This window comes from Arthrobacter sp. SD76, assembly GCF_049726125.1.
In the GTDB taxonomy this organism is placed as follows: Bacteria; Actinomycetota; Actinomycetes; order Actinomycetales; family Micrococcaceae; genus Arthrobacter; species Arthrobacter nitrophenolicus.
The window spans coordinates 4,357,905-4,414,541 of the sequence record NZ_JBNBLR010000001.1 but is presented as its reverse complement, the minus strand read 5'-3'; the positions used below and the strand labels follow the sequence as shown (position 1 = coordinate 4,414,541).

Genomic DNA, 56,637 nt, shown 5'->3' with positions numbered 1-56,637 from the left:
GGTTTCACGGGCGGCACCCAGTGCGTCGTCAGCCAGCAGGCGTACGACGGCGGGAAGGTCACCACGGGTGGCGCGGCGCAGGCGGAAGGTGCCGCCGTCGACGGCGGCTGTCAGCAAAGGAGTCAGGGCATCAGGGGCGGAAGTCACCCGCCCAGCCTTGCACAGGAGTGAGCGCGCGTTCAGCGTTTACCCGCCAAAAGTGAGCGGGCGTTTGGGGACGGCCAACACGTACGACGCCGGCACTTGCGGAAGTGCCGGCGTCGTTGTTTATGCAATACGTCAGCTGCGGGAGCAGGAGGGGTCAGGCGGGCGCCTGGGCCACCTCCGCCTGCCGTTCCTCCACCAGGGTGGAGACGGCGCTGAACAGCGGATGCCCGGGCTCCAGCCCGGTAATTTTCGCTGTGGCGTCCGCCGGGCTGCTGGCTGCCAGTATGCCGGCCAGCTCCACCGCCTCGGTGTCTGCCGGATCGTTGAAGCGCAGCGCAGCGGCGATGGCACCCAGCAGGGCTTCCGGAACCACCCCGCGCTCTGCCAGTTCAGCGGCCGGGCCGATGAACCGCTCGTGCCGGCCGAGCTTTCGCAGCGGCGCACGCCCCACCCGGTTGACCGTGTCCGGCAGGTGCGGGTTGGAGAACCTGGCCAGGATCTTCTGGACGTAGGCCTCCTGCTCGTCGTTGTTGAAACCATGCTTGGCCACCAGCAGCTGTTTGGTCTCCTCCAGCACGGCACGCACATCCTCTGCCACGTCCTGGTCGGCCATCGCGTCGGAGATCTTTTCGATGCCTGCCTCGAACCCGAAATAGGCTGCGGAGGCGTGGCCCGTGTTCACCGTAAACAGCTTCCGCTCGATGTAGGGCGAGAGTTCGTCCACGAAGGTTGCTCCCGGGATGGACGGGGCGGCACCGCCGAAGGGCGTCCGGTCGATGACCCACTCATAGAAGGTCTCCACCGTGACATCGAGGCCCTGGCCCGCCTCCTGGTTGGGAACGATCCGGTCCACCGCCGTGTTGGCGAACACCGCACGCCCTTCCAAAGCCCCGTTGGCGGCCTCCGGACGGGAGGCCACCTCCCGGGCCAGGATGTCCGTGGCATTGATGGCGTTCTCGCAGGCCATGACCTGCAGCGGGGCCATCCCGTCCCCGCGCGCGGCGATGCCCCTGGCGATGACCGGCGCCACGAACTTCAGGATGTGCGGTCCCACGGCCGTGGTGACGATATCCGCCGTGGCGATCTCCGCGACGAGTTCCGCTTCCTGCGTGTTCGAGTTCAGGGCGCGGAAGTTGTCCACGGTCCGGACGGCGGGGTTCTCCCCCACTTCGTGGACCCGGTAGCTGTCCGCCTCCGCGAGCTGCGCGATGAGGGCATCAGCCACGTCCGCGAAGACAACCTCGTACCCTGCGTCATGCAGGAGCAGTCCAACAAAGCCGCGGCCGATGTTTCCGGCACCGAAATGTACAGCCTTCACTATGCGTTGACCTTTCCGAAGAGCTCCAGGACTTCATCCACGGATTGGGCGGCTTCCAGGCGGGCCACCTGCTCCTTGTTGGTGAAGACCTTCGCGATGGAGGACAGGATGTGCAGGTGCTCGTTGTTGACGCCTGCGACGCCCACCACGAACTTCACCTCCTTGCCGTTCCAGTCGATGCCCTGGGGGTAGCGGACCACGGACACCGCGGACTTGCGGATGTGGTCCTTCGCGGCGTTGGTGCCGTGCGGGATGGCCAGGAAGCTGCCCATGTAGGTGGACACCGATGCCTCGCGCTCATGCATGGCCGCGATGTAGCCCTCATCCACGGCGCCGCGGGCCAGCAGCAGCCGGCCGGCTTCGTCGATGGCGGCGTCCCGCGTGGTGGCCGAGCCGTCCAGCACCACGCTGTCCCGGGCCAGGATCTCCCCGCCGCCCGCCGCGGATCCGGTGGTTGCCCCGGCGGCGGTTCCGGCCGCACCCGCGCTGGCGGCAACACCGGCGGGAGCGCCGGCGGAGTGCGCGCCGCCGGGGGTTCCGGCGGCGGGCTCGGTGCCCGGGGCGGTACCTGCCGAGGTGTTGCTTTCGCGGACCAGTTCAACGATCTCGTCGTAGCGCGGACTGCTCATGAAGTTGTCCACGGAGTAGTGGACGGCGCTGGCCGTGGCGGGCTTGGCGCGTTCAGTCAGGTCCTGGTGCGTGATCACCACGTCGTAGGTGTCGCTGAGGTTGGCGATGGAGGCGTTGGTGACCTTGACGTCCGGGAAGCCGGCCGCCTTGATCTTGTTCCGGAGCACGGAGGCGCCCATGGCGCTCGAGCCCATGCCGGCGTCGCAGGCGAACACGATGTTCCGCACCGGCCCGGCCAGGACGCCCACGCCGCCGCCTGCGGCAGCGCCTGCGCCGGTCAGGGTGGAGGCAACGGAGCTCTTCTTGCCCTTCATCTGTTCCATCCGGGAGGTGGCGTCATTGAGGTCAACCTCGTCGCTGTGCTTGGTGGTCTTCATGATCACCGAGGCCACCAGGAAGGACACCGTTGCCGCCAGCAGGACCGCGAGGATCACGCCCAGGTAGCTGTCGCGGGAGGTCTGGGCGAGCACCGCGAAAATGGAACCCGGGGCGGCCGGGGCGACCAGGCCGGAGCCGGTGACGGCCAGGGTGGCGATGCCCGTCATGCCGCCGGCGATGGCAGCCAGGATGAGCAGCGGGCGCATCAGCACGTACGGGAAGTAGATCTCGTGGATGCCGCCGAGGAAGTGGATGATGGCAGCACCCGGAGCGGAGGCCTTGGCGGCGCCGCGGCCGAAGAACATGTAGGCCAGCAGGATGCCGAGGCCCGGACCGGGGTTTGCCTCCAGGAGGAACAGGATGGACTTGCCCTGCTCCAGGGACTGCTGGACGCCAAGGGGGGTCAGGACGCCGTGGTTGATGGCGTTGTTCAGGAAGAGGACCTTGGCCGGCTCGATGAAGATGCTGGTCAGCGGCAGCAGGCCGTTGTCCACCAGGAACTGCACCACATTGCCGGCGCCGGCGCTGAAGGCGGAGACCACCGGTGCAATCGCGTAGAAGCCCAGCATGGCCAGGAGGGCGCCCCAGATGCCGGCCGAGAAGTTATTCACCAGCATCTCGAAGCCGGGGCGGATCTTGCCGTCCCAGATCGAGTCGATCTTCTTCATGGTCCAGCCGCCCAGGGGGCCCATGATCATGGCGCCGATGAACATCGGGATGCCGGCGCCCACGATGACGCCCATGGTGCCGATGGCGCCCACCACGCCGCCGCGGACGTCATAGACCATCTTGCCGCCGGTGTAGCCGATCAGCAGGGGCAGCAGGTAGGTGATCATTGGTCCCACGAGGCCGGTGTTGGGTTCGCCTTCGGCGTTGGTGCCGAAGCCGCCCAGTTCGGGAACCGGCAGCCAGCCCTTCTCGATGAAGAGCGCCGTGATGAGGCCCCAGGCGATGAAGGCACCAATGTTGGGCATGATCATTCCGGACAGGAATGTTCCGAACTTCTGGACGCCAACCCGCATGCTGGTGCGGGGTTTCGCAACTGTTTCTGGTGCCATGTGATTTCCTAACCGTCTGTCCTGCTGCTCCGCAGGATGGTCCGATGGTGACGAGCGACGTACTGCTGTGTAACGGGCTGATGCGCAGGAGGCTGCTTCAGGCCGGGCTGGTGGAGATCCGGTGCAGCCATTCGAGGAAGAGTTTGAGTTCCGAGCTCGAGAGCTGGTCTGAATGCGAGGCCTGAAGTGCGGCGTTCAGGGCGATCGCAGCCACCACAACCGAGGACTTCCCGGTATCGCCCGGCACCGGACCCGTGGAGGGCTCGGCGGACACCGCAAAGATCATGGCGTCCCGGGTCATGGTGGACAGTTCGAGGTTCCGTTCGGAGGCGGGCTCCGCAATCAGCATCAGCGTCACGCCCACGTTGGCCGCCAGGATCGACCTGGCCGCTTCCCGGGGCTGGACGTTCAGCTGGCCCGCCGCCGCTGCCTTGTTCAGCATCTCCTCCATCAGGGCCTCGGCATCGGCAACGATGGCGGGGCGGCTTTCCGGGCGGATGTTGCCGAACATCACCAGGTACAGCTCCGGCTGGTTGAGGCCGAACTGCACGTGGTTGTCCCACATTCTCCGGATGTCCTCAAGCGGATGCCCGGAGGGGGCGAAATCCCTTTCGCCCGCGACATATTCCTCAAAACCCGCGGCGACGACGGCGTCGAACAAGCCCTCCTTGTCGCCGAAGTGGTGGTACAGGGTGGGAGCCGAAACCCCTGCCAGCTGGGTGATCTGGCGGGTGGAGACGGGAGCCCCCGCGGATTTTGCCAGCAATTCGGCCGCCGCACGCAGCAGTCGCATTTTGGGGGGAAGCTGGCCATCCAAACTCATAACCGCTACCCTAGCACCTATAGCATTGCTATATGAACTGAATCACATACAATTTTTTCAGGCACGTTTCCCGCCCTGGACGTAGCAGTCCTCTGGCGGTCCCGGCACGGCGCCGGAGATCCTGACGCGCCTGGCTACCGGAAGAGAATGAGGACCTTCAGTGCAGAACTTCCCAGGAGTAGGCGTCAGTCCAGGCCGCGTCATCGGAGTCATCCGGCAGATGCCGAAACCGATCAGCGAACCTCCCGCCGGTGAACAGCTGGCACCGGGCACGACGGCCGAGGAAGCAACTGCAGCCCTGAAGGCGGCGTCCCAGGCGGTACACGATGAACTGAAGGCACGCGCCGCGCACGCCACCGGCGACGGCAAGGCGGTCCTCGAAGCCACCGCACTGATGGCCAAGGACACCATGCTGATCAAGGGCGCCAGCAAGCTCATTGCCCGCGGCGTGTCCGGCGAGCGCGCCATCTGGGAATCAGGCTCCTCGGTCTCCGAAATGCTCCATAACCTGGGCGGTTACATGGCTGAACGGGCCACCGACGTCCTTGACGTTCGTGCCCGGATCGTCGCTGAGCTCCGCGGTGTTCCCGCGCCGGGCATCCCCAGCTCCAGCACCCCGTTCATCCTGGTGGCCGAGGACCTCGCCCCGGCCGACACCGCCACCCTGGACCCCAACAAGGTGCTGGCCCTGGTCACCTCCGGCGGCGGCCCGCAGTCCCATACCGCCATCATCGCCCGCTCCCTCGGCCTTCCCGCCGTGGTCGCCGCGGTGGGCGTGGACGAACTCCCGGACGGCACCGAGGTCTACGTGGACGGGGCTGCCGGCAGCATCACCGCCCAGCCCGACGGATCCCTCCGTGCCGCAGCGGAAGCGTGGGCCGCCACGGCTTCCCTGCTGGCCGAGTTCAGCGGAACGGGCGCGACGGCGGACGGCCACCTTGTGCCGTTGCTCGCCAACGTGGGCGGCGGCAAGGACGCCGAGGCGGCCGCCAAGCTGGGCGCCGAGGGCGTGGGCCTGTTCCGCACCGAATTCTGCTTCCTCGAGCGGGACACCGAGCCCAGCGTTGAAGAGCAGGCCGCAGCCTACAAGAGTGTTTTTGATGCCTTCCCGGGCAAGAAAGTGGTCCTGCGCACCCTGGATGCCGGCGCGGACAAGCCGCTTCCGTTCCTGACTGACTCCACTGAGCCCAACCCGGCCCTCGGCGTCCGCGGCTACCGCACCGATTTCACCACTCCGGGCGTCCTCGACCGCCAGCTGGAAGCAATCGCGCTGGCAGAGAAGCAGTCGGAGGCGGACGTGTGGGTGATGGCACCCATGATTTCGACGGCCGAGGAGGCAGCCCACTTCGCTTCCATGTGCGCAGGCGCCGGCATCAGGAACCCCGGCGTGATGGTGGAGGTCCCCTCCGCCGCCTTGACGGCCGAATCCATCCTGCGTGAGGTGAACTTCGCCAGCCTGGGCACCAACGACCTCACCCAGTACGCCATGGCGGCCGACCGCCAGCTCGGTCCGCTCGCCAACCTGAACACCCCATGGCAGCCGGCCGTCCTGCGCCTGGTGGGGCTCACCGTTGAAGGCTCCCGGGCAGAAGGCAGCGGCAAGCCCGTGGGCGTCTGCGGGGAGGCTGCCGCGGATCCCGCCCTCGCCGTCGTACTGACGGGCCTTGGCGTGAATACCCTGTCCATGACCGCGCGCTCCATTGCGGCCGTGGCCGCCGTGCTGAAGACCGTCACGCTGTCCGAGGCCCAGCAACTTGCCAAGCTGGCGCTGTCCGCACCGAGCGCCACCGAGGCACGGGCGTGGGTGCGGGAGAAGCTCCCTGTCCTGGAGGAGCTGGGGCTCTGATCAGGCGCTGACGCCGAACCCGTCCACCGCGCGGACCCATCCGCTGATGGTTTCCGCCGCGGTTCCGGGAGCCGTGTGCTGGAAGACGTGGCCCTGCCCGGGGATTTCGCCGGCGGTGCCCTGCGGGGCAACGCCGGCCAGGCGCGCGCACCACGGGCGCCGCGCGATCGGGTCCTTGGCGCCCCGGAGCACCAGCACGGGCTGGCTGACGCGGGCCAGCCGCCCGGTGATGGGGTATTCCATCATCACCGGCAGCTCGGTGAAATACCAGCGCAGGCCGGCCCGGAAATAGTCGCCGAACACAATGATGTTGGCGGACAGGGATTCACTGAACAGCGCGTCCCTGGCCAGTGCCAGGGACTGCCGCGCCACCGAATTCCGGCTGTCATCCACCACCGGCCCCATCAGGACGGCGCCGGACACCTGGCCGGGCTCCTGCAGCGCCAGCTCCACCGCAAGCTGGCTTCCCATGGAATGGCCCACCGCCAGGTAGTGCCGTACGCCGGCTTCCGCCAGCACCGCGGTCACGAAGGCGGCAAAGTCTTCCACTCGAAGCCGGCGGCGGGGGCGGTCAGCGTTGCCGAATCCCGGCAGGTCGAAGGTGTAGACGTCGGCTGCCTTGGCCAGCTCCTGGTGCAGCCGTGCCAGGTAGCGGTGGGAGACGCCGATCCCGTGCAGCAGCACGTAACTTGGCCTGGGCCCGGCGACGGCGGGCAGGACCGAGGCATAGAGCTTTCCCTGCAGGCCGCCGTGTTCCACGTCCTGTCCGCCACTCAATGCCATCAGCCGAGCATACCGCCAGCCGCGGCGGGGCACCGGTAGGCTGAAAATATGGCATTGATAGCTCCCCGGATGACCGGCGCCCTCCCCCGGGAAGACGCGGACAAGCTGCAGCGGGCACTTGCGGGCAGCGATGACATCACCGTCTTCGTGGACGGCACGGTCCACCGGCTGCCGCCCCTGGCCCGGGGCGCCGTCGTCGATCTCCTCCACCGGTTCAGCCGCGGCGAAGCGGTCACGGTCAGCAGCGTGGAGGAAATGCTGACCACCTCCAAGGCCGCGGAACTGGCCGGCATCTCGCACACCTACCTCCGCAACATGACGGACCGCGGCGAAATCCCGGTGGAGTACCGCGGTACGCACCGGCGCATCCCGCTGGCGGCCATCATGGCCTGGCTGGACAAGCAGAAGCTTGAACGGCAGAAACTGGAGCACCAGAAGAAGGAATCCAGGAAGAAGTCCGGCCCGCAGGAAGCGGTGGACGGGCAGGACGCCTAGATCCTTGGCCGGCCTGCCCAGCGCCGCATCTTAAGGGCTGCGTGGAGTTCCAGCCGGGGCAGCCCCTTGAGCGGGTCCACGCCCAGGAGCTGCCGGATCCGGCCCAGCCGGTTGTAGATGCTGCTGCGGTGCAGATGCAGCCGCGCGGCCACGTCCTGCACCGAGCCGTCGTTGTCATAGAGGAGCTCCAGGACGGGAATGAGCTCACCGTTGCGGTCGTGGTCCTCCAGCATCCGGAAGTAGACGGAGCCGGAGTCCGCCCAGGCGCCCACCCCTCCCCCGGCGGAGGCCAGCAGCTGGTACACGCCGGCCGCCCGGCAGTCCACGAGTTCGCCCAGCTGCGGGTCCACCGCGGCGGCCTGCGCGGCAACCCTGGACTGGCGGTACGCCTCGGACAGCTGCCGGGTCCTGCTGAAGCCTTCACTGATGCCCAGGATGATGCGGTGGACCGGGCGGCCCGAGCGTTTGGCCAGTTCCAGCTGGTAGTGCACCAGGACCTGGGCGTGGTTGGCCCGGCCGGTCGATTCGCGGAACAGCACCACGGAATGGGTCTCGGTGCCGGCGCTGAACAGGGCAGCATCAACACCCACGGTCGCCTGCAGCGCGGTGGAGCGGTGGGTCAGGGTGGCCGCGATGGGATCCGGTCCGCTGGCCCAGCCGTCGGCATCGAGGACCGTGACCATCTGCCACGGTCCCTTCCCCTGGACTTCCTTCCACCCGGCCACGGCGGCCACCGCGTTGGGTTCTCCGGCGCAGGCAGCCAGGAACTCCCGCTCCCGGCTCCGCCGGTACTCGGATTCGGCGGTGTTGGAATCCAGCAGCAGCCCGGACAGCAGTTCCAGCTCGTGGTTGACCGCCGGAAGCTGGGTGAGGATGGCCGCTGGATTCTCCTCGGCCGAGTCCTGCTGCACCCACAGGTATCCCACGCGGAACCCGCGGACCATCAGCGGGACGCAGACGCGGCCCAGCATTCCCAGGTCCGGGTTGGCCGGGACCACCACGGGGCGGACGGCGGTGGCGATGCCGTGCGAGAGTTGCCAGGCGGAGACGTCGGCGGGCACCTTCTTGCTGAGCAGGAAGTTCACCCGTACCCGGTCGGCGTGGGACTGGTTTGAGCTGTAGGCGAGGAGCACCCCGTCCAGGTCCTCGAGCGACAGCCCGCGGCCGAGCTTTTGCGCCACCTGCTCCACGAGCTGCTCCACACCCTGCTGCATGGGGCAACACTACTGCTTGTGGACGTGCGCGGACGAACGGACAGCAGGCGACACCTGACGCCCAGGACTCGACATCTGTCGATCCTAAACGGGAGAAATCCGCGGAATCATGCGGTTCTCCCTGCATGCCCGCCACTGGTCCATGTCAGCTGGCTCACAAGCGGATTTATCGTGGAAACACGAAATCCTTCCGCACTTTCCGGCCCACACGGCCGAGAACCTGGAGCCCACGATGATCATCGGTGTCCCCAAAGAAATCAAGAACAACGAATTCCGGGTGGCCATCACTGCCGCCGGTGTCCACGAGTTCCGCACGCATGGCCACACGGTCCTGGTGGAGCGCGGCGCGGGCCTCGGTTCAGGCATCACCGATGAGGAATACTCGATCGCCGGCGCGGAAATCGTCAACGAGGCGGACGATGTTTGGGCCCGCGCGGACATGGTCATGAAGGTGAAGGAGCCCATCAAGGCCGAGTACCACCGCTTCCGCAAGGGCCTGATCCTCTTCACCTACCTCCACCTCGCCGCCGAACCGGAACTGACCCGCGAGCTCATCAACTCCGGCGTCACGGCCATCGCCTACGAAACGGTGCAGGAGGGACGCACCCTGCCCCTGCTCGCGCCCATGTCCGAGGTTGCCGGCCGGCTGTCCGTCCAGGTGGGTGCGTCCTCGCTGATGGCGCCCGCCGGCGGCAAGGGCATCCTGCTGGGCGGCGTGCCCGGCGTCCGCCCCGCCAAGGTTGTTGTGCTCGGAGCCGGCGTTGCCGGAACCAACGCTGCGGCGATGGCGCTGGGCCTGGGCGCCGACGTCACCATCCTGGACATCAACATCAACCGGCTCCGCGAACTGGACGCCCAGTACCAGGGCCGACTCAAGACGGTGGCTTCAAACAAGTACGAGATCGAGAAGTCCGTGGTGGACGCCGACCTGGTGATCGGCTCGGTCCTGATTCCCGGCGCCAAGGCCCCCAAACTGGTGACCAACGACCTCGTGGCGCGGATGAAGCCCGGCTCGGTCCTGGTGGACATCGCCGTGGACCAGGGCGGCTGCTTCGAGGACACCCACCCCACCACGCACCAGGAACCCACGTACAAGGTGCACAACACCATCTTCTACTGCGTGGCGAACATGCCCGGCGCCGTCCCCAACACCTCCACGTACGCGCTGACCAACGTCACCCTGCGCTACGCGGTGGCCCTGGCCAACCTGGGCGTCAAGGCGGCGTTCGACCGTGACCCCGCCCTCGCAGCCGGGCTCAACATCGCCGCCGGCCACGTCGCGCACCACTCGGTTTCGGAGGCGCACAACCTGCCCCTCGTGGCGGACTGGCACGAGCTCGTTTCGGCCTAGCAGGAGGCGCTACCGGGCCAGCCCGCGTGCCGCCTCGATGATCTTCAGGGTCTCGACGGCGTCCGCCGGGTCCACGGGAAGGGGCGCGCCGGAGGCGGCACCGCCGTCGTGGATCTTCCCGGCGAGCAGCCGGTAGAACTCCGGATAGGCTCCACGCTCGGTGGGCAGGACATCCAGGTGGCCGTCACGGCCCAGGAGCCCTGCCCATTCCGGCGCCTCCACCCCGTATTCCGCGTCGAGGGGGCTGCCTCCGGCCACAATGTAGGGTTCCTGCGGGTCCACGCCGTGCTTGGTGTAGCCGCCCACCGAGCCCAGGACGCGGAAGCGCGGGGCCTGCTGCGCGCAGAGCATGTTCATGTGCAGGTGGCTGAGCACCCCCGTCTCGTGGCGCAGCACCACGAACACATCGTCATCCGCCCGCTCGTCGGAGCGCCGCGCCCGCAGCTCGGCATGGGTCACCGTGGCCGGGCCGAAGAGCTGGAGCGCCTGATCAATGAGGTGGCTGCCCAGGTCGAACAGCGCACCGCCTCCTTCGGCTGCCGTTGCGCGCGCCTTCCAGGCCTTGGCGATGATGGGGGACCAGCGCTCGAAGCGCGACTCGAACCTTGTCACGGTGCCGACGGCGTCCACCTCCAGCAGTTTCCGCAGGGTCAGGAAGTCGCCGTCCCACCGCCGGTTGTGGAAGACCGTCAGCACCCGGCCCAATTCCCCGGCCAGTTCGATCAGTTCCTGCCCCTGTGCACTGGTGACGGTGAAGGGCTTGTCCACCACCACATCCAGCCCCGCTTCCAGGGCAGCCCTGGCCAGGGGGTAGTGGGTGGCCGGCGGGGTTCCCAGCACCACCAGGTCCAGGTCGCCCGCAACGTCCAGGACGGCGTCACCATTGCGGACTGTCTTGACCCCCGGATACCGGGCGCTGGCAGCCGCTTGCCTGCCGGCGTCGGACGTTGCGACGACGTCCAGCGAGTAGCTGGGGTCAGCCGCGATCAGCGGGGCGTGGAAGACGCTTCCGGACAGTCCGTAGCCGACGACGGCAGTGCGGATGGGGCGGGCAGCAGCAGTACCGGTCATAGGGCTACCGTACTCCCGCACGCTCTCTCACTTAATGGCCCTTAACCGCTAACGCTCTCTCACTTCCGGAAAGGAAGCGAGAGAGCGTTGCGGAAAACCAACGTTAAGTGAGAGGGCGTCCCGGGGCAGGGTTACTTCTTTTCCCAGCCCAGGGTGGTCCAGTCCGGAACCTGGGACAGGCTCTGGAACAGGGACGGGCCGTAGTTGGCCAGGCCGGTGCGGACGAAGGAGATCTGCGGGCCGTTCATGACCACGCCCATGGAGAAGTACTTCGCCATGTGCTCCTTCTCAACCTCCATGGCTGCCTTGTTCCGCTCGGCGTTGTCCTCGATGGAGGCGAGCTCGGCGATCCTCTTGTCCAGTTCAGCGTCTCCCAGGCCGTTTTCGTTGGTCTTGGAGTCGTAGTACTGCTTGACGGCGGACGTCGCATCCGCCCCAACGGTGTAGCCGGAGACGCTCACGTCGAACTCGCGGCCGCCGATGACCTTTCCGAAGTCGGCAGAGGCCCGCTGATCGATGCCCACGTCCATGCCGCCGGCCTGGAGCTGCTTCTGCAGGGTCTGGGTGAAGGCCAGCGTGGTGGGATCGTCACCGAAGTTGCTGATCTTGAAGGAAACAGGCTTGCCGTCCTTCTCCATGACGCCGCTGGCGTTCTCCGTGTACCCGGCATCGGTCAGGACCTTCTTGGCGGCATCCGGGCCGGTCTCCTTCACGGGGTAGTTGTCCTGGTAGTAGTCCGAGAACGGCAGGAGCATCATGGAACCGGAGCTGGGCTCCTCCCAGTTCAGGCCGTTGAACCGGACCTTGCGCAGCGCCTCACGGTCCACAGCGGCGAACATGGCTTCCCGGACGGCGACGTCGGTGATCCGCTGGGCGTTGATGTTCAGGCCGCCGGCGAACAGCCGCTGGCCGCGGCGGACCTCGGCGTCTTTGGTGCCTTCCAGCTGCTTGTAGAGCGCGATGGTGTTGGCGGACATCGCATCGATCTCGCCGTTCTTGAAGGCTGCAATCTGGGCGCTGGTTTCCAGCTGACGGAAGACCACGCTCTCCAGGACCGGCTTCGTGCCCCACCACTTCTCATTGGGCACCAGGGAAAGGGTCTTGGCCGCGGGGTCGTACTGGTCCACCTTGAACGGGCCTGCCATCCACTCCGGGTGCATCTCGCCGACAAAGCCCTCGTTGAAGATCTCCGGCGTGTTGACAGCCGGGTGGATCAGCCCGAAGAACAGGTCTTCGAGCGGGTAGACCGGCTGCGTCATCTTGACGATGACTTCCTTGTCGCTGCTTCCGGCCTCGACAGACTCCACGAAGGCGTAGGAACCGGAGGACACGATGTCGTAGCCGGCATCCGGGCTCTTCAGGATGTTCCAGGTGTTCTGGAAGGCCTTGATGTCGATCGGCGTGCCGTCGTTGTACGTTGCTTTGTCGTTGACCTTGATGGTGACGGTCTGCTTGCCGTCAACCATCTCGCTTTCCACGGACTCGCAGAAGTCCTTGTTGGGGCTCGCCTTGCCCTCGAAGTCGACCTTCCAGCAGCCGCCGATGCCGCCACCCGTCACTGCAACGGGGTTGATCGGAGCCATCAGGGCGGAGTTGTCCGAGCTGTTGCCGTTATTGGAGAAACCGTTGAAGTCCGGACCGATGCTGCCCAGCGGAAGTGTCACCTTGCCGCCCTGTTCAAGATCGGCCGCAGGCTTCTCGTTGATGCTGATGAGCTTGGACAGGTCGCTGCCTGCCTCCTGCCCCTTGGCCGTTTCGGGGCCAGTGGCTCCGCCACCACCGCCGCAGGCCGTCAGCGCCAGGGCAGCAGCAATGGCAGCTGCCCCGCCGATCCTGTTCAGATTCCTCATGGTTTTCCCTTCGTTGAGTGCGGGTGGAGTGATGGGTCGACTAATCCTAGGGCGCATGGTGGTCCGCCGTGTCGTGGACTACCAGCATGTCTTCATCCAGCTGTCCGTCCGGGAAGAAACAGGCAAAGCGCTGGTCCGGCGACGGCCCGGGGGCAGCCTCCAGGGTCCGTGCCGCCTCTGATGGCGTCACGGGCTCCAGCGGCGGCTCCAGGCTGAGGCACTTTTCCTGTTTTGCGGGCGGCAGGGCGGCGAAGACAGGGCACCGGGTGGCGAAGTTGCAGCCCTTGGGCGCGTCCAGCGGGGAGGGCAGGTCGCCCTTGAGGATGATCCGTTCGCGGGTGCGTTCCACCTGGGGGTCAGGTACGGGAATGGCGGACAGGAGGGCCCGGGTGTACGGGTGGCGCGGGTTGCCGAAGACCCGGTCAACCTCCCCGATCTCCACAATCTTGCCCAGGTACATCACGGCGACCCGGTTGGAGATGTGCCGGACCACGGAAAGATCGTGCGCCACCAAAAGGTAGCTCAGCCCCAGCTCGGCGCGGAGCCTGTCCAGGAGGTTGATGACCCCCGCCTGCACCGAAACATCCAGGGCCGAGACGGGCTCGTCCAGGACCACCAGCTTGGGGTTCACGGCCAGCGCCCGTGCAATGCCAATCCGCTGGCGCTGGCCGCCGGAGAACTGGTTGGGGAAGCGGTTGACATGGTCCGGCTGCAGGCCCACCAGCCTCATCAGCTCCATGATCCGTTTCTTGATGGCCTGCCGGTCGATGCCTGCGTTCTGCAGCGGTTCGGCGAGGACTTCGTAAACGGTGAACCGCGGGTCCAGGGCGCCGGTGGGGTCCTGGAACACCATTTGCAGTTCCCGGCGCATCGCGCTTTTGGTCCTGGCGTCCGCGGCCTGCTTGTTGCTCAGGCCGCCGATGACCACCTCGCCGTCCTGGTCCTTGTGGAACTCCATGATTTCCAGGAGCGTGGTGGTCTTTCCCGAACCTGATTCGCCGACGATCGAGAAGCACTCCCCCTCGCGGATGTCGAAGCTGATCCCGTCCACGGCCTTGACCGTGCCGATGCGGCGCTTGAGCAGGGCTCCCTTGGTGAGCGGGAAGTGCTTGCGGATGTCCTTCAGTTCCAGGACTGCGGAGCGCTCCTCCCGCGGCATCGCATCGAAGCGGGAGACGGGCACCGGCGGAGCCGCAAAGACGTCCTGGGCGTCCACGTCCGCTCCAAGCGACTCCGATTTGATGCATGCGGCGCGGTGCCGTGCACTGCCCGGGACCGCCGACAGTGGGGGCTCCCCGGCACGGCACGGGTCCGAGGCCAGCGGGCACCGGGGGGCGAACGAGCAGCCGGTGGGCTGGTGGAGCAGGTTGGGCGGCATGCCCTCGATGGGCACCAGGGACGTCTTTTCTGCCACGTCCACCCGGGGCACGGCCCCCAGCAGGCCCATGGTGTACGGCATGCGCGGGTTGTAGTAGATGTCATCCACCCCGCCGGTCTCCACCGGCCTGCCCGCGTACATGACCATGATGTCGTCCGCCATCCCGGCCACCACGCCGAGGTCGTGGGTGATCATGACGACGGCGGCGCCCGTCTCTTCCTGTGCTGTGTGGAGCACCTCGAGGACCTGCGCCTGGATGGTGACGTCCAGCGCCGTCGTCGGCTCGTCCGCGATCAGGACCCGCGGGTTGTTGGCGATGGCGATGGCGATCATCACGCGCTGACGCATGCCGCCGGAGAATTCATGCGGAAAGGCCCGCAGCCTGTCCTTGGGGCTGGGAATCCCCACCATGGCCAGGAGTTCGACGGCGCGGGCTTCCTTCGCCTGCCTGCTCATGCCGGGGTTGTGGATGGTGAGCGCTTCGATGATCTGGGTGCCCACCGTGTACACGGGCGTCAGGGAGGAAAGCGGGTCCTGGAAGACCATGGCCAGTTCATTGCCGCGGTAACCGCACATGGCTTTGTCGCTGAGGCCGAGCAGTTCCCGGCCGTTAAGCCGGACGGAGCCGGAGACCTCCGCGGCGGCGGGCAGGAGTCCCATGATGGCCAGGGAGGTGACGGACTTGCCGGAACCGGACTCCCCCACGATGCCAAGCGTCTTGCCGGCCATCAGGTCGAAGTCCACGCCGCGGACGGCGTGGACCATCCCGTTTTCGGAGGTGAAGCGGACGTGCAGGTCGCGGACCGACAGCACGGCGTCGCTGGGGGCCGCAAGCCCGGCAACGTGGAGCCGCTCCGCCGGCAACCCTGCGGACTCCGCCGGCCCGGCGGTGGTTTCGCTGCTCATGACGCCTTCTTCTGCACGAGTGACTGGTCGGTTCCGTTGTTCCTGGCCCTCTTTTCCTCGCCTTGCCGCTGGAACTGGAGCTGGGGTCGAAGGCGTCACGCAGGCCGTCGTTCATCATGGCCAGGGACCCGGTGAGGAGGAACATGACGGTCAGGGGCACCCAGAACATCCAGGGGAACGTCTGGACCTGGGAGGTGGCGCCGCCGATCAGCACGCCGAGGCTGACGTCCGGGAGCTTGATGCCGATGCCAATGAAGGAGAAGGCAACCTCCGCAAGGATGGCGGCGGTGACGCCGCGGGTGATGTCCAGGACCAGCAGCGAGCCGATGTTCGGCACCAGGTGCCGCCAGATGATCCGGCGCGGCGGCACTCCCATGTACTGGGCCGCCTTGACGAAGTCCCGCTGCATGAGGGACATGGACAGTGACCGGATGAGGCGTGCGGTTCCCATCCAGCTGAAGACCAGCAGGACGATGATCAGCAGCAGCCAGGAGGGCAGGTCCTGTTTGAGCCCCGCTCCGCCGCCGCTGGTGGCCACGGCAACCACCAGGAGTGCCGGCATCATGATGAGCGCTTCAAGGACGAAAAGCATCAGCTTGTCCACTTTGCCGCCGAAGTAGGCCATGGTGCAGCCGTAGACCGCGGCTATAAGGACCGAAACAAGTCCCACCACCAGGCCGATCAGGATGGAGATCCGGGTTCCCTCCACCGTCATGGCGTAGAGGTCGATGCCCGCCTGGGAGGTGCCCAGGTAATGCTCGGCGGACGGCGGCATCCCGATGTTGAAGGGGTCGATGGTTTCCTTGTCCCAGGGCGTGAAGTACCCGCCCACAAAGGAGAACAGGGTCAGGGCAAGGAAGATGGCCAGGCCGGCCACGGCTGTCTTGTTCCGCATGAACCGGCGGAAGATGATGGTGGACTTGCCGATGACGACGTCGGCGCCTTCCAGGTGCGCATCCTGCGCCGCTGCTGCCGGATCGACGGCGTTGAGGTTGGTCACGGCTACTGCACCCTCACTCTCGGGTCAACCAGGGTGGTGGCAAAGTCCGCCAGGATGGCTCCCAGGGCGAAAATGACCGAGCCGTAGGCGAGCGTGGCCGTGGCGGCGTTGACGTCCTGCAGCGAAATGGCGTCAATGCTCCAGGAGCCAACGCCGGGCCAGGCGAAGATCTTTTCCGCAAAGAATCCGCCGGCGAAGATGGCCGGGATGGTGAAGGCGATACTTTGTGCCACCGGGATGAAGGAGACCCGCAGCGCGTGCCGGGTTATGGCCTGGTTGCGGCTGAGCCCCTTGGCGCGGGCCGTCCGGACGAAATCCGCATTCACGTTGTCCAGTAGGTACTGGCGCTGGGCGATCTGGTAGGAACCCCATCCCACCAGGGTGATTGCGACGGTGGGGACCGCGTAATGCGCCAGCATGTCCACGAACTGCGCCCAGCCCGGTTCAATCCCGGGGGTGGAGATGCCGGTGACGAAGAAGATGCGTTCACCCACGGACTCGTTGATATTGATAGCCCCCAGTTGCACCAGGAAGTAGGCGATGGGTGCGGGCACGATGTAGGCAAGGTAGCTGTACGACGTGATGACCCGGTCCTGGAACTTGTACTGCCGGGCGGCGGAGTAGACCCCCAGGGCCACGCCGATGACAAGGGTCAGGATGATGGATGCGAGGAACAGCCTGGTGGAGATCCATACCCTGTCGCCGAACTCCGCGTTGATGAAGGCCCCGTTGGGGCTCCTGCCCCAGTCCCACCGGGTAACGATGGCGGTCAGCCAGTCGACGTAGCGCTCCCAGGGGCTCAGGTCCGGGTCCAGCCCTTTGAGCCGCATCGAGGCAGCAACCTGTTCGGGAGTGGGGCGCGGAATGCGTTCCTGCTCGAGCAATGCAGGCTTCAGGGAACTCACCGCGAGGAAGTAGCCCGCGGACGTCGTCAGGAAGATCATGACCACGTAAATGAGGCCGCGCCGCGCGAGATACCTGAGCACGCTATCTGGATCCTTCCGTCCCCACCGGATCAGCGGGAGTTGTACCGCGTCACCGGATCCATTGCCAGCGGGTAGCTGGCGACCCGCACCCTGGCCGGGCGTCCTGGCGGACTATGTCGCGGGTCACATTCCAGAGGAAACTACCACAGGCCGCCAGCGAATTTGCGGGCGACCGGGGCGAAAGCTACCCGCGGGTACCAGATTGTTATGAATAATTCTGTGAAGTTGATTTGACTGGACGCTGGGGCATCTGCCCGCGTAATCTATGCGCCTTTGACCACCCGTGTGACAAGATCCTGCCACGACGCAGCCAGCCTGTCAGCGGTAATCCCGTGGACCCGCACCAGGTTCAGAAGCCGCCCGGGGTCCAGGGCAGCGCCCAGGGAGCCCGCCATTAGCCATGGGTCGGAGGTGAAGCCTTCTTCGCGGAGCAGCACTTCGATATGGCGGTGCCAGAGCGCCGCTGCCGGCACCTCGAAGCGGCTGCTGCGCGAGGCGTTCTCCGCCGCGAGCACAAGGTCGCCGAACTCCACCACATACGCGATCCGCGCCGCCCCGAAAGCAACAAGCCGCTCAAGGCCGGGAGCGCCCGGCCCCAGGGAGGTGGACCAAACAGGAAGCGCTCCTGGAACGCCGCTTCGGAGTCGTCGAGCAGCGTCAGCAGGAGGCCGGCCCGGCTGCCGAACCGGCGGAATACAGTTCCTTTGCCCACTCCGGCACGCTCCGCGAGACGGTCCATAGTGAGCGCCTGTGCGCCGCCCTCCTGGATGATCTCCCGGGCGGCCGCCAGCAGCCGCTCCCGGTTGCGGGCGGCGTCACTGCGTTCAGCTGCCGTCGCCGGCGTCATGCCCGGCCGCAGTGGGATGAGGCTCACAGCGTCATTCTAGCCCCCGGGAATAGAAACGGACCGTGGTCCGTTTAGCCTGGTGAAAGGCATGACCAGCCTCAGAGAAAACCGGCAAGCGGCGCCCCGCTGCCACCAAGACAAGGAGTTCTTATGACCAAGAGCAAAGTACTGACTCTCGTCGGCAGCCTGCGTGCCGAATCCACGAACCAGAAACTGGCGGAGGCAATCCAGCTCAACGCCCCCGAGCAGGTGGACGTCGTCATCCATGAAAGCCTGGGCAATATCCCCTTCTACAACGAGGACATCGACGTTGAAGGCAAGGTTCCCGCCGCTGCCGCCGCCCTCCGTTCGGCAGCCAGCGAAGCCGACACCGTCCTCCTGGTAACCCCCAGCACAACGGCACGGTGCCCGCCGCCCTGAAGAACGCCATCGACTGGCTGTCCCGCCCCTTCGGCGCCGGCGCCCTCGCCGGCAAGCCCACCGCCGTCGTCGGAACTGCGTTCGGCCAGTACGGCGGCGTCTGGGCCCAGGACGAGGCCCGCAAGGCCGCGGGCATCGCCGGCGCCCAGGTCCTCGAGGACGTGAAGCTGGCCGTCCCGGCTCGATGGTCCGGTTCGCCGAAGTCCACCCCAAGGACGACGCCGAAGTGGTTGAGCAGATCAAGGGCGTATTCGATGCCCTTGCTGCTGCCGCACCCGCAGCCTAAGGCGCAATATCCCGCGGGCAACGCCCGGTCCGCCCTCCGACGGACCGGGCGTTGCCGCCTGCGGACACCGTGACCAACTCTTGTCCCAACCGGTACCTCCCGGACATACGCACCCGGAAGGGCCAGCCGTAGCATTGATGCACGAAACGTACCGGAACGGGATCGCGGTGCAGTCATGGCAGCAGGGCGGAGCGCCGGGAGGCGCCGGACAAGGAAGCGCTGGGCGGCGGCAGCCCTCGCCCTTCCGCTGCTCCTTGCCTCCTGCGTGAACCAGGCCCCACAAACACCCTCCGCCGCCTCCCCCAACCCGGGCAGCGGTTCCGTCAGCAGCCCTGCACCGACTCCCGTCCCCACCGCTCCCGCGCCGCAGCCTCAGGAGCCAGCCCCGGCCGGCACTCCCACCACGCCGCCCGAACCCACCCTCGCCCCAACCCCAACCCGGCCCTCGACCAGTCCCCCTGCAATGGCACCACCCCAGGGCCTGTCCGTCCCGGAGGCGGCGCGGCCGAGGGAAACAGCCGCAACACGGTCCCCGTCCCCCGCCAAGTCGAGTCCTCCTGTGAACCCCGCGGCACCACGGATGCTTACCGCTTACTACGTCCTCCTTGACGACGGCGGCAGCAGCGGCGTGCGTTTCGGCTGCAACGACAGCCTGGTGGGACTGGCCCGGGCCGCACCCGGGACCGAGCCCCTGCTGACTGCGGCGATGAACGCCCTGCTCCAAGGGGCCGGAGACGCCGACATTCCGCTGGATCCGATCGAGGTGTCGGATGTTTACAACGCCTTGGACGGCTCCGAGCTGACGTTCCTGTCCGGGAGCTTCGACGGGACCACCGTGACGGTCTACTTGGCCGGAACGCTCAGCCTTGGGGGCGCCTGCGACGTTCCGCGAGTGGAGGCCCAGTTGACCCACACCGCCGTGGCCGCCGTTGGCGCCATCAGGGCGGACGTTTACGTAAATGGACAGCCCCTTTCCGAGGTGCTGCGCCAGGACTAGCCCGTAGGCACTAATTTGCAACAGGTGTTGCTTTTTAGGCAACCCCCGGCTGTATCCTGTCGGTGTGAGCCACGAAACAATCGACGCAACCGGGACGCTGCCAGCGGAAGCAATAGATGCGATCGAACGGGCCGCCACATCGGCGCACCGGCACGAGGAACTGTTCTCGGACCGGGCCGCGAACATCCGCCAGTCCGCGGTTCGCGACGTCTTTGACATCTCCATGCGCCCGGCCTGGTCTCCCTTGCCGGCGGAAGCCCCTACCTCCAGTCGCTGCCGCTGGAGCGGCTGGGTGCCACGGCGGCCCGGATCATTGCAGAGGACGGCCTGACCGCGCTGCAGTACGGGACCGGCCAGGGACCCTGGAGCTGCGGACCCAAATCTGCGATGTCATGGCCGCCGAAGGAATCCTGGATGCCCTGCCAGAGAACGTGGTGATCACCGCCGGCTCCCAGTCAGCGCAGGACGTAGCCACGAAGGTCTTCTGCAATCCGGGGGACGTGGTGCTGGTGGAAGACCCGACCTATGTGGGCGCGCTCAACACATTCGAGTCCTACCAGGTGCAGGTGGAAACGGTGGGCATGGACGAATCCGGCCTGGTCCCGGAACTGTTGGAGGCAAAAATCGCGGCGCTGCAGCTGTCCGGCAAGAGCATCAAGTTCCTCTACACCATCCCCAACTTCAACAACCCCTCCGGTATCACGCTGGCAAAGGAACGCCGCCAGCAGGTCGTCGACATATGCCGCAAGGCGAATATTCTGGTCCTTGAGGACAACCCCTATGGGCTGCTGCGCTACAGCGGCGAGCCACTGCCTCCGCTGCGTGCCGATAACGCCGACGACGTCATCTACATGGGGTCGTTCTCCAAGATTTTCGCTCCGGGCCTGCGCATCGGCTGGGCCCTGGTGCCCGAACACCTGCAGCGCCGGTACTACCTTGCCGCTGAATCCGTCACGCTGTGCCCGCCCACCCTGAACCAGATGCTCGTCTCCGCCTACCTCCGCGACTACGACTGGAAGGGCCAGATCGAGACCTACCGGAGCCTGTACGCCGAGCGCTGCCAGGCGATGCTGGCCGCCTTGAAGGAATTCATGCCCGCGGGGACAACCTGGACCACCCCGGAGGGTGGCTTCTTTGTCTGGGTGACCCTCCCGGAAGGCCTGGACACCTACCCGCTGCTGCACAAGGCGATTGACGCGGGCGTGGTCTTTATCCCCGGCGCCGCCTTCACGCCGTCGGACGAGCCGTCCAACAAGCTGCGCCTCGCCTTCAGCGCGGTGCCCCCCGAGGCTATTACCGAGGGCGTGCGCCGGCTGGCGCCGGTGCTTCAGGAAGCCATCGCCGCGCTGTAGCGTTGGCCACACCAGTGCCGCGGAACCAAGCAAAGGAGCAAACATATGAGTGGAATCATCGTTGTTGGGGTTGACGGCAGCGGAACGGCAAAGAAGGCGGCGGAATCCGCCCGGGACCTGGCCCTCGCCCTGGATGCCTCGCTCCATGTGGTGACGGCCTTCGACAGTGACAGGACAGAGGTGTTTGGCAGCGGAAGCGACCAGTGGATCGTCTCCGACGCCGACGCCGCCGAGCATGTTGCGCGGACAGTGGCGGAATCACTGGGAGGCGGCGGGAAGGTAACGTACTCGGCTGCCCGCGGCCGCCCTGCTGACGCCCTGATCAAGGAGGCCATCCGGATGGAGGCCCGCATCATCGTGGTGGGAACCGCAGGATGCAGGGCATCGGCCGGGTCCTGGGCAGCGTGGCGAACAGCGTGGCCCACAACGCGCCCTGTGACGTCTACATCGCCAACACGTACGACGCCGACTAGGAGTTACCGCGGACACTCCCCTGGTGGCCAAGGTCGCCCCGGGGGGTGTCCGTTCTCACGCGCTATACGCCATTTAAGCCCTGAGCGCAAAGATAAAATTGAATCAGGCCCCAACGGTGCGGACAACAGCAGACACCACTACCAAGGGGCACCATTGATCACTCTCCAGCGCCGCCAGCTCGTAGGCCACGACATCCTCCTGGCCCGCCACGGAAACCACATCTGCTCCATGCGGGTTGACCGCAGCAACGGAACCGTCGTGGCACTGCTGGATGACGGCAGCGTTGACAGTGCGCCGAACCTCATTGCCCCTGACCTGCAGCTTCCCGAAACCGTAGGCAGCGTGCTGCGCGAGGACTGGAAGCTGCTGACGGCGTGGGCCGGAATGGCTGCCGCGATGGGCGTGCTGCTGACGGCTGCGGCTGTGGCCCTGGGGAACACCGCCGATCCGGCCGCCCTCGAGATGTTCACCACGATGTCCTACGGCGCCATCAGGCCCTGAAGCATCCACCAGATGCCCGCCATCACCACTCCCCCGAAGAGTGAGCCTGCCACCACCTGAGCCACGGTGTGCGCGCGAAGCACCACGCGCGACCAGCCGACCGCCGGTACCAGAAGCAGCAGCGGGGCCCACGCCGGCCCCAGCATCAGGACGGCGATAACGGTAGAGCAGGAAATGGCTGCTGCATGGCCGCTCATTTTCCAGAACGGGCTGACAGCGGCCAGGACCACCACCCCGCCGACCACGGCGAGGACCATGGCAACAACGCTCCGTGGCGCCCCCGCCGCCTCCAGGACCAGCAGCCCGGCCAGGATCGAGCCCAGCGCCATGAGCAGGACCGGTGCCCGCTGTTTCCTGTCACTGACGTGGTGGTCTGTGACCTTTCCAAGCCGCACCAGGACCAGCAGCAGGATCAGCGGCAGCACGCAGACGAACACGGCTGCCAGCGCCCCGTACACCATGGTTCCGGGGAACCCGTCCTCCGTCAGCGGGCTGACCAGCAGCTGGATGCTGACCACCACGGGCGGCTGGAACGCCTCGGTCAGCCATCTGGCGGTCCTGTTTTTCGCCCGGATGGTGTTGCTGTTGACAACCACGTCCCTTAGTCCAGGAGCAGCGCGGGCTCTTCCAGGATGGCCGCAACGTCTGCCATGAAGCGTGCGGACAGGTCACCATCCACCACCCGGTGGTCGAAGGAGCCGCCAAGGGTGGTGATCCAGCGCGGGATGACCTCACCGTCAAGGACCCAGGGCTTCTGCTTGATGGTGCCGAACGCCACGATGGCCACCTCGCCGGGGTTGATGATGGGCGTCCCCGTGTCGATGCCCAGCGCCCCGATGTTCGTGATGGTGAGCGTGCCGCCCTGCATTTCGGCGGGCTGGGTCTTGCCGGCCCGTGCAGTGGTGGCAAGGTTGTTCAGCGCGAGGGCCAATTCCTTGAGGGACAGGTCCTGGGCGTTCTTGATGTTCGGCACCATCAGGCCTCGCGGTGTTGCAGCGGCGATGCCCAGGTTCATGTAGTGCTTGACGTGGATCTCGGCGGCGTCGGTGCCGTCGGCGTTGTCCACCCAGGTGGCGTTGACGCTGGGGTTCCGTGCGGCAGCCCAGATGACGGCCTTGGCCAGGATCAGCAGCGGCGAAACCCGGATGCCCTCGAAGTCCCGTGACGATTTGAGCCGCTTGACGAACTCCATGGTCCGGCTGGCGTCGACGTCCACGAAGATGCTGACGTGCGGAGCGGAGAAGGCCGACTCCACCATCGCCTTGGCCGTGGCCTTGCGGACACCCTTGACCGGAATCCGTTCAATCCGCTGGTCCTGCGGCTTGCCCGCCTTGCCCAGAAGCCGTCCGCCTTGTCCAGTTCGGCGTCGCGCTGGGCCTGGTAGCTGACCAGGTCCTCCCGGGTTACCTCGCCGCGGGAACCGGTAGCCACCACATCCGCCAGGTCGATGCCCAGGTCCCGGGCAATCTTCCGCACGGGAGGCTGGCCAGGACCCGGTTGACCAGCCCGGTAATGGTGCCGCCCAGGGTGGGCCGGTTGTCGATGGCGTCCGCCGGGGCGGAAGCGGCGGGGCGTGGGGCTTGGCTGACCTCCGCCGGCGTATGGGGCTGGACCGGTTCCACCTCGGGTGCGTTGACGGTCACGGCGGCAGAGGGCTGCACCTTGCGCGGGCGGCGCTTGACGGCGTCGGCCTTGGGGCCGGAACCCACCAGCGGACCGCCGGTCGGGGCATTGTCCTGCGCGTCGGCGTCGTCCCTTGCGCCCTCCTCGTCGGCAGGGAGCGTGCCGTACAGCGGCTGCACGGGTGCTTCCGGGGCGCGAACGTCAGCGGGCGTGGGATCGCCTTCCACTTTGTCGCTGACGCTGATGATGGCCGTCCCGACGTCGATGGTCACCCCTTCCGGGACCAGCAGCTCAGTGACGGTCCCGGCGAAGGGGGACGGCAGTTCCACGATGGACTTGGCGGTTTCGATCTCGCAGAGGACGTCGTTGATGGCAACGGCGTCGCCGGGCTTGACCTTCCAGGAGACGATCTCGGCCTCGGTCAGGCCTTCGCCGACGTCGGGCAGGTTGAACTTGTTGAGAGTCATGGTGTCCTCAGTAGGAGAGGGCGCGGTCCAGCGCCTCCAGGATGCGGTCGATGTCCGGAAGGTAGTCTTCCTCCACCTTCGCGACGGGGTACGGCATATGGAAGCCACCAACGCGGATAACGGGGGCTTCAAGCGAATGGAAGGCCCGCTCGCTGATGCGGGCCGCGATCTCGCCGCCGATCCCTCCGAAGGTAGGCGCCTCATGGGCGACGACCAGGCGTCCGGTCTTCCGTACGGAGGCGGTGACCGTGTCAAAGTCGAGCGGCGAGATGGAGCGGAGGTCGATGACCTCCACGCTGCGGCCGTCCTCCTCGGCCGCGTTGGCGGCGGCGAGGGCAACGGGGACCAGTGGCCCGTAGGCGACGACGGTGGCGTCGGTGCCTTCCCGAAGGACATGGGCCTTGAAGGGATCGGCGGCGTGGCCCGGCGCTTCGGTGTCAACCTCGCCCTTGAGCCAGTAGCGGCGCTTGGGCTCGAAGACGATCACCGGGTCCTGGCAGTCCACGGCCTGCTGGATCATCCAGTAGGCGTCGTGGGGGTTGGACGGGGTGATGATCCGGAGCCCTGCGGTGTGGGCGAACAGCGCTTCGGGTGATTCCGAGTGGTGCTCCACGGACCCGATGCCGCCGCCGTAGGGGATGCGGATGACCACCGGCACCGTGAGGTTGCCGTTGCTGCGGGCGTGCATCTTGGCCAGCTGGGTGGTGATCTGGTTGAAGCCGGGGAAGACGAACCCGTCGAACTGGATCTCGCAGACCGGCCGGTAGCCGCGCAGGGCCAGGCCGATGGCGGTGCCGATGATGCCGGACTCAGCCAGCGGGGTGTCCACGACACGGTCGGGGCCGAACTCGCCGATCAGCCCGTCGGTCACCCGGTACACGCCGCCGAGGGGGCCGATGTCCTCGCCCATCAGGAGTGACTTGGGGTTGCCGGCCAGGGTGGCGCGCAGGCCCTGGTTGATCGCCTTGGCGATGGTCATGGTGGTCATCAGTGGCCTGCCTTTGCTGCTGCCTGTCCCTGTTCCGCGGAGGAATCAACACCGGCAAAGCCGGCCTCGTATTCTTCGAACCATGCCAGTTCCTCGGCCACCAGGGGGTGGGCCTCAGCGTAGGTGTTGGCAAAGGCGGAGCGGATGTCCGGAGTCTCGAGGTCATGGGTGGTGCGCCGGACATAGGCCGCGAGTTCGTCGCCGTCGGCCTTGACCCTGGCAAAGAAGTCGTCATCCGCCAGGCCCTCGGCACGCAGGTACTTCTCCAGCCGGAGCAGCGGATCCTTGGCACGCCAGGCGTCTTCCTCGGCCGAAGGGCGGTACTTGGTGGGATCGTCGGCAGTGGTGTGCGCGCCAACGCGGTAGGTGAAGGCCTCGATCAGGACAGGACCCTTGCCCTGCCGGGCGTGCTCCAGGGCCCACTCCGTGACGGCGTGCACCGCGATGACATCGTTGCCGTCCACGCGGATGCCGGGAAAGCCATAGCCCTTGGCGCGGTTGGACAGCGGTACGCGGGTCTGCACGTTGGTGGGGACGGAAATGGCCCAGTGGTTGTTCTGGCAGAAAAACACCACAGGGGCGTTGTAGGAGGAGGCGAACACCATGGATTCGTGGACGTCGCCCTCGGAACTGGCGCCGTCGCCGAAGTAGGCGATCACTGCGGCGTCCGGTTCCTGGCGGGCCCCGCCGGCCGCTGCGGCCAGCTTCTGGTCCCGCTGGATGCCCATGGCATAGCCCACTGCGTGGAGTGTCTGGGCGGCGAGGACCAGGGTGTAGAGGTGGAAGTTGGTGTCCTTCGGATTCCAGCCGCCGTTGGATACACCGCGGAACTGGCGGAGCAGTTCAGCAAGGTCAACGTTCCTGGTCAGCGCGACGCCGTGTTCCCGGTACGTGGGGAAATGTCGTCCTGCGGCTGGCTCGCCCGGCCCGATCCGATCTGGGCTGCTTCCTGTCCTGTGAGCGGAACCCACAGGGCCAGCTGCCCCTGCCGCTGGAGGGCGGTGGCCTCAACATCGAACCGGCGGATTGCGGCCATGTCCGCGTACAGCCCGCGCAGGCGCTCCGGCGTGAGCTTGTCCGCGTACTGGCTGTAGACCGGGTCAGCGCCGAGCTTCCCGTCAGGTCCCAGCAGCTGCACCATCTGCGCCGGGGGCTCGCCCATGACGGCTTCCGCGTCAGCTTCCCGCTGGTCGTCTACCGCTGTTCCGTCGAACTCGGTGGAAGGCAGATGTGTGCCCATACCGTCTCCTTGCTTGCCGCATCCGGATGCAATGCAATGTCGCTGGGATATATGCCTCTTACGGAATACATTCCCGTTGCGGCATATACATTGGCTTACTGATCCTAACTTTATCTTCAGTAGGTAGGCACGGGAGTACTGTTAAGCGCTAGGAAGGACCTGAGGGCTTTGTATAGTCCGCACACAACTGCAGGAATCTCGTATTGGCCTCCTGCTCGCCGATGCTGACCCTGACCCCATCGCCCGGGAACGCCCTGACGGACAGGGCCCGGGCAGCGGCCAGGTCTGCGAAACGGGTACTTTCGGCACCCAGGGCCAGCCACACGAAGTTCCCTTGGGCATCGGGAACAGTCCAGCCCAGGTCCCGCAGGCCGGCCGCCACCCGGGTCCGCTCATCCACGAGCATTTGTACCCTTTCTACAACCTGCGGGAAATTCTGCAGCGAAACTATTGCTGCCTTTTCTGCAATCTGCGACACGGCGAACGGGGTGGCAGCCACCCTCAGGTGCTGTGTGAGCCCCGGGTTGGACACGCTGTAGCCCACCCGAAGCCCTGCCAGGCCATGGGCTTTGGAAAACGTGCGGAGCACCACCACGTTCGGGTACTTGCGGTAGAGGGCCAGGCCATCCACGGCGTCGGCTGCCCGGACGAACTCCTGGTAAGCCTCATCGATGACCACCACAACGCTGGAAGGCACGGAGCGGATGAAGGCTTCAGTCTCTGCTGCTGCCAGCGCGGGACCGGTGGGGTTGTTGGGCGTGCACAGGAGGATCACCTTGGTGCGGGCAGTGACGGCGGCGGCCATGGCTGCCAGATCGTGCCGGCCATCGGCGGTGACCGGGATGCGGACACTCTCGGCGCCTGCCAGGCCAACGCTGATGGGATAGGCCTCGAACGACCGCCAGGCGTAGATGACCTCATCGGGCTTGCCATCGTCGTTCTGGCCTGCGAACGTGGCCAGGACCTGGTTCAGCGCGCCCAGGCTGCCGGCACCGGTGACGATGTCCTCCGCCGGGACGTCCAGGAATTCGGCAAGGGCCTCCCGCAACCGGCTGCTGAGCGGGTCCGGGTAGCGGTTGAAGTCCTGCTGGCGCGCGATGGCCTCCACAACGGCGGGGAGCGGCGGAAGCGGGTTCTCATTGGAAGAGAGCTTGTAGCTGGCCAGTCCTTCGACGGCGGCCGGCGGCTTCCCTGCCGCATAGCGGGGCAGCCGGCCCACCACCGGGCGCGGCGGAATCCCGTCGGCCGGGGCCTCTGAAGACGTCATGCAACCCAGACTACTTCTCTCCGTCTTGTAAGCCCGCGCACAGTGCCCTGTGCAAGCATGGTTCCATGGGCTCCTTCATTCTTCGGATCATCATCAACGCCGCAGCGCTGTGGGTGGCGAGCTGGATTCTGCCGGGACTGGAAATCTCCAGCTCCGCTGCCTCCGAGGCCGTTGCCGAACGCGGCGTCACAGAGGGCACCGACGCCGTCGGGCTCGTCCTGGCCTACCTGTTCATTGGCGCCATCTTCGGCATCGTAAACGCTTTCGTCAGGCCGCTGGTCAGGTTCCTCGCCCTGCCCCTCACCATCCTGACCCTGGGCCTGTTCACAATCATCATCAATGCAGCCATGCTCTACCTGACGTCCTGGATCAGCAGCTACACGCCGGTGGAGTTCACCATCGACTCCTTCTTCTGGACAGCTGTGCTGGCGGCAATCATCATCTCGCTGGTTTCGATGGTGGCCAGCGTCCTGCCAGGGGCACGGAAGCGCTAGCCCGCAGGGCCGGCCCTACCGGCCGCCATGCCCCCGCTCATGGGCGCGGGGGTCTTGGGGCGCGAGCGTGGGAGTGGGGCCCTTGGTGCGGGACAGGGAGTACCTGGTAGCCGTGGCCGTCCCGCCCGCTCCCAGGACTCCTGCCAGCACCGCGGTGGAATGCACAAGGGACGGATCGCTGCTGCCGGCGACCAGGCGTGCGGCTTCCTGGTACCCATCGAAACTGTGGCCAGGGCCCAGTCCCACATCCTCCCCTACCCGGACGTGAAGGTCGTTGGTCATTGTCACCGTGACCTGGTTGGCGGTGTCCGCATTGGGTGAGCCGTCGCTCCCGGGGACCCAGTCGGTCCGATGTTCCAGGTGGAGGGTGTTGACGTCAGGCGGCGGTGTTATCCGGCCGACGGGTGATCCCGCCGTGACGACATACTTCATGTCGTACTCGGATCGAAACTGCTGGTCGGCCGCCAGATTCATGGCGTGAATTCCGCCCTGGCTGTAGCCGGCAGCGACCACCGGCGATCCGGGTTCCGCTCCAGCCGACCGAAGCGCCTGGACAACGGCGGCATTGACGACCGCTGAATTACTGCCCAGCCCGTCTGCTATCCCACCGAGATCGAAGGGATTGCGGCCGGAGTCTTCCTCCGCCATCTGTGTGCCCGGGATGACCACCACGTACGCCTTTCGGCCGTCCTGGTCAACTTCGACAACCTCGATGTATCCGCTGCCCCGTTGTTCGATCAGCCGGATCCGCTCCAGGAGGCCGGCAGGTGAAGCCTTAAGGCTTATCGGAACGCTTTCCTCCTGCCGCACGTCGAGCGGTTCCGGCCTCAGACCTGGAATTCCACCCTCGACCAGGGACTTGAGTGCTGCCAGTGCAGCAACGGAGTCGCCCACCAGCATCTCGGCGGCATTTCGGTTGAGGAATCCTGTCCGCCAAAAGTCGGCGTGCTTCTCCAGTTCCGCCGCAGGGCTCCACATTCCGAGGCTCCTGAACGTCCGGGACCGGGCTTCCGCCGCTTCGTAATCATGCCTGCACTGGCGCACCCGGCTGCTGATCCCTTGGAGCTCAGTCCGAACGGCACGGAGGGCCTCATTCGCGGCACCCACCGCAAGGAGGGCTGCCGTTCCCGTGGACCGGGGCTCATTCTGGAATTGCGCCAGTTCCTGCCACACCCGCCACGCGTCGCCCTCTACGGCTCCGAGCCGGGATGCCAGGTCATCCAGTCGGGCTGAACCGGAGGCCAGTTCCTCAAGCTGGAAGCTGAATCCACCGATGCCTCCGGAGATGACCATGTTGCCCTCCCCGGCTGGACGGGACAGCCGGAAGGCCGCTCCTGTGTCCGACGGGGTTTCTTCCCCCATCAGGATGGCCCGCCGTAATTACACTCGGACGCCAGCACCGCCCTCGCGTGGCTCGTCACCGAGCTTGCCGCTTCGTGGAGGGAGTCGAGGACCCGACGCATGGCCGCGGCCTGGAGGCTGACCGTGTTCCGGTAGGCCTGGCCGGCCGGAGACTGCCATTCCTGCATTTGGATCTCCCGAAACCCCGCAAGTACTTCTTCTGCCCGGGCCTCACAGAGAATGAGCCGAGCAGCGAGCTGCTGTACTTCGGCGCTGCGCTGCGCGGTGACACCCCAGATACTGCCGCCAGGGTCGTTCCCCATGTGAGTTCTCCCCTCCTCCGGCTTCCCGGTGCCGTTGATACCCGTGCCGTTCTGGCTGTTGCGCCCACGCTACGAACAATCCGGGACCAGCCGAAGCACCGCCGTCGACTATGTGGACAAGTAACGTGGGCAGGCACGCTTCGGGGGCCACCTGAGTTCGTGAAACAATCAGCACATGCCTGAAACTGCCGCCACAGCTGATACACGTACGCCCTCAGGACGCCTGGCCCTCGCCGCGTCACAGGAAAAGATCGCCCTCGGTCCCTGGACGGCCGCTACCAGTCCGCCGTAGCACCGCTGGTGGACTACCTGTCCGAAGCCGCCCTGAACCGGGACCGTGTGGCTGTCGAAGTTGAATGGCTCATCCACCTGACCAGCAACAACGTGCTCCCGGGCGCCGGAGCGCTCAGCCAGGACCAGCAGGACCAGCTCCGCGCCATCGTCACCGAATTCGACGCCGCCTCCGTGGCCGAACTCGCCGAAATCGAAGCGGTCACGGTCCACGACGTGAAGGCCGTGGAGTACTACATCGGCAGGCGCCTTCCCGGCATCGGCATCGAAAACCTGACGGCCATGGTGCACTTCGGCTGCACCTCCGAGGACATCAACAACCTCTCCTACGCCCTCGGCGTCAAGGGTGCTGTGGAGGACGTGTGGCTGCCCGCCGCCAGCGCCCTGGTGGCCCAGATCGGCAGAATGGCTGAGGACAACCGCTCCGTTCCCATGCTCTCCCGGACGCACGGGCAGCCGGCCACGCCCACCACCCTGGGCAAGGAGCTCGCGGTCATCGCGCACCGCCTGAACCGCCAGCTGGACCGGATCGCAAAGACCGAGTACCTGGGCAAGATCAACGGTGCCACCGGAACCTACGCCGCCCATGTCGCATCTGTTCCCGGCGCCGACTGGCAGGAGGTCTCCCGGTCCTTCGTGGAGGGCCTGGGACTGACCTGGAACCCCCTTACCACCCAGATCGAAAGCCACGACTGGCAGGCCGAGCTGTACGCCGACGTGGCCCGCTTCAACCGCATCCTGCACAACGTCTGCACCGACATCTGGAGCTACATCTCCATCGGCTACTTCGCGCAGATCCCGGTTGCGGGCGCCACCGGCTCCTCCACCATGCCGCACAAGGTCAACCCGATCCGCTTCGAGAACGCCGAAGCGAACCTGGAAATCTCGAATGGCCTGCTGGACACCCTGGCGGCAACCCTGGTGACGTCCCGCTGGCAGCGCGACCTCACGGACTCCTCCAGCCAGCGCAACATCGGCGTGGCCTTCGGCCACTCGCTGCTGGCCATCTCCAACGTGGCCAAGGGCCTGGAGCGCCTGGATGTTGCAGAGGACGTGATGGCCGGCGACCTGGACACGAACTGGGAAGTCCTGGGCGAAGCCATCCAGATGGTCATGCGTGCCGAGGCCGTCGCCGGCGTCAAGGGCATGGAGAACCCCTACGAGCGGCTCAAGGACCTCACCCGCGGCCAGCGCGTGGATGCCGCGCGCATGCGGGAGTTCGTGCAGAGCCTCGGCCTTTCCACCGAAGCCGAGGCACGCCTGCTCGCACTCACACCCGGCAAGTACACGGGCATCGCGGACCAGTTGGTGGACCACCTCAAGTAGCCCGCCCCGCAGGGGCAGGAGAATTACGACGACGGCGCCTGGCCTGGGAAGGCCAGGCGCCTTCGCTCTGCCCGGGGACAGTGGGCAGGTCCTCAGCCAGGTGCCCGGGGTGCGAAACTTGAGAGCATGAAGCTGTTGCTCATCCGCCACGGACAGACCCCCGGCAACGTCCTCGGCCAGTTGGATACCGCCCACCCGGGGCCCGGACTGACGGAACTTGGTGAGCGGCAGGCCGAGGCCATGGCGCGGTCCCTGGCCAATGAGCCCATCGGGGCCCTGTACGCGTCAACGCTGATCAGGACCCAAATCACGGCTGCTCCGCTGGCACGTGTGCACGGCCTGGACGTCGAGGTGCTTGAGGGCCTGCACGAGATCGAAGCCGGGGCCCTGGAGAAACTGACTGACCATGAGTCCCACAAGCGCTACATGGGAACCGTGTTCTCTTGGGCTGCGGGGGACCTGGACCAGCGCATGCCGGCCGGTCCGGACGGACACACATTCTTTGAGCGGTTTGATGCGGCGATCCGGCAGGTTGTGGAGCGGGCGTTCGACGCACAGCACCAGGCGGCCGCAGTAGTGAGCCACGGCGCCGCGATCCGTACATGGGCGGGCCGCCGCGCCGGCGACGTGGACCATGAATTCGCAGCCCGCCACGTGTTGGCCAACACGGGAATCGTGGCCCTTGAAGGTGACCCGGACGTCGGATGGAAGCTGATCCACTGGGACGGCAGCCCGGTAGGCGGACTGTCACTTGCCGATCCAACGGCAGCGGACCCTACGGGCAGTGACGCAACAGGCGCCTAGACCAACTGCCGGATCCTGCGGGCAGGAAAAACAGCCATCCTGCGGCAGGGACTGAAGCCCTCTTCGGCGGGTTTCGGAAGAAGCCGGGAGGCCATGCGCGCGGCCTCCGCCGCCGTCGGCCGCTCCCCGCTTTCCATCGCCGTCAGGGAGCGGAGGAAGGTCTGCCAGCCGGGCGGCAGCCAGTCCGGAACATGGGGGCTGCGGAGCGTCCTGGCCACCAGCGACTCGATCGCGGTTCCGGGAAATGCCTTAGTCCCGGTCAGGAGCTCCAACAGGACAAGCCCCATCGAGTAGACGTCCCAGGACGTTTCAGTCTCGCCGCCGGATGCCTGTTCCGGGCTCATGTAGTGCACGGTGCCGGAGGACATGCCAGGTTCCGGCGCCGATCCGGCGGCAGCGGCGATCCCAAAGTCGATGATCCGCACCGGGCTCCGCCGCAGTCCGCTCAGCATCAGGTTGGCGGGCTTGACGTCCCGGTGCACCAGGCCACGGCCATGAAGGTGGGCGAGCGCACCGAACAGCCCGACAGCCCAGCCGGCTACCTCGTCGGGTTGACTGCGGTTGCTGCGGACGGCCTCTGCAAGGCTGGTTCCCAGCGCAAGTTCCTCCACCACGAACGGCAGTCCGCCGCGCGGGCCGCCGGACGGCATCACGCCTTGCGCGATGAACCTGATGATGGACGGATGGTGAAGGGCGGCCAGGACAGCCGCTTCGTTGCCGATACGCCCGTGCTGCTTCTCCGAGTTCTCCACCGCCACCTTGACTGCAACGTCCGGCCCGCCGTTCATGTCCACAGCACGGAAGACCTCCGCAACGGATCCGCGTCCCAGACGTTCCCGCAGCCGAAACCGGCCAGCCAGGATCCCGTCCCCGTCAGGAAGCGTTGCGCGGCGCCCATGAACCGGGGGTGCAAGGGCGGGGGTGTTCATGCGGCGTACGGCGCAGTGGCCCGGGCGGGATCGGAGGCAGCGGAGGTGTGCCCGGCGGCCTGGGCAGAGGGCTGCCAGGCGTCCAGCTGGAAACCGCACCTGCAGCGCCAGACCGGGGGCAGCTCCACGGCTCCTTGTCCAACAGGCTCGAAGGTGTAAAGCACGGCGGCACCCCCGAGGGCGGGAGTCACCAGTTCCATGGGCATTCCGCAGTGCATTCCGCTGCTCTGCTGCGGCAAAACTTCGGTAAAAGTGATCAACGCGCTCACGACTCCATCGGGCAGTTCATTCAAGGGTTGATCGTAAGCTTACATATTACTAGTCAAACTAGCTAGTGCATCTAGCTACTTTTGGCGTGCGTGGCCTCCTGGGCGCTGACCGCCTCGGTCATCCGCTCCAGGAATTCCACAACGATGCGCGCCTCATCCGCGGTCAGGCTCTCCGCCACAGCCATCATTCGGCGGTGCATGGCGCCCAGTGTTTCGCGCACTTCCTGGTCCGATTCCACAGTGGGCACAACCACGACGGAGCGGCGGTCCGAAGGATGGGCCTCGCGCCGGACGTGGCCGCTCGCCACCAGCCGGTCGATCAACGAGGTGGTGGAGGCGCTGGTGATGCCCAGGAACTGGCTCAGGTCCTTGGGCACCACGGTCTTGCCCGAGGCCTGCACACGCAGGAGGTACCGCAGCGCCAGAAGGTCGGTCTCCCCCATTCCCATGGAATCCCTGGTGGAGCGGCGCATGCTGGTTTCTGCCGAGCGGTAATCGCGCAGGGACTTCAAAACGGCAGCGCCGTAGTCCAGCTGCCCGTCCGGACCGTACCAGTAGCCGGAGCCTTCGTTACCTGTGGAAACCATGGGATTAGTTTAGACCGTCTGATAACTAGACTGCCAAGTAACCTGACTATTGGTGGCTCTTGGTGTTATCCAGCCCCTTACCCGGAAGAAACACCCGCGTAACCGCATGCTTCTAGCCTTTTAGTGCATAACCCTCCGGCGAAACGAGGAACTATGCAGACCAATCCAAGGCTGAACATCCGCCAGGTTCCCTGGTCGAACCCCGTCGGGGCAGACCTGCGCCGGGCGCAGCAGGCGGAACTTGATGCCCGCTTCGGCACCCCGGACCACGAACCCGGCACCCCGCCGTCGAGCGCCGACTGCGCCGTCTTCATCGTGGCCTATGACAAGGGATCCGGCCAACCCGTAGGGTGCGGCGGCCTGCGGCTCCTCGACCCGACCACTGCGGAGATCAAACGGCTGTACGTGGTCCCCTACACGCGCGGCTCGGGCGTTGCCAGCTCCATCCTCGCGGCGCTGGAAGCGGAGGCGTTCAAGCAGGGGATCACGCGCATCAAGGCCGAGGCCGGTTCCGCCCAGCCGGACGGCCGGAACTTCTACCAGAATTCCGGGTTCGAGCCGGTGCCCAACTTCGGCCCGTATGTGGGCGTGGAGCACTCGTACTGCTACGCCAAGAGCATCCACGCGCGCAGTGCCGCCCATACGGCCATGGCCTAGGGGCGGCTGGGGCCGTCACACTCCGCAAAGCCTTCCGGCCCTCAGCTAATCTCGGCCTATGGAAACAGCAGACATCACCTTCCGCACCCGCAAATGGGTGCGCCCCGAGGACCTGAACGCGAACGGGACTTTGTTTGGCGGCAGCCTGCTGAAGTGGATCGACGAGGAAGCGGCGATCTACGCCATCCTTCAACTGGGCAACGGCCGGGCGGTCACCAAGTACATTTCCGAAATCAACTTTGTAAGTTCGGCAGTCCAGGGCGACCTCATCGAGATGGGACTGACGGCCACCAGGTTCGGGCGGACTTCCCTGACCATGCGGGCCGAAGTCCGGAACATGATCACCCGGCAGAGCATCCTCACCATCGAAGAGATTGTGTTCGTGAACCTGAGCCCGGCCGGAAGGCCCGAGCCCCACGGCTACACGGAGATCACCTACGACCGGGACCGCATCCCCACGCACCATTTAACGGAGACCATCACCCAGGACTGACCTTTCACCCGGCGTTAATCCGCACGCCTCCATCAGTTCCCGCGACTGGACCACATTGGACAGCCGGGCTGTTTATCGAATCGATAGCAATAACAGCCCCGCATTCCGCCTGCCCCGCTATAGGCTGTGCGGACATGCTCCGGTTCCAGTCAGAAATGAGTCCTGATCGTGCGTAAATTGCAGACTTTGGTTGCCGCCGCCGTCGCCGTCACCCTTCTCGCCGGGTGCGGCGGAGGCACCACCTCCCCGGCCGCTTCCGACGACGCCTCCGCCCCTGCCGGCGGTTCCGGCGACACCCTGGTGGTGTACACCAACTCCAATGGAGAGGGCCGCGGCGACTGGCTGACCGCCAAGGCCGCCGAGGCCGGGTTCAAGATCGAAATTGTGGGTGCCGGCGGTGCGGACGCCACCAACAAACTCATCGCCGAAAAGAACAACCCCATCGCCGACGTAGCGTTCGGGCTGAACAACATGTACTTCTCCCAGATCAAGGCCGAGGACGTTCTGGAACCCTATGAGCCCTCCTGGGCGGGCGAAGTGGACGAAGAACTGGCCGACGGCGAGACGTACTGGCCGCTGGTCAAGCAGGCCATCCTGCTGGGCTACAACTCGGACAAGATCTCCAAGGACGCGGCCCCGCAGGACTGGACGGACCTGTGGACCAAGGACGAGTTCAAGGACCGCTACGAGCGCGTGACAGGCCTGGGCACCGCCACCGCACAGCTCGTCTTCGCCGGCATCCTCAGCCGCTACCGCGACGGTTCGGGCGACCTGGGCATCTCGGATGAGGGGTGGAAGCAGGTGGAACAGTACTTCCAGAACGGCAGTCCCGCGGTGGCGAAGACTGACCTCTTTGCCCGCATTGCCTCCGGCGAGGTGGACATGGGGCAGATGCCGTCCTCGATCATCGCCGACCGCGAGAAATCCTTCAATGTCAACGTTGAGACGGTCATTCCCTCAGTGGGCGTCCCCCTCGCGGTCGAGCAGATTGCCCTCGTCAAGGGCACGGAGAAGAAGGAACAGGCCCAGAAGTTCATTGACTGGTTCGGCAGCGCGGACGTGCAAGGCCAGTTCGCCAAACAGTTCAACTCCATGCCTGTCAACGAGGGTGCCGCGGCCCAGGCCAACCCCGAGGTTGTGGACTTCTTCGCCGACCTCAAGCAGCAGGACATCGACTGGGAGTTCGTGCAGGAGAACATGGGCGCCTGGGTGGAGAAGATCGAACTGGAGTACATGACGTAGTCCGGTTTCCAGCAGCTTTCCCCTTCCGCTTTGGGCCGCACCACCAGACAGGTTTGCCATGATCCGCTTGGACAACATCGAAGTTACCTTCGGCGATTTCACCGCCATCCCCAACCTGGACCTGCACGTCCGGCCTGGTGAATTCTTCACCCTGCTGGGCCCTTCCGGATGCGGGAAGACGACGGCGCTGCGCACCCTGGCAGGGTTCATCCAGCCGGCCAGGGGAACCGTCCGGGTGGACGGCAAGGATGTCACCCGGCTTTCCAGCGACAAACGCCAGGTGGGCATGGTGTTCCAGAATTACGCGCTTTTTCCCAGCATGAGCGTGTGGGAGAACATCGCGTTCGGGCTCCGGGTGCGGAAGGAGAAGACGGCGGACAGTGAACGCCTGGTGCGGGACATCGCCCGCCGGGTGGAACTGAGCGACGAGCAGCTGGCCAAGAACGTGGCGGAACTGTCCGGCGGTCAGCAGCAGCGCGTGGCCGTGGCGCGGGCCCTGGTGCTGAGGCCCAAGATCCTGCTGCTGGACGAGCCGCTGTCCAACCTGGACGCCAAGCTCCGCCACCAGCTCCGGCAGCAGCTCAAGGACCTTCAGAGCGAGTTCGGAATCACCACCGTCTATGTCACGCACGACCAGGACGAGGCACTGGCGATGAGCGACCGGGTGGCAGTGTTCAACAAGGGCGTGGTTGAACAGGTGGGGACGCCGCAGGAGATCTACGACCATGCCGCCACCGAGTTCGTCTGCAACTTCATTGGTGACAGCTCGGCCCTGACACCGGAGTTTGTCGCGGAGCTGAACCGGCTGTCAGGGGCCGGGCTCAGCACGGACGCCAGGTCCTACCTGCGGGTGGAAAAGGCGTCCCTGGACGCTCCCGGCAATGGGGGCGCCGGCGTCGGGATGTCCGGAAAGGTGCTGTCCCGCACCTACCACGGCCTGCACAGCCGGTACGTGGTGCGCAGCCACGGCGCGGACATCCGCCTGCTGGTGCGGGAGGACGGCGGAGCACACCCCGAAGCCGGGACCGAAACCACCATCTACCTCCAGCCTGCCCACGTCCTGCAGTACCACCCGGAAACGGGGGTTGCCCTGCGGCAGCAGGATCCTGCGGTAGCCCTGCCATGAGCAGCACATCCGTCCGCGGCATGGCCCGCTCCCCGTTCGTGCTGGTGGTGGGCGTGGTGCTCACATGGTTCATTGCCGCGTTCCTCGTCTGGCCCAATGTGAACGTCCTGATGGCCACCTTCTTTCCGGACGGCAGCTTCTCCGGGCGGGCGGCGGAAAAGCTGTTCTCGTCGCAGCGGGCCATGAAGGCGCTGGGCAACAGCTTCCTCCTGGCGGTGGCACTGTCCATCACCGTCAATGTGGTGGGCATCTTCATCGTCCTGATGACCCACTACTTCCGGATCCGGGGTTCGCGGATCCTCTTCCTGGGCTACGCCTCAACGTTCATCTACGGCGGCATCGTGCTGGCCGCCGGGTACAAGTTCATCTACGGCGACAAGGGCATCGTCACCTCGCTGCTGGTGAAGGTGTTTCCGGGCATGGACCCGGCGTGGTTTTCCGGGTTCTTTGCCGTCCTGGTGGTCATGACCTTTGCCACCACCACCAACCACATGCTGTTCGTGGCCAACGCCCTGAAGGGCGTGGACTACCAGACCATCGAGGCAGCACGGAACCTTGGCGCCTCCACCTGGACCATCCTGCGGCGCATCGTGCTTCCCATGCTCAAGCCCACGCTGTTCGCGGTGACCATCCTGTCCTTCCTCACCGGCCTGGGCGCCCTGAGTGCCCCTCAGGTGCTGGGCGGACGGGACTTCCAGACCATCACCCCGATGATCCTCACGTTCACCAACAGCCCCACCTCCCGTGACCTTGCCGCACTGCTGGCCGTGATCCTGGGCCTGGCGACGGTCTTGATGCTGGCCGTCATGACCCGCCTGGAGAAGGGCGGCACGTACTTTTCGGTGTCCAAAGTGTCCTCGGCGCTGCAGAAGCAGCAGATCGGCAACCCGCTGGCGAACGCCGCCGTCCACGTGGTGGCCTACCTGCTGTTTGCGGTGTACACCCTTCCGGTGCTGCTCATCGTGCTGTATTCCTTCGCCGACGGCGCCGCCATCCAGACCGGCCAGCTCTCCCTGGCGAACCTGACCCTGGATAATTACGTCCGGGTCCTGACCGAGCAGTCCGGGCTGCGGCCCTTCATCGTCAGCGTTGTGTACAGCGCGCTGGCTGCCCTCATCGCCGTCGGCGGCCTGCTGTTCGTGGCCCGGCTGCTCCAGAAGTACCGGAACTGGGTGTCTTCAGCGTTCGAGTACCTGCTCCACATCCCCTGGATCCTCCCGTCGGCGCTGCTGGCCCTGGGCCTCATCATCAGCTACGACCACCCCAATCCGCTGGTGGGCGGCGCCGTGCTCACCGGAACCACGGTGATCCTGCTGATCGCGTTCGTCACGGTGAAGATCCCCTTCACCCTGCGCATGCTCAAGGCATCCTTCGCGTCGGTGAACTCCTCGCTGGAGGAAGCCGCAGCCATCATGGGGGCCAGGACACTCTACGTGTTCCGCCGGATCCTCCTGCCGCTGGTGCTTCCCGCGGCCGCCGCCATCACCGCGCTGAACTTCAACAGCCTGCTGGACGACTATGACACCGCCATCTTCCTGGCGCACCCGCTGGTCCAGCCGCTGGGCCTGGTCATCAAGGCCAACACCGACGGCGCAGAAGGCGTGGAAGGGATCGCCAACACCTTCGTCTACACGGTGCTCCTGATGGTGATTACCGGCATCACGATGTACCTGGTGTACGGCCGGTCCGGCCGCCAGGGAGCGGGGAAGAAGCGCCTGCCTGCAGTGCCTCCGGCGTCGTCTGCGGCAGTGCCGCCGCCCGCGGCCGCATCCGCCTCCGGGGAGGACAGCAAGCTTCCGGCCGCGCCCGTGCGCTGATCAGGCCGCTGTGCCGCTCCCGACGGCGGCCCTTCCGTTCCGCCTCCGCGCCAGGTTGAGCAGGCGGTCCCGGAGGGGCTGGGCATTATCGGCCAGGGCAACGCGCAGGAGCGCCGCGGAGGCCACGCTCAGGGCACGGGTGCGCAGCCGGCGCTGCCTGTCGTAAGCCTGCAGAGCCTCCTCCCGCGGGCGCGTGTTAAGGAGATCGGCCAGCGTCACGGCATCCACGAGCGATTCACAGGCGCCCCGGCCAAGCGTGGGAAACATGGCGTGGGCAGCGTCCCCCAAAAGGACCACGTTGCCGCGGACGAAAGTGCCAAGGCGCGGGGTGGTCCAGAGGCGCTGCACCAGGATGTCCTCCGGAGTTGCCGCCGCCAGCACCCGGCGGATGGCGGGCGCGTGCCCGGCATAGCGCTCCCGGGCCTGCCCCAGGACTGGCACCGGATCGATCCCGTAGGGGCCGATTTCCGAGCGGTAGCTGGCGTACCAGAAGCCTCCGGCCGGAGCGGCAGCGATGCCGAACAGGTCCCCGCGGCCCCAGTACTCCCCCACGTCGTCCGGATCAGGACGGAAAGGCACCGTCCCCCGCACGGCCAGATACGGGGTGAGCCTGGCAGCAGCAGAACCCCAAACCTCCCCGCGGACAACGCTGTGCACGCCGTCGGCGCCAGCCACCAGGCCGGCGTCGGCCGGAAGATGCCGGACCTGGCTGGTGACCCGGCGGACAGAGGCCGGCACGGCGGCGTCCAGCAGCCGCAACAGGTCTTTCCGGGAAATGGCGAACATCCCGCCGGCGTCAACGGTGACCCAGGGCCGGCCGGCAGCGTTTCGCACCGACCCGCTGCCGATCACGGGACTGGCCGCCCGGGCCGCGTCAAGGATCCCCAGCCGGGCCAGGGCCCGCTGGGCATTGGGCCACATACCTAGAGCTGTGCCCACAGCCGGCAGTTCGGGCCGCTTCTCATAGACAGTGACGCTGAACCTGCTCTGGTCCAGGCCTGCGGCGAGCGCGAGCCCCGCGATGCCGCCTCCCACGATCGAGATGGTCTCCATGGGCAAACTCTACTACTTTTGTAGTAATTGCGGAACGGGTCACTAGACTGGCTTTATGCCGGACCGCCGCACCCAATTACTCGATGCCGCACTGGCCGTGGTGGCGGACAAGGGAATGAAGGGCCTCACGCACCGGGCAGTTGATGCAACGGCGGGACTGGCCGAAGGAACAACGTCCAACTACTACCGCAACCGGGCAGCCCTGGTTGACGGCGTGCTGGACCGCCTGCTGCAGCTGGACGCCGAGCTCCTGCGGGACCAGGGTCCCGCAGGCCCGCCGTCGAACATCAAGGAACTTGCCGGACAACTCGCCGCAATGGTGCTGGCCCTGGCCCGGCAGCACACCGGGCTGACCCGCGCCCGGATGGCCCTTTCCCTGGACCACCCGGAGGCCGTGACGGCCGGGCACCAACTCCTGGTGGGCGGACTGGAACAGATGCTGGCGGCGATGGGTGTCGCGGACGCAGCCGCGCGGGCGCGGGACGTGGCGGACTATGGCGACGGGCTCCTGCTCCACCTGCTGACCGTCAGGCGCGACGACGAGCCGGACGTGGCCGCCGTCGCGGACGCCATCCGGCGCCTGATCGGCTAGCGCGCGCCCGGCCAGCCGGTATACGCCTCGGCGAGGTAGGCCATGCCGTGGCGAGATGACACCACCGAGTTCAGCTCACCCAGCTGGCGGGCGCGGGAGAAGTCGTCCGCGTCGGCGGGCGTGTGGAGCATGGTGGTCATCCAGTAGGAGAACTGCTGTGCCTTCCAGACCCGCTCCAGCGCACGGTCGCTGTAGGTCTCGAGGAGGCGGCCGGAACCGGCGTTGTAGTGGCTGTCCAGCCCCTCAAAGAGGACCTTGACGTCATGGATCGCCAGGTTCAGGCCTTTGGCCCCGGTGGGCGGGACCGTGTGCGCGGCGTCGCCGGCCAGGAACAGGTTGCCGTGGCGCATGGGGGTATGGACGAAGCTGCGGAAGGGCAGGACCATCTTTTCGATGACCGGCCCCTCCTTGAGCTCGAAACCGTTGCCGTTCACCCGGCTGCGGAACTCGGCCCAGATCCGGTCATCGTCCCACTCGGCGACGTTTTCCTTGGGGTCGCACTGGAAGTACATCCGCTGCACCGTCTCGGTGCGCTGGCTGATCAGGGCGAAACCGTTGGCGGAGTTGGCGTAGATCAGTTCGTCGGAGCTGCGCGGGGCCTCGGCCAGGATGCCGAACCAGGCGAAGGGGTACTCGTGGAAGTACCACTTGCGGTGCGCTTCCGGGATCTGGAACCTGCAGTGGCTGCGGGAACCGTCAGCGCCCACCAGGAAGTCGGACTGGATCTCGAACTCCACACCGTCGGCGTCGGTGAACCAGACCTTCGGCCTGCCCTCAAGATCGTGGACGGAGGTGTCCGTGACGCTGTAGCGGACGTCGCCGCCGTCGGCCTTCCTGCGGGCGGCCAGGTCCGCGAACACGTCCGTCTGGGGGTACAGCCACACGGACTCCCCCACCAGGTCCTTGAAGTCCACGCGGTGGCTCTCCCCGTTGAACCGCAGCTCGATGCCGTCGTGCCGGTCCCCCTTGCGCAGGACACGGTCCGAGACGCCGCTGTCCACCAGCAGGTTCACGGTCCCATGTTCGAGGATGCCGGCGCGGACCGTCTCCGAAATCTCCTGATGGCTGCGGACTTCAATCACTGTGGAGTCGATGCCGGCCTTCGCCAGCAGGTGGGAGAGCATGAGCCCGGCCGGGCCTGCCCCCATGATGGCCACCTGGGTGGAGATGATCTTGCGTGTTGCCATGGTTCGTCTCGCTTCATTGCGGGGCCCGCGGTGCGGTGCCGGCGTTCTGGGTTCTGGCACCCAGTGTGCGGCAGGAGGGGTGACGGCCGTAACAGCAATTCCGTTGAATGGGAACAGTCAGGAGTCGCCCAGCCCGCGGGCGATACCGCGGGCTGCCGTCTGCAGGGCCGGAACCAGGGCCTGCAGGCGCATCTCCCGCAGGGGAACCACGACGCCGAGGGAGGCCACCGCACGCTGCCGGCGGTTGAGCACGGGGACGGCGATGCCCAGGTGTCCGGATCCACCACGCCCTTCAGCTGGGCGAAGCCCTGGCGGGCTGTTTCGCCGAGCAGCCCGCGCAGGGCGTCTACAGTGGCCTTGCCGTCGGGGTCGCTGAACTGGTCAAGGTACTGCGCCTGCAGGGCCTTGTCCTGGTGCGCCATCAGCGCCAGCCCGGCAGACGTGATGTGGACGGGCATCCGCCCGGCCACCTGGGCCCGGTTTGCCACCGACCCGCGCCGCGAAAGCCTTTCGACGAACAATGCCTCCCAGCCGTCCAGCACCGTCAGGTTCACGTTCTGGTTCAGGACCTGCTGGATGTCCTCCATAAACGGCATGGCCGCCTCCCGCAGAGCCAGGGTTGGCGAGGTCCTGTTCACCAGCTCCCATAGGCGCACGCCCGGCCGGACCATGCCTCCGGGCGCGGTTTCCAGCAGGTCGTGTTCCGCAAGCTGCCGCACAAGGCGGTGCGCGGTGGTCAGCGGCAGCCCGGCACGGGCCGCGAGCTCGGACAGCTGGAGGGTGCCGACATCCTGGGGAAAGGCCGAGATCAGCCGGACGATCCGGTCCACCACCGAGTCGCCGGACCTCGAGTTCGCCGCGCCGCACCAGCTTCCGTTGAATGGTCCCGGCACCCAGCGTACCGCGCAGCCGGAAGGCCGTCAGCCCGCCGTCGTGCGTTCCCGGAAACGCCGCCAGGCACCCGGGGCCAGCACCACGGCAATGCCGACGGCGGCTCCGATCACCGTCTCGATGATGCGGTCGCGGAGCAGGATGGCGGGCGAGGACGGGACCACCAGGAGCGTGGAGATCAGGGCAAGCGGTGTCACGAAGACCTGGGCCAGCAGGTACTGGCGGATGATGAACATCTCCGCGCCGAACTGGCACAGTGCCATGACAAGTACCGTCTGCCACGGCTGCAGGTCCAGGAGCACGATGCCGGCCAGGATCACCAGGCCCAGCACGGTGCCAACGATCCTTTGGATGCCGCGGCGGATCCGGTGCCGGGTGGTGTGCCCCACCAGGGGAACAACGGCGGTCACCATGGCCCAGTAGTTGTGGCCGAACCCCAGCCGTTCGCCGGCCCAGGTGGCGAGCGATCCGGCGAGTCCGGCAGCCACCAGGTATCCGAGGCCTTCCAGCCAGGCCGCGCGCTTTTCGTCGGGGGTCCGCCGGATGGGCCGGGGGCGGGTCCACGGGGTGCGGTGGCTGGGCAGGATCCGGCGGAGAACCCGATCAGCAGGCACAGCACCGTGGTGAGGACCGAGACGAGCATCCCCTGCCACAGCGGGGGCTGGTTGGGAATGGACGCGATGGCGGCGAAGGCGAAGATGTGGAACAGGGAGCCCGCTGGCCGCAGCCGGAACCAGGAAATCGCCACCGAGCAGGCGCCTGCCACGACGGTGGTGGCAAGCACCAGGAGCCAGGTGGTGGTCGCGTCGTCCAGCCCCCACGCCGCCTGCATCCTCGCGGCCAGCGAGGCCAGGAGGATCACCAGCAGCATGAGCAGGCCGGCCCGCAACTGCAGCGCGAAGCGGACGCCATGGGGTTCACCCCTGCCGTAAATCCCGGTGAAGGCACCGAAGGAAGCGAAGATCGCCAGGTCCAGCCGCCCCAGGAGCACCAGCGTAAGCAGTGGAACAAAGACCCCTGTGGCGCACCTCAGGGCGGGGTGGTGGTCCTTGTTGCCGGGGGCAATGCTGAACATTTCAGCGAGCATCTTCACGGGGACAGTGGCGCCTTTCCTGCAGGTTCCGGGAGGAGGTATCTAACGGGCGGCCGCGCTGACGTTCCTGCTAAATCCTACGGGGCGGGCTCCGGAAACCACCCGGCGCTTTCCCTTGAATGGAACGCGGAGGCAACGCGGCTGAAACAGCGGCCGGTGATGCTTATGCCATGAAGCTCCCCGCACGGAACTCCCCCGCGGCCGAACTGAGCTGTGAAGTCTGCGGCCTGATGCCTGAACCGACCAAGGCGCGGCTGACCTTGGCAAACGTCGCCGTGATGCTTCCAATCGAACTCCTGGTGCATGCCCTGGTGGTGGGCACCGAGCTTCCGTACCTGGCAAAGGTGCTGGTCCTGACGGTCACCGCCACTGTCCTGGTGATCTGGGTGGCGGAACCCTCGGCCAGCAGGATCCTGCGCGGCTGGCTCCACGCCCCGGCGCTGCGGCTGCGCAGGACGCTCGGCACGGCGCCGGCGCTATGGCGGGCACGTACCGTCCTGCATGATGAACCCGGCTCGCTGCAGCGGGTCACCAAGGCGCTGGCCCGGACGGGCACCAACATTCTGAGTATCCACGTGCATCCGGTGCCCGGCGGCGTCCTGGACGAGTTTGTGCTTGCCGCACCCGGCGGCATCGGCGAGCGCGAGCTCCTGGACGCCCTGCTGGATGGGGGCGGTTCCGCCCCGCAGGTGTGGCCGACCACCAGCCTGGCCATGGCCGACGGCCAGACCCGGGCTCTGAGCCTTGCGGCGCGGATCGCGGATGCGCCCGATGAACTTCCGCTTGCCGTTGCGGAGCTGCTGCGGGCCCGGATCCTCACCCCCGCCGAGGAGGCCGCGGCCCACGCCGCGGACGACGCCGGCACCCGGCTTAAGATCCCCACCGCGTGGCACGGCCCCATCACCTTCGCCCGGCCCGGCGAGCCCTTTACGCCGGCGGAATCCGCCCGGGCCCACCGGCTGGCAGAGCTCGCGGAAATCCTGGCGCACCGGAACCCCGCCGCGCCCCAGTAGCCCTTAACGACTGGCCAATGCCGGTCACAATCCGTTTTCAAGAGGCTGCCCGGGCAGAGTTCACGAAAATCCTTGACAGTGGTCGGGGTCACTCCTACCGTTGTTTTTGGGATCCCAAATTGGGATCCCAAAAGAACCATCCCGGCGCTCCGGATCGCCGACCCACGCGTTTCCATTAGTTTTGCGGAACCCGCCGCTGCAGGGCGGACCGCGCACATCCCCGCACTTTCCCCATCCGTAAACTTCCCCGTGAAGGAGAAGCTGTGTCCATCCCAAACACTGAAACAACGGCGGCATCCGCCGTCGATACACCCATAGACCAGGCACCGGTCGAATCCAGCAAGGACGGCGTGCAACGGCGCACAGCAGTCCGCTGGAAGCTCTTCCTCCTGCTGCTGGTCCTCGTTGCCGTCAACTACATTGACCGGGGCTCCATCTCGGTTGCCCTCCCCATCATCCAAAAGGAGTTCAACCTCGCTCCTGAACTGGTGGGCCTCCTGCTGTCCGCCTTCTTCTGGACTTACGCACTGATGCAGATTCCGGTTGGCTGGCTGATCGACAAGTTCGGTCCCCGCAAGGTCATGACCGCCTCCTGTGTCGGCTGGGGCGCGGCCACAGCCGCCTCCGGCATGGCCGGCGGATTCCTCAGCATGTTCATTGCCCGGATGGGCATTGGCGTGACCGAGGCCGGAGTGATGCCAGCCGGTGGAAAGCTCAACGCCATCTGGATGCACAAGTCGGAACGCGGCCGCGGTGCCACCATCCTCGACGCCGGCGCTCCGCTGGGTGCCGGGCTCGGCGGCATCATCATTGCCGGGCTGATCGCGTCCACCGGCAGCTGGCGCTGGGCATTCGTGATCGCCGGTGCCGCCACGGTCCTCATGGGCCTGGCCGTCTGGTGGTACATCCGCGACAATCCCCGCGAGCACCGCGGAGTCAATGAGGCCGAAGCCGCCTACATTGAAGCCTCCCACGCCGCCGAAGATGCCGAGGCGAAGCTGGATGGCAGCCAGGGCAAGCGCGCATTGCTCCCGTACCTCAAGTTCCGTTCCTTCTGGGCCATGTGCTTTGGATGGCTGGGCTTCAACGGCGTGTTCTACGGCCTGCTGACCTGGGGACCCCTCTACCTGGCGCAGGCAAAGGGCTTCGATTTGAAGACCATCGGCTGGTCCACCTTCGTGATCTTCGGCGCAGGGTTCGTGGGCGAAATCATCGGCGGCACCATCGCCGACAAGTGGCGGGCCTCCGGTGCGTCGGCAAACCGCGTCATGCGGACCCTGCTGGGCATCTCCAGCGCCGTGGTCATTGGCGGCCTGGTCGGCGTCACGCTGGTCGCTGACCCCACCACCGCCGTCGTCCTACTTTCGCTGGTTATGTTCTTCCTGCGCTGGGTGGGCCTGTTCTGGAGCATCCCCTCCATCCTGGGCGGACGCACCAACGCGGGCGTCCTGGGCGGGGCGATGAATTTCAGCGGCAATATCTCCGGCTTCGTCACTCCCATCGCCGTCGGACTGATCGTGGGCGCCACAGGCTCCTACACCTGGGCGCTGCTCTACTTCGTGGGCTCGGCGATCGTCATGGGCGCCTCCGTGCTGACGCTGAACTACAACAAGCGGCTTCCTGTCTAAGCTAGCCATCCAAGGCAACACCTGATCCGCGTTCCCGCTGCCGGGAGCCGTGTCCACCAAGAATCCGAATGGAGCACCATGCTGACCGCAGAAGACACCCAGGACAAAGAACGCCCGCTGCGCGAGGCTGTCCGGGACACGCTCCGCACTCGGATTTTCGAAGGACACTACCCTCCCGGCACGCGGCTGGTGGAACGGGACCTCGCGGCCGAATTCTCCGTCTCCAGGCTCCCTGTGCGCGAAGCACTGCGGATGCTCCGCCAGGAGGGGCTGATCAGCGACCGGGGCGCACGGGGGGCAGAAGTCAGCACCCTGAGCCCCAAGGACGTGGAGGACCTCTTCGATGTCCGCCAGTCCCTCGAAGTCCTGGCCTGCCGGCTTGCCGCCGTGCGGGCCACCGCGAAAGACCTTGCCTACCTGAAGGGGCTGCTGGACAACGCGGAGAGTTTCCTCGCCAAGGGCGCCGTGATGGAGGCCCACCGTGCCAACAGCGAATTCCACGATGCCATCACCGGCATCGCCGACAACAACTTCCTCAAGTCAGCACTTGAGCCCCTGCAGGGCCGGATGCACTGGCTGTTCCGCCACGTGAGCGACCTGCCGGAGCTGATCCGGGAACACCGCGAACTCTATGCCGCGATTGCCAGCGGCGACCCCGACCGTGCCGCGGCACAATCGGCGTCCCACATCGGAAAGTACCGGGAGCAATTCCCGGAAGACTTCCAAAAAACCGAACCCCAACTTCACCGGAAGAGATAATGCGACTCCTGGTCATCAACCCCAACATCAGCGACGATGTCACAGCCCTGATCGAAACCGAGGCACTGCGCTCCGCTGCGCCAGGCACCGAACTGGTGGTCCGCACTGCCGCCTACGGCATGGAATACATCGAGACCCGCTTTGAATCCCTCGTGGCCGCCGGCGCCGTGGCTGAAATTATTGCCGCGCACACCCTCCCCGGCGCCGAACCCGTGGATGCCGTGGTGGTGGCGGCCTTCGGCGATCCCGGCATGCCCGCGCTGAAGGAACTGGCCGGCGTCCCCGTCATCGGCATCACCGAAGCCGCACTTTGCGCAGCGGCGCTGCAGGGGCACCGCTTTTCCATTATCGCCATCTCGGACCGGATCAAACCCTGCGTACCTGGACTGCGTGGAGCGGTTCGGCCTCGGCGGACGGCTGGCGTCCATCCGCTCGATCAACGAGTCCCTGAAGAGCATCGGCTCGGTCCAGCAGGACTTCAAGGAAACCCTCATGGCACTGAGCCGGCAGGCCGTCACGGAGGACGGCGCCGACGTCGTCATCCTCGCAGGAGCCCCACTCGCCGGGCTCGCCCGCGACCTGAAGGGGCAGATCCCGGTTCCCGTGGTGGACGGAATCTCCGCCGGAATCCGGATGGCCGAGGCGGTAGCTGGACTCGGGTCCGGTCCGCACCGTGCCGGCGCCTTCGCCCCGCCGCCCGGGAAGGCCCGCGCCGGCCTCAGCCCGAACCTCGACGCCGCCCTTGCTGCGGCCCAGGACAGCGCAGTGCCCGCGCTGCCCACCGCCTGAACCAGCAGCTTTCCCCGAAGGAGGACACCGATGTCCCAGCAGCCAGACCTTGTCATTTCCAACGCCACCGTGGTCAACAGTGACGGGCGCCGGGCCGCCCATATCGTGGTCCGGGACGGCCTGGTCACCGACCTTGCCGACGCCGCCCGCCCTGCGCCTGCCGCCCTACGGACCATTGATGCCGCCGGGAGGCTGGTGATACCCGGCGGCGTGGACGGCCACTGCCATGTCGCCCAGGTGACGGGACGCTTCCGCACCCTGGACGACTACCGCACCACGTCCACCGCCGCCCTGTGGGGCGGCACCACCACCATCATCGACTTCGGAATTCCACGGGATGCCCAGGAAACCCCGCTCGCCGCCGTCCTGCACAAGAAGGAGCTGGCCACCGAATCCCGGTGCGACGTCGCCCTCCACGGCGCCGTGATCAGCTGGAACGAAACCGTGCCGTGGCAGCTGGAGCAACTCGCCGCCGAGGGGGTGCGTTCGGTGAAGATGTACACCACCAACCGCGGCACCACCATGGCCGACGGGGACACCATCCTCAAGGTCATGCGCGAGATGGTCCGGCTGGACGGCCTTACCTACATCCACGCCGAGCACGACCCCATCATCGCTGACTGCACGGAACAGCACGCACAGGACGGCCGGATCGGCATCGGGCACCTGCACCGGACCCGGCCCGAACTGGCCGAAGAGACCTCGGTCAAGGAAACCCTGGCCATGGCCGAGTACACCGGCGCCCCGGTGTACTTCGTTCACCAGTCCACGCCCGGGGCCGTGGACCTGGTTTCCGATGCGCGGTCCCGCGGGCTTGAGGCCTTCTCAGAAACCTGCCCGCATTACGTCACCCTGGACGATTCCGTCTACGGCTCGGCCTTCCCGGAGTGGTTCGCCTGCTGCCCGCCCATGCGCAGCGCCCGGACGGTGGCCGCGCTCAGGGAACGGCTGGCCACCGGGGCCATCCACACCATGTCCTCGGACCACTCCTGCTACGACCTCTCCCAAAAGCGCGAACGGACCGACGACGTCCGCGCCATGCCGCACGGCCTGCCCGGCGTAGAGACCAGGATGCCCGTCACCTTCACTGCAATGACCGGTGCCGGCGCCAGCGTGGAGGACTTCGTGGAGGCCTTCTCCGCCGGCCCGGCGCGGATCAACGCCGTGCCCGGAAAAGGCCGCATCGCCGAAGGGTTCGACGCCGACCTGGTCATCTTCGACCCCGCCGAGGAACGCACCGTAGACGGCGCAAACCTGCATATGGGAACGGACTTTTCACCCTTCCACGGAGACGTGCTGGCCGGCTGGCCCGCCGTCGTTGTTTCCGGTGGCCGCGTGGTGCTGGACGGCCAGGGATTCCACGATCCCGGCGCCGCCGGCCGCTTCCTTGCCCGCAACGGCTTCCGCCAGCACCAGTCCGCCACCACCGCCGGCGTTGCCCACGCCGCAGCCTTTTAGGAGCAACCATGCCATCGACCACCCGGCCACGCAGGATCGGCATGATCGTGCCGTCCTCCAACACGTGCCTGGAGCCCCAGACCTACCGGATCCTGGGAAATCGTACCGACGTCACCGTCCACTTCACCCGTATCCCGGTCACCAGGATCGCCCTGGATGACTCTTCCGACCGGCAGTTCGACCCGGCAGTCATGCGCGAGGCCGCCAGGCTCCTTGCGACGGCGGACGTGGACGTCATCGCTTGGAACGGCACATCCGGTTCCTGGCTGGGTTCAGACCACGACCGGGAACTCGTGGCGGAAATCACCGATGCCACCGGCATCCCCGCCACCACTTCCACCCTGGCCTACCTCGAAGCCTTCCGGACGTCCGGCACGGAGCGGATGGCGCTGTTCACCCCGTACACGGAGGACGTGAACCGCCAAATCATCGCCTCGTATGAGCGGGAAGGGATCAAGACCATGGACCACCGGGCCTTGGGCCTCAGCGACAACGAGTCCTTTGCCCGGGTCACCGACGATGAGATGCTGCCCGGTTCACGGGAACTGGCAGCGGCTGCCCCCGATGCCCTGATCTACCTCTGCACGAACCTGTACGGGGCCAACATCACGGCGGAAATCGAGGACAGCACCGGCGTTGCCGTGCTGGACTCCGTGGCGGTGACGCTCTGGCATGCCCTGAAGCTCGCGGGCGCGCCGCTGCTGGAGCCGCGGTGGGGCAGGCTGCTGGCCTAGGAACGGCTACATGCGGAGGGTCAGGGCACCCGGGTCCATGGTCATCAGCACATGCTTGCCCTGGCCCTCGTGGTCGCCGTCCAGCTGGTAGTCGTCCTTGTGCTCCAGGGTGATCTCCACGGACTTGCCCTGGAAGTACTCCACGGCGGTGTCCTTGCCGCGGCCCTTGCCGATGATGCCGGCGAGCACGGACAGCCAGCCCAGCCGGCCCTGGTGCGGCGCCAGGACGGCGATATCCAGCAGGCCGTCGTCCACCTTGGCCTCCGGGAAGATCTCCAGCCCGCCCTGGACCTTGCCGCAGTTGCCCACCATCACGCTGCGCACGCCGCGGTGGACCACCCGCTTGCCGTCGATCACCACGGTGGCCTTGACCGGCTTGCCGGGCAGGTTGCGGATGCCGGCGTCCACGTAGGCCAGCCATCCCACCTTGTGCTTCAGGTCCTCGTCAGTGTCCGCCATGATGGTGGCGTCGTAGCCGACGCCCGCCATCACCAGGAAGAGCTGCTCCAGGTCGGGTCGCTGCGACGGGCCCGGACCACATCGATCTTCCGCTCTGTTCCGGCGAGGGCACCGGCCATGGCGCCGTCGTAGTCCGTGACGTCCATGCCCAGGTTGCGTGCCAGCAGGTTCCCCGTACCCAGGGGCAGCAGGCCCATCGGCACGTCCCCGCCGGACAGGACTTCGGCGACGCACCGGACCGTTCCATCACCGCCGCCGGCGATCACAATGTCGGCTCCCTGGGCGAGGGCTTCCTTGGCCTGTCCCACGCCCGGGTCCTCCTTGGTGGTCTCGAACCACATCGTCTCGCCCCAGCCGTTTTCCGCCGCGTGCCGGGCTGCAAGCTCCTTCACATCCACGTCCACCGTCTTCGCCGGATTGATGATGATGGCTGCGCGCTGGGGGGCGGCGGTGCTGTTGGCAGTCATGGTGTCCTTTGGTGGCAATTGGAAGGCTACTTCTGAAAGAAGAGTAGCCTGCCCCGGGCAGGGTTCGGAGCAGGTACGCAACCACCCGGTAGCTACAGCGCCTTCACGGCTCCCAGCACCTGTGCCAGCGAGTCCTTCGCATCGCCGAAAAGCAGGGACGTCTGCGGCTGGTAGAGCAGTTCATTCTCGATCCCGGCGAAACCCGGCCGCATGGAGCGCTTGAGGAACACCACCTGCCGCGCCTCGGCCACCTCCAGGATGGGCATACCGTAGATCGGCGAGCCGGAGGAGGTCTTGGCTGCCGGGTTCACCACGTCGTTGGCGCCCACCACCAGCGCCACGTCCGCGGTTTTGAACTCTGGATTGATCTCCCCCATTTCCTTCAACGACTCGTACGGGACGTTGGCCTCGGCCAGGAGCACGTTCATGTGCCCCGGCATCCGCCCTGCCACGGGGTGGATGGCGAAAGCGACGTCGATGCCCCGGGCTTCCAGGGCGGCAGCCAGCTCCGCGGCGGTGTGCTGTCCCTGCGCCACCGCCAGCCCGTACCCGGGAACAATCATCACGCGCTGCGCGTAGCCCAGGAGCACGGCCACGTCCTCGGGGCTGGAGGACCGGACGGGACGCTCGCTCACGGCCGTGGACCCCGCCGTCGAGCCTCCCCGGAAGGCACCGAAGAGGATACCGGCCACGCTGCGGCCCATCGCTGCCGCCATGGCGCGGGTGAGGATGGTGCCCGAGGCGCCCACCAGGGTGCCCGCCACCACCAGGAGGACGTTGCCGAGCACCACGCCGGACGCGGCGACGGCCAGGCCGGTGAAGGCGTTCAGGAGCGAAATCACGATCGGGACGTCGGCGCCGCCTACAGGCAGCACCAGCAGGACGCCGGCTGCCAGCCCCAGCACAAGGAGCAGCACCGCCAGCGCCACCGACCCCGTGAAGACGACGGCGACGGCGGCCGCCACCGAGGCGAGCAGCACCGCAGCCATCACCACGGGGAGGCCGGGGAACACCACGGGTCGGGTGGTCATCAGTTCCTGGAGCTTCGCAAACGTGACGCCGGATCCGGCGAACGAGACGGCGCCCACCAGGAGGGTGAACACGATGGCAAGGCGCACCCAGGGATCAGGCGTATGGCCCAGCTCGAGGAGGGCCACCAGGGCAGCGGCACCGCCGCCCACGCCGTTGAAGATGGCCACCAGCTGGGGCATCTGCGTCATCTTCACGCCGCGGGCCACGGGGGCTGCCACCACGGTGCCCACCGCGATGGAGCCGAGGATCCAGGGGATGTTGTCCAGCCGCACGGACAAGAACACCGTGATCACGCCGATCAGGGCACCGAGTGCACCAATGAGGTTTCCACGGCGGGCGGTCCGCGGGGAGCTGAGGCCGCGCAGCGCCAGGATGAAGAACACGGCCGCCACGAGGTACAGCAGCGCCGTCCAGACGGGATCGAGGACTGTCATTTGCTCTCCGCCTTCGCCGATGCGGAGCGGGCAACGTCTTTCCTGCCGTGGAACATGTGCAGCATGCGGTCCGTGACCACGAAACCGCCCACCAGGTTGGCGGTGGCCAGGACGACCGCCAGCAAGGCGACGGCCAGGACCCAGGGGTCGGCGGCCTGGCCGGCGACGATAATGGCACCCACCAGGATGATGCCGTGGATGGCGTTGGCGCCGGACATCAGCGGCGTGTGCAGAGTGCTGGAAACTTTGGAAACCACCTCGAACCCGACGAACACGGCCAGGACCGTGATGGTCAGCAGGCTCATTCCGTCCATCAGAGTGCCCCTTCCTGCCGTGCGTGGATTCTCTGTGCAAGCAGTTCCGCTGTGGGCTGGTGCCGCACCCCGCCGTCGTGGGTCAGGCATGCGCCCGCCAGCACCTCGTCGCCGAAGTCCGGGGCAACAGTGCCGTCCCGGACCATCAGTGCCAGCAGGTTTGCCACGTTCTTGGCGTATAGCCGGGAAGCATCCGCGGCCATCGCCGAGGCCGGGTCCTCGAGCCCCACCAGGCTCACGTGCCCTGCGCCGTCGGCCGTGGGGACGGCGATATCCGCTCCGGCGACCACGCCCTCCACGTTGCCGCCCGACTCGGCGGCGAGGTCGACGACGACAGACCCCGGCCGCATGCCCTGCACCATTTCCCGGGTCACCAGGAGCGGGGCGGGCCTGCCCGGGACGGCCGCCGTCGTAATGAGGACGTCCGACTGCGCCACATGGGGTGCCAGCAGCTGCCGCTGCCGGGTTCCGGCGTCGCTGCTGAGCTGGCGGGCGTAGCCGCCGGCCGCTTCCGCCGTTTCGAGGTCCAGCCGGATGAAGGTGCCGCCCATGGATGCGACCTCGTCGGCGGACGCGGGGCGGATGTCGTTCGCGAAGACACGGGCGCCCAGCCGTTTCGCGGTGCCGATGGCCTGCAGCCCTGCCACGCCGGCACCCAGCACCAGGACCCGGGCGGGAGGCACCGTCCCGGCGGCCGTCATGTAGAGCGGAAAGAAGTGCGGCAGCCGGATGGCCGCTTCCAGCACGCACCGGTAGCCGGCCACCAGGGCCTGGGAACTGAGGGCGTCCATGGACTGCGCCCGGGAGATCCGGGGGACCAGTTCCATCGCGAAGGAGGTGATGCGCCCGTCCGCGAGCGCCTGCACCGTGTCCAGTTCGGACGCCGGCGAGGCGAGGCCAACGGTGACCGCCCCAGGCTTCAGGGAGAGGGCCGAATGCGGGTCAAGGGGCCGGACGTGGGCCAGGACATCGAGTTCCTTCGCTACCAGCAGGGGCACGACGGCGGCACCGGCCTGGCGGTACTCGTCGTCGGCATGGCCCGCGGCTTCACCGGCGCCGGCTTCTATGAGCACTTCGAGGCCCAAGCCTGCCAGTTGCTTGACCGATTCCGGCGTCGCGGCAACGCGCCGCTCGCCCTCGCGGTGTTCCCGCGGTATGCCCAGTTTCACCCGCCGACTCTCCTCGCTGACGAGTGCGGCGGCGCTGCCACGGTTGATCCGGTCCCGGGACTGGTGATCCGGCCCGGGGCTTCGCGGAGCGGCGCTGCTGCACGTAGTTGGGTTGAGTCTATGGCCAGCACCGCCCCGGCGGGAGTAGGCAGGCTTGCCTTGTACGGGAACAGTTACATTAGGCGCTTCGATGTGTGGGCCGATGCCCCGTCACAGGACCGCTGTAGTCGAGGGCTATGCGTCTGGCTGCTTCCTGGAGCTGCGGCACAACCGCCCTTTCCACGTCCTCGGCCGATGCCCGGTGCGTTTGCAGGGACACGTTCGCGGCGGCAACGATGTCGTTTCCCCGCCGGACAGGTACCGCGACACCGCGCAGGCCTTCCTCCAGCTCCTCCGACACCATGGACCAGCCCCGGTCCCGCGCCGCATCCACCTCAGCGCGAAGCTGCTCGATGCTGCTGACTGAGCGCTGCGTGTAACGGTGCAGCTGGACCGTCTCCAGGTACTGCTGCAGTTCCGGTTCCGGCAACCCGCCAAGAAGCACCCTGCCCATGGACGTCGCCCAGGCCGGAAACCTGGTGCCGACCGTGATGGAGACGGACAGCAGCCGGGGGGACGGGACGCACACCACGTAAACGACGTCGGCGCCGTCCAGGACGCACAGGGCAGTGGTTTCGTTGAGCCTGGCCGCCAGGTCCTTGAGGTGCGGCTCGGCAACGCCGGGCAGTGTCAGGCCCGCCAGGAAGGACCTGCCGATGTCCAGGGACCGGGCCGTCAGTTCAAATGCAGGGCCATCGGCACGAAGGTAGCCAAGGTCCGCCAGTGTCATCAGGAACCGCCGGGCGGAGGCCCGGGTCATGTCCGTCAATGTGGCGACCTGCGAAACCGTCAGGCGTTGATGCTCCGGCGTGAAGGCCAGCAGCACATCGAAGGCTTTCTCAACCGACTTAACAAAGTAGGCGGCCTGCTCCTCCATGGACTGCTTTGCTCCTCTTCGAACGCTTGGCCGCCCCGTGCGGCGCACCGGGTTTCAGGTCCGCTTCGATCATATAGGTGTCCGCCGGGAAGGCCTCGAGCCGCCCCCTTCAGGCTCCGGACCGCACCCGGACCAGCGATTCCCCGAGCAGTTCGCGTGCCTGTTCGTCCATCCCGAGGAGGGGGACCATCGCCACCGCCTGCCCATACAGGTGGTCCCAGCCATCGATGCACCGCGCACCAAGCCGGCGGGCCCGTGCGATGGTGGCGGTGACATGGCCGGCATACACGAAGTCGTAAACCACGGCGTCAGGGGCAAGCGGGCCATCGCCCCACACCGGCCCGTCCGAAACGCTCTTTCCGAGTGGGGTGGCGTTAACCAGCAGGGAGGCTTCGGAAGCCAGTCCCCGGGCCTCATCCCAGTCCACGGAACGCGCTGCCATGCCCAGCTCTTTGGCCAGGCCCAGGAGTTCTCCATGGCCCGAGGGTCCCTGTCGCTGATGGTTACCGTGCCGGCTTTGCCTTTCAGCGCGATCAGGACTGCCCTGGCCGCCCCACCTGCGCCCATCAGGAGAACGTTTCGCTGGAATTCTCCCCCGAGTAACGAACGGGCCGCCATGATGTCGGTGTTGTGTCCGAAGAGCGTGGACCCGCTGCGGAGCAGCAGGTTGCAGGCGCCGCCCAGCAGGACCTCCTCTGTGGCATTGTCGGCAGCGTCCGCCGCCCAGTGTTTGTGCGGCATTGTCACGTTGGCCGCAATGATGCCGGGTTCCAGCAGCCGGTCCCGGACGGACACCAGGTCCCCGTCCGGCGGCACATCCCACGCCTCGTATGTCCAGCCGGTACCAAGCCGGCCCAGGACGGGATTCCACAACCCGGGCGACATCGCCTGTGATGCTGCGGATCCGATCAGGACCAATCGGGAGGGGTGTGCGGTGTTCTGCATTGTGCTGCCTTTCGTGACCAGGCGGGGGGCTGCATCGAGGGGGATCACTTCTGCCGTTGTGGTCCACCTCACCACCTAGTATGCTCATATAAAACGCATTACGCACAGTTGTTCGCTATGCGTACACATCCTGTAAAAGACCCACCGCCTTCAGCGTGGAAGGATCACCCAAATGACCAACATCGCAGCAGGGCCCGAGGCCCAGACACCTGCCCAGGCAGAACGGCAGCTCAAGCGTGCCAGGAAGGC

The 56,637-nt window shown here is 66.6% G+C and carries 44 protein-coding genes and 13 pseudogenes (2 of these 57 running past the window's edge); 24 read left to right on the top strand and 33 right to left on the bottom strand.

The annotated features are described in order from the left end of the window. From ACPEE0_RS21340 to ACPEE0_RS21325, 4 genes are all read right to left on the bottom strand, one after another. A protein-coding gene (locus tag ACPEE0_RS21340; protein WP_009359170.1) for a GNAT family N-acetyltransferase crosses the window boundary here: on the bottom strand, positions 1–147 show its beginning. It extends 375 nt beyond the left edge of the window; the window shows 147 of its 522 coding nt (coding positions 1–147); the start codon lies at positions 145–147; its stop codon lies off the left edge, out of view. Positions 148–301: 154 nt separating this feature from the next. Continuing rightward, on the bottom strand, positions 302–1,465 hold the full coding sequence (locus ACPEE0_RS21335; RefSeq protein WP_009359169.1) for a mannitol-1-phosphate 5-dehydrogenase: 1,164 nt from the start codon (positions 1,463–1,465) through the stop codon (positions 302–304). Further along, positions 1,465–3,531 carry a PTS mannitol transporter subunit IICBA gene (locus ACPEE0_RS21330; RefSeq protein ID WP_354176209.1) on the bottom strand — a complete coding sequence of 689 codons (2,067 nt, stop codon included), beginning with the start codon at positions 3,529–3,531 and terminating at the stop codon, positions 1,465–1,467. The genes ACPEE0_RS21335 and ACPEE0_RS21330 overlap by 1 nt, the downstream gene beginning before the upstream one ends. A gap of 97 nt (positions 3,532–3,628) precedes the next feature. After that, the gene (locus ACPEE0_RS21325; protein WP_035752716.1) at positions 3,629–4,354 is read right to left on the bottom strand and encodes a TetR/AcrR family transcriptional regulator; all 726 of its coding nucleotides are present in this window, start codon (positions 4,352–4,354) and stop codon (positions 3,629–3,631) included. Positions 4,355–4,514: 160 nt separating this feature from the next. Between ACPEE0_RS21325 and ptsP the strand changes: the two genes are divergently transcribed. Further along, positions 4,515–6,200, top strand: coding sequence for a phosphoenolpyruvate--protein phosphotransferase (gene ptsP / locus ACPEE0_RS21320; protein ID WP_009357951.1), 1,686 nt, complete (start codon positions 4,515–4,517; stop codon positions 6,198–6,200). Here ptsP and ACPEE0_RS21315 read toward each other — a convergent pair whose 3' ends face one another. Continuing rightward, positions 6,201–6,983, bottom strand: a complete 783-nt coding sequence (locus tag ACPEE0_RS21315) for an alpha/beta fold hydrolase (protein WP_035752714.1) — start codon at positions 6,981–6,983, stop codon at positions 6,201–6,203. A 48-nt stretch (positions 6,984–7,031) separates the two neighbouring features. On the opposite strand from ACPEE0_RS21315, the gene ACPEE0_RS21310 reads away from it, so the two are divergent. After that, positions 7,032–7,478, top strand: coding sequence for a helix-turn-helix domain-containing protein (locus ACPEE0_RS21310; protein WP_035752712.1), 447 nt, complete (start codon positions 7,032–7,034; stop codon positions 7,476–7,478). Here the strand turns inward: ACPEE0_RS21310 and ACPEE0_RS21305 are convergent. Further along, positions 7,475–8,692 carry a PucR family transcriptional regulator gene (locus ACPEE0_RS21305; RefSeq protein ID WP_009357948.1) on the bottom strand — a complete coding sequence of 406 codons (1,218 nt, stop codon included), beginning with the start codon at positions 8,690–8,692 and terminating at the stop codon, positions 7,475–7,477. The genes ACPEE0_RS21310 and ACPEE0_RS21305 overlap by 4 nt on opposite strands. Positions 8,693–8,924: 232 nt before the next feature. Between ACPEE0_RS21305 and ald the strand changes: the two genes are divergently transcribed. Beyond that, positions 8,925–10,043, top strand: coding sequence for an alanine dehydrogenase (gene ald / locus ACPEE0_RS21300; RefSeq protein ID WP_009357947.1), 1,119 nt, complete (start codon positions 8,925–8,927; stop codon positions 10,041–10,043). A 9-nt stretch (positions 10,044–10,052) separates the two neighbouring features. On the opposite strand, the gene ACPEE0_RS21295 is transcribed toward ald, so the two are convergent. The 6 genes and pseudogenes from ACPEE0_RS21295 to ACPEE0_RS21270 form a co-directional block, all read right to left on the bottom strand. Further along, positions 10,053–11,114 carry a Gfo/Idh/MocA family protein gene (locus tag ACPEE0_RS21295; RefSeq protein WP_009357946.1) on the bottom strand — a complete coding sequence of 354 codons (1,062 nt, stop codon included), beginning with the start codon at positions 11,112–11,114 and terminating at the stop codon, positions 10,053–10,055. 131 nt (positions 11,115–11,245) lie between these two features. Beyond that, positions 11,246–12,964 carry an ABC transporter family substrate-binding protein gene (locus ACPEE0_RS21290; protein ID WP_009357945.1) on the bottom strand — a complete coding sequence of 573 codons (1,719 nt, stop codon included), beginning with the start codon at positions 12,962–12,964 and terminating at the stop codon, positions 11,246–11,248. 46 nt (positions 12,965–13,010) lie between these two features. Beyond that, positions 13,011–15,248, bottom strand: a complete 2,238-nt coding sequence (locus ACPEE0_RS21285; protein ID WP_424575204.1) for a dipeptide ABC transporter ATP-binding protein — start codon at positions 15,246–15,248, stop codon at positions 13,011–13,013. Between the two features lie 49 nt (positions 15,249–15,297). Then, positions 15,298–16,248 (bottom strand): annotated as a pseudogene (locus ACPEE0_RS21280) (ABC transporter permease); the annotation flags it as partial. A 2-nt stretch (positions 16,249–16,250) separates the two neighbouring features. Next, positions 16,251–17,234, bottom strand: coding sequence for an ABC transporter permease (locus ACPEE0_RS21275; protein ID WP_009357942.1), 984 nt, complete (start codon positions 17,232–17,234; stop codon positions 16,251–16,253). A 263-nt stretch (positions 17,235–17,497) separates the two neighbouring features. Beyond that, positions 17,498–18,108: pseudogene (locus ACPEE0_RS21270) on the bottom strand (TetR/AcrR family transcriptional regulator). A gap of 123 nt (positions 18,109–18,231) precedes the next feature. On the opposite strand from ACPEE0_RS21270, the pseudogene ACPEE0_RS21265 reads away from it, so the two are divergent. The 5 genes and pseudogenes from ACPEE0_RS21265 (at position 18,232) to ACPEE0_RS21245 (ending at position 22,111) form a co-directional block, all read left to right on the top strand. Next, a pseudogene (locus ACPEE0_RS21265) lies at positions 18,232–18,787 on the top strand (NAD(P)H-dependent oxidoreductase). 175 nt (positions 18,788–18,962) lie between these two features. After that, positions 18,963–19,784: a GerMN domain-containing protein gene (locus tag ACPEE0_RS21260; protein WP_235046861.1), complete on the top strand. Its 822-nt coding sequence runs from the start codon at positions 18,963–18,965 to the stop codon at positions 19,782–19,784. Positions 19,785–19,848: 64 nt separating this feature from the next. After that, positions 19,849–21,136 (top strand): annotated as a pseudogene (locus ACPEE0_RS21255) (PLP-dependent aminotransferase family protein). A 45-nt stretch (positions 21,137–21,181) separates the two neighbouring features. Beyond that, a pseudogene (locus ACPEE0_RS21250) lies at positions 21,182–21,609 on the top strand (universal stress protein). Between the two features lie 154 nt (positions 21,610–21,763). After that, entirely contained in the window at positions 21,764–22,111 is a 348-nt protein-coding gene (locus ACPEE0_RS21245; protein WP_009357937.1) for a hypothetical protein, read from the top strand. Here ACPEE0_RS21245 and ACPEE0_RS21240 read toward each other — a convergent pair. From ACPEE0_RS21240 to ACPEE0_RS21220, 5 genes and pseudogenes are all read right to left on the bottom strand, one after another. Further along, on the bottom strand, positions 22,090–22,707 hold the full coding sequence (locus ACPEE0_RS21240) for a phosphatase PAP2 family protein (protein ID WP_009357936.1): 618 nt from the start codon (positions 22,705–22,707) through the stop codon (positions 22,090–22,092). The two genes, ACPEE0_RS21245 and ACPEE0_RS21240, sit on opposite strands and share 22 nt — an antisense overlap. Before the next feature lie 5 nt (positions 22,708–22,712). Beyond that, positions 22,713–24,201, bottom strand: a pseudogene (locus ACPEE0_RS21235) (dihydrolipoamide acetyltransferase family protein). A gap of 7 nt (positions 24,202–24,208) precedes the next feature. Continuing rightward, positions 24,209–25,189 (bottom strand): alpha-ketoacid dehydrogenase subunit beta, encoded by a 981-nt coding sequence (locus tag ACPEE0_RS21230; protein ID WP_133350486.1) that lies wholly within the window; start codon positions 25,187–25,189, stop codon positions 24,209–24,211. Next, a pseudogene (pdhA, locus tag ACPEE0_RS21225) lies at positions 25,189–26,429 on the bottom strand (pyruvate dehydrogenase (acetyl-transferring) E1 component subunit alpha). The gene ACPEE0_RS21230 and the pseudogene pdhA overlap by 1 nt, the downstream one beginning before the upstream one ends. Positions 26,430–26,577: 148 nt before the next feature. Continuing rightward, entirely contained in the window at positions 26,578–27,696 is a 1,119-nt protein-coding gene (locus tag ACPEE0_RS21220; protein ID WP_354176204.1) for a histidinol-phosphate transaminase, read from the bottom strand. A 65-nt stretch (positions 27,697–27,761) separates the two neighbouring features. On the opposite strand from ACPEE0_RS21220, the gene ACPEE0_RS21215 reads away from it, so the two are divergent. After that, positions 27,762–28,190, top strand: a complete 429-nt coding sequence (locus ACPEE0_RS21215; protein ID WP_009357934.1) for a phage holin family protein — start codon at positions 27,762–27,764, stop codon at positions 28,188–28,190. A 15-nt stretch (positions 28,191–28,205) separates the two neighbouring features. Here the strand turns inward: ACPEE0_RS21215 and ACPEE0_RS21210 are convergent, their stop codons facing one another. Continuing rightward, complete coding sequence (locus ACPEE0_RS21210; protein ID WP_009357933.1) at positions 28,206–29,552, bottom strand: hypothetical protein; 1,347 nt, start codon at positions 29,550–29,552, stop codon at positions 28,206–28,208. Further along, positions 29,552–29,854: a hypothetical protein gene (locus ACPEE0_RS21205; protein ID WP_009357932.1), complete on the bottom strand. Its 303-nt coding sequence runs from the start codon at positions 29,852–29,854 to the stop codon at positions 29,552–29,554. The genes ACPEE0_RS21210 and ACPEE0_RS21205 overlap by 1 nt, the downstream gene beginning before the upstream one ends. A 175-nt stretch (positions 29,855–30,029) precedes the next feature. On the opposite strand from ACPEE0_RS21205, the pseudogene purB reads away from it, so the two are divergent. Beyond that, a pseudogene (gene purB / locus ACPEE0_RS21200) lies at positions 30,030–31,471 on the top strand (adenylosuccinate lyase). A gap of 126 nt (positions 31,472–31,597) precedes the next feature. Next, on the top strand, positions 31,598–32,275 hold the full coding sequence (locus ACPEE0_RS21195) for a histidine phosphatase family protein (RefSeq protein WP_009357930.1): 678 nt from the start codon (positions 31,598–31,600) through the stop codon (positions 32,273–32,275). On the opposite strand, the gene ACPEE0_RS21190 is transcribed toward ACPEE0_RS21195, so the two are convergent. The 3 genes from ACPEE0_RS21190 to ACPEE0_RS21180 all read right to left on the bottom strand — a co-directional run bounded on the left by ACPEE0_RS21190 (position 32,272) and on the right by ACPEE0_RS21180 (position 34,060). After that, a complete protein-coding gene (locus ACPEE0_RS21190; RefSeq protein WP_009357929.1) occupies positions 32,272–33,204 on the bottom strand; it encodes a serine/threonine-protein kinase in 933 nt (310 codons plus the stop codon). The genes ACPEE0_RS21195 and ACPEE0_RS21190 overlap by 4 nt on opposite strands. Further along, positions 33,201–33,473: a hypothetical protein gene (locus ACPEE0_RS21185; RefSeq protein ID WP_152419565.1), complete on the bottom strand. Its 273-nt coding sequence runs from the start codon at positions 33,471–33,473 to the stop codon at positions 33,201–33,203. The genes ACPEE0_RS21190 and ACPEE0_RS21185 overlap by 4 nt, the downstream gene beginning before the upstream one ends. A gap of 71 nt (positions 33,474–33,544) precedes the next feature. Beyond that, entirely contained in the window at positions 33,545–34,060 is a 516-nt protein-coding gene (locus tag ACPEE0_RS21180) for a MarR family winged helix-turn-helix transcriptional regulator (RefSeq protein WP_009357927.1), read from the bottom strand. Positions 34,061–34,213: 153 nt separating this feature from the next. On the opposite strand from ACPEE0_RS21180, the gene ACPEE0_RS21175 reads away from it, so the two are divergent. From ACPEE0_RS21175 to ACPEE0_RS21155, 5 genes are all read left to right on the top strand, one after another. Continuing rightward, positions 34,214–34,717: a GNAT family N-acetyltransferase gene (locus tag ACPEE0_RS21175; protein WP_133350471.1), complete on the top strand. Its 504-nt coding sequence runs from the start codon at positions 34,214–34,216 to the stop codon at positions 34,715–34,717. Positions 34,718–34,775: 58 nt separating this feature from the next. Further along, positions 34,776–35,210 carry an acyl-CoA thioesterase gene (locus ACPEE0_RS21170; RefSeq protein WP_133350469.1) on the top strand — a complete coding sequence of 145 codons (435 nt, stop codon included), beginning with the start codon at positions 34,776–34,778 and terminating at the stop codon, positions 35,208–35,210. A gap of 168 nt (positions 35,211–35,378) precedes the next feature. Then, positions 35,379–36,452 carry an extracellular solute-binding protein gene (locus ACPEE0_RS21165; RefSeq protein ID WP_407710235.1) on the top strand — a complete coding sequence of 358 codons (1,074 nt, stop codon included), beginning with the start codon at positions 35,379–35,381 and terminating at the stop codon, positions 36,450–36,452. Positions 36,453–36,510: 58 nt separating this feature from the next. Further along, entirely contained in the window at positions 36,511–37,578 is a 1,068-nt protein-coding gene (locus ACPEE0_RS21160) for an ABC transporter ATP-binding protein (RefSeq protein WP_407710236.1), read from the top strand. Next, a complete protein-coding gene (locus tag ACPEE0_RS21155; protein WP_424575203.1) occupies positions 37,575–39,395 on the top strand; it encodes an ABC transporter permease in 1,821 nt (606 codons plus the stop codon). Before ACPEE0_RS21160 ends, ACPEE0_RS21155 begins: the two co-directional genes overlap by 4 nt. Here the strand turns inward: ACPEE0_RS21155 and ACPEE0_RS21150 are convergent, their stop codons facing one another. Then, a complete protein-coding gene (locus ACPEE0_RS21150; RefSeq protein WP_407710238.1) occupies positions 39,396–40,448 on the bottom strand; it encodes an FAD-dependent monooxygenase in 1,053 nt (350 codons plus the stop codon). Positions 40,449–40,503: 55 nt separating this feature from the next. On the opposite strand from ACPEE0_RS21150, the gene ACPEE0_RS21145 reads away from it, so the two are divergent. After that, complete coding sequence (locus ACPEE0_RS21145; protein ID WP_407710239.1) at positions 40,504–41,040, top strand: TetR/AcrR family transcriptional regulator; 537 nt, start codon at positions 40,504–40,506, stop codon at positions 41,038–41,040. Here ACPEE0_RS21145 and ACPEE0_RS21140 read toward each other — a convergent pair. The 3 genes and pseudogenes from ACPEE0_RS21140 to ACPEE0_RS21130 all read right to left on the bottom strand — a co-directional run bounded on the left by ACPEE0_RS21140 (position 41,037) and on the right by ACPEE0_RS21130 (position 44,211). After that, positions 41,037–42,227: a 4-hydroxybenzoate 3-monooxygenase gene (locus tag ACPEE0_RS21140; protein WP_407710240.1), complete on the bottom strand. Its 1,191-nt coding sequence runs from the start codon at positions 42,225–42,227 to the stop codon at positions 41,037–41,039. The genes ACPEE0_RS21145 and ACPEE0_RS21140 overlap by 4 nt on opposite strands. A 117-nt stretch (positions 42,228–42,344) precedes the next feature. Beyond that, positions 42,345–43,120, bottom strand: a pseudogene (locus tag ACPEE0_RS21135) (IclR family transcriptional regulator). A gap of 27 nt (positions 43,121–43,147) precedes the next feature. Next, positions 43,148–44,211 (bottom strand): annotated as a pseudogene (locus tag ACPEE0_RS21130) (FUSC family protein). A gap of 170 nt (positions 44,212–44,381) precedes the next feature. Here ACPEE0_RS21130 and ACPEE0_RS21125 point away from each other — a divergent pair. The 6 genes and pseudogenes from ACPEE0_RS21125 (at position 44,382) to ACPEE0_RS21100 (ending at position 50,592) form a co-directional block, all read left to right on the top strand. Further along, a complete protein-coding gene (locus ACPEE0_RS21125; RefSeq protein WP_407710243.1) occupies positions 44,382–45,224 on the top strand; it encodes an ACT domain-containing protein in 843 nt (280 codons plus the stop codon). Positions 45,225–45,487: 263 nt separating this feature from the next. Beyond that, positions 45,488–46,852 (top strand): MFS transporter, encoded by a 1,365-nt coding sequence (locus ACPEE0_RS21120; protein ID WP_354176192.1) that lies wholly within the window; start codon positions 45,488–45,490, stop codon positions 46,850–46,852. Between the two features lie 78 nt (positions 46,853–46,930). Then, positions 46,931–47,611, top strand: a complete 681-nt coding sequence (locus tag ACPEE0_RS21115) for a GntR family transcriptional regulator (protein ID WP_009357918.1) — start codon at positions 46,931–46,933, stop codon at positions 47,609–47,611. Then, positions 47,611–48,400, top strand: a pseudogene (locus ACPEE0_RS21110) (aspartate/glutamate racemase family protein). The gene ACPEE0_RS21115 and the pseudogene ACPEE0_RS21110 overlap by 1 nt, the downstream one beginning before the upstream one ends. A 30-nt stretch (positions 48,401–48,430) precedes the next feature. Then, on the top strand, positions 48,431–49,858 hold the full coding sequence (locus ACPEE0_RS21105) for an amidohydrolase family protein (protein ID WP_009357916.1): 1,428 nt from the start codon (positions 48,431–48,433) through the stop codon (positions 49,856–49,858). Between the two features lie 8 nt (positions 49,859–49,866). After that, a complete protein-coding gene (locus ACPEE0_RS21100) occupies positions 49,867–50,592 on the top strand; it encodes a maleate cis-trans isomerase family protein (protein ID WP_035752708.1) in 726 nt (241 codons plus the stop codon). Positions 50,593–50,598: 6 nt separating this feature from the next. On the opposite strand, the pseudogene ACPEE0_RS21095 reads toward ACPEE0_RS21100, so the two are convergent. The 7 genes and pseudogenes from ACPEE0_RS21095 to ACPEE0_RS21065 all read right to left on the bottom strand — a co-directional run. Continuing rightward, positions 50,599–51,518: pseudogene (locus tag ACPEE0_RS21095) on the bottom strand (diacylglycerol/lipid kinase family protein). 92 nt (positions 51,519–51,610) lie between these two features. Beyond that, positions 51,611–52,984 (bottom strand): NAD(P)(+) transhydrogenase (Re/Si-specific) subunit beta, encoded by a 1,374-nt coding sequence (locus ACPEE0_RS21090; RefSeq protein ID WP_424575202.1) that lies wholly within the window; start codon positions 52,982–52,984, stop codon positions 51,611–51,613. Continuing rightward, positions 52,981–53,298: an NAD(P) transhydrogenase subunit alpha gene (locus ACPEE0_RS21085; protein WP_009357912.1), complete on the bottom strand. Its 318-nt coding sequence runs from the start codon at positions 53,296–53,298 to the stop codon at positions 52,981–52,983. Before ACPEE0_RS21085 ends, ACPEE0_RS21090 begins: the two co-directional genes overlap by 4 nt. After that, positions 53,298–54,467 carry a Re/Si-specific NAD(P)(+) transhydrogenase subunit alpha gene (locus tag ACPEE0_RS21080; protein WP_424575201.1) on the bottom strand — a complete coding sequence of 390 codons (1,170 nt, stop codon included), beginning with the start codon at positions 54,465–54,467 and terminating at the stop codon, positions 53,298–53,300. Before ACPEE0_RS21080 ends, ACPEE0_RS21085 begins: the two co-directional genes overlap by 1 nt. Before the next feature lie 178 nt (positions 54,468–54,645). Continuing rightward, on the bottom strand, positions 54,646–55,443 hold the full coding sequence (locus ACPEE0_RS21075; RefSeq protein ID WP_009357910.1) for an IclR family transcriptional regulator domain-containing protein: 798 nt from the start codon (positions 55,441–55,443) through the stop codon (positions 54,646–54,648). 109 nt (positions 55,444–55,552) lie between these two features. After that, positions 55,553–55,885, bottom strand: coding sequence for a hypothetical protein (locus ACPEE0_RS21070; RefSeq protein WP_424575347.1), 333 nt, complete (start codon positions 55,883–55,885; stop codon positions 55,553–55,555). A 281-nt stretch (positions 55,886–56,166) separates the two neighbouring features. Then, positions 56,167–56,328: pseudogene (locus tag ACPEE0_RS21065) on the bottom strand (shikimate dehydrogenase); the annotation flags it as partial. A 232-nt stretch (positions 56,329–56,560) separates the two neighbouring features. Here ACPEE0_RS21065 and ACPEE0_RS21060 point away from each other — a divergent pair. Beyond that, positions 56,561–56,637: the beginning of an MFS transporter gene (locus ACPEE0_RS21060; RefSeq protein ID WP_354176188.1), read on the top strand. The gene runs 1,261 nt beyond the window's last position; only the first 77 of its 1,338 coding nucleotides appear in the window; its start codon is at positions 56,561–56,563; its stop codon lies beyond the right edge, outside the window.

What these genes read in the sequence shown, in the direction of transcription:
- ACPEE0_RS21330 (WP_354176209.1), bottom strand. Translation starts at nt 3,531, where the DNA reads ATGGCACCAGAAACAGTTGCGAAACCCCGCACCAGCATGCGGGTTGGC.
- ACPEE0_RS21325 (WP_035752716.1), bottom strand. Translation starts at nt 4,354, where the DNA reads ATGAGTTTGGATGGCCAGCTTCCCCCCAAAATGCGACTGCTGCGTGCG.
- ACPEE0_RS21315 (WP_035752714.1), bottom strand. Translation starts at nt 6,983, where the DNA reads ATGGCATTGAGTGGCGGACAGGACGTGGAACACGGCGGCCTGCAGGGA.
- ACPEE0_RS21310 (WP_035752712.1), top strand. Translation starts at nt 7,032, where the DNA reads ATGGCATTGATAGCTCCCCGGATGACCGGCGCCCTCCCCCGGGAAGAC.
- ACPEE0_RS21305 (WP_009357948.1), bottom strand. Translation starts at nt 8,692, where the DNA reads ATGCAGCAGGGTGTGGAGCAGCTCGTGGAGCAGGTGGCGCAAAAGCTC.
- ald (WP_009357947.1), top strand. Translation starts at nt 8,925, where the DNA reads ATGATCATCGGTGTCCCCAAAGAAATCAAGAACAACGAATTCCGGGTG.
- ACPEE0_RS21295 (WP_009357946.1), bottom strand. Translation starts at nt 11,114, where the DNA reads ATGACCGGTACTGCTGCTGCCCGCCCCATCCGCACTGCCGTCGTCGGC.
- ACPEE0_RS21290 (WP_009357945.1), bottom strand. Translation starts at nt 12,964, where the DNA reads ATGAGGAATCTGAACAGGATCGGCGGGGCAGCTGCCATTGCTGCTGCC.
- ACPEE0_RS21285 (WP_424575204.1), bottom strand. Translation starts at nt 15,248, where the DNA reads ATGAGCAGCGAAACCACCGCCGGGCCGGCGGAGTCCGCAGGGTTGCCG.
- ACPEE0_RS21260 (WP_235046861.1), top strand. Translation starts at nt 18,963, where the DNA reads ATGGCAGCAGGGCGGAGCGCCGGGAGGCGCCGGACAAGGAAGCGCTGG.
- ACPEE0_RS21230 (WP_133350486.1), bottom strand. Translation starts at nt 25,189, where the DNA reads ATGACCACCATGACCATCGCCAAGGCGATCAACCAGGGCCTGCGCGCC.
- ACPEE0_RS21220 (WP_354176204.1), bottom strand. Translation starts at nt 27,696, where the DNA reads ATGACGTCTTCAGAGGCCCCGGCCGACGGGATTCCGCCGCGCCCGGTG.
- ACPEE0_RS21215 (WP_009357934.1), top strand. Translation starts at nt 27,762, where the DNA reads ATGGGCTCCTTCATTCTTCGGATCATCATCAACGCCGCAGCGCTGTGG.
- ACPEE0_RS21210 (WP_009357933.1), bottom strand. Translation starts at nt 29,552, where the DNA reads ATGGGGGAAGAAACCCCGTCGGACACAGGAGCGGCCTTCCGGCTGTCC.
- ACPEE0_RS21205 (WP_009357932.1), bottom strand. Translation starts at nt 29,854, where the DNA reads ATGGGGAACGACCCTGGCGGCAGTATCTGGGGTGTCACCGCGCAGCGC.
- ACPEE0_RS21195 (WP_009357930.1), top strand. Translation starts at nt 31,598, where the DNA reads ATGAAGCTGTTGCTCATCCGCCACGGACAGACCCCCGGCAACGTCCTC.
- ACPEE0_RS21190 (WP_009357929.1), bottom strand. Translation starts at nt 33,204, where the DNA reads ATGAACACCCCCGCCCTTGCACCCCCGGTTCATGGGCGCCGCGCAACG.
- ACPEE0_RS21180 (WP_009357927.1), bottom strand. Translation starts at nt 34,060, where the DNA reads ATGGTTTCCACAGGTAACGAAGGCTCCGGCTACTGGTACGGTCCGGAC.
- ACPEE0_RS21175 (WP_133350471.1), top strand. Translation starts at nt 34,214, where the DNA reads ATGCAGACCAATCCAAGGCTGAACATCCGCCAGGTTCCCTGGTCGAAC.
- ACPEE0_RS21170 (WP_133350469.1), top strand. Translation starts at nt 34,776, where the DNA reads ATGGAAACAGCAGACATCACCTTCCGCACCCGCAAATGGGTGCGCCCC.
- ACPEE0_RS21160 (WP_407710236.1), top strand. Translation starts at nt 36,511, where the DNA reads ATGATCCGCTTGGACAACATCGAAGTTACCTTCGGCGATTTCACCGCC.
- ACPEE0_RS21155 (WP_424575203.1), top strand. Translation starts at nt 37,575, where the DNA reads ATGAGCAGCACATCCGTCCGCGGCATGGCCCGCTCCCCGTTCGTGCTG.
- ACPEE0_RS21150 (WP_407710238.1), bottom strand. Translation starts at nt 40,448, where the DNA reads ATGGAGACCATCTCGATCGTGGGAGGCGGCATCGCGGGGCTCGCGCTC.
- ACPEE0_RS21145 (WP_407710239.1), top strand. Translation starts at nt 40,504, where the DNA reads ATGCCGGACCGCCGCACCCAATTACTCGATGCCGCACTGGCCGTGGTG.
- ACPEE0_RS21140 (WP_407710240.1), bottom strand. Translation starts at nt 42,227, where the DNA reads ATGGCAACACGCAAGATCATCTCCACCCAGGTGGCCATCATGGGGGCA.
- ACPEE0_RS21125 (WP_407710243.1), top strand. Translation starts at nt 44,382, where the DNA reads ATGAAGCTCCCCGCACGGAACTCCCCCGCGGCCGAACTGAGCTGTGAA.
- ACPEE0_RS21115 (WP_009357918.1), top strand. Translation starts at nt 46,931, where the DNA reads ATGCTGACCGCAGAAGACACCCAGGACAAAGAACGCCCGCTGCGCGAG.
- ACPEE0_RS21105 (WP_009357916.1), top strand. Translation starts at nt 48,431, where the DNA reads ATGTCCCAGCAGCCAGACCTTGTCATTTCCAACGCCACCGTGGTCAAC.
- ACPEE0_RS21100 (WP_035752708.1), top strand. Translation starts at nt 49,867, where the DNA reads ATGCCATCGACCACCCGGCCACGCAGGATCGGCATGATCGTGCCGTCC.
- ACPEE0_RS21090 (WP_424575202.1), bottom strand. Translation starts at nt 52,984, where the DNA reads ATGACAGTCCTCGATCCCGTCTGGACGGCGCTGCTGTACCTCGTGGCG.
- ACPEE0_RS21085 (WP_009357912.1), bottom strand. Translation starts at nt 53,298, where the DNA reads ATGGACGGAATGAGCCTGCTGACCATCACGGTCCTGGCCGTGTTCGTC.
- ACPEE0_RS21075 (WP_009357910.1), bottom strand. Translation starts at nt 55,443, where the DNA reads ATGGAGGAGCAGGCCGCCTACTTTGTTAAGTCGGTTGAGAAAGCCTTC.
- ACPEE0_RS21070 (WP_424575347.1), bottom strand. Translation starts at nt 55,885, where the DNA reads ATGGCAGCGCGTTCCGTGGACTGGGATGAGGCCCGGGGACTGGCTTCC.